Genomic DNA, 41,303 nt, shown 5'->3' with positions numbered 1-41,303 from the left:
ATACTAAAAAAATGCGCTTTCTTCTCTCGAAGTTACGCATTTTTTTATTTTTTTCTATCCCTTATCTGTCACAGCCTCTTATCCATTTCACCCGTTTTGTCGTCTTCTATTTGACCGTCGATCAGGCTATAATAGGAAGTATAAGGAGTGTGAAATCCATGAAGCAATCCCCAATGGAAACCGTTTACCAGTCGATGATGATCGGCTTAATGTCTGTGGTCGCCGCTTCGGCCGTCGTCTTCCCCGTGATTTTCCTGACTCAGTTTCACAAGTACCGTAAAGAAAGCGCGCCGAAGAAGATAAAATTATCCATTCAGACTGAAAATGAATCCGACTGACCGGATTCATTTTTTAATCGCAAATTCTGTTCATCATGATGAAGCATTCCGCATCTCAAATTCAGTCCGGGTTAACGAATAACAACGGCAGTCCTTGACTTCCCCGGTATACAACCGGACTTTCTGCCGGATTGTTCCCTCATAATGAAAGCCGTTCTTTTCGATCACTCGCCGCGAACCCCGGTTCTCTACGAAATGATCCATCGCGATCAATTCCGTTCCCGGATCGTCAAACAGATGCCGGATCATCAGACCGACGGCTTCCGTCATGATGCCCTGATTCCAATAAGCTTCATCCAGTGCGCAGCCGATCGTCTTCGCCGCCAGGTTACGCCGCGAAGTATCAATACCGGCACTGATCATCCCGACGACTCGCATCGTGGATTTCAGCACAACCGCAAACGCGTCGGGAGTTGTTATCATCCGGCTTAAGATCTGACTGCTTTCTTCTTTACTTTGATGCGGCCGCCAACCGGCCTGCGGCCCCACGGCCGGATTCCTTGCGAAAGCGTAAAGATCCTCCAGATCCTTCCTATCCCAAGGTCGTAACCTGATTCTGTCGGTTTCCATTTTCATTCGCTGATTCCCGCTCCTTTCAAAAGAAAGCCGTCAACCGACGGCTTTCTGAATTTAGACTTATTTGTAATTCGCGTATGTGAATTCCGCAGCCCCAGCCAATTCCGGAACATCTCTCGGCGTACCGTCAAGATTGGCCGCAACCGGCAGACAATCGCCGTTTTCAAACAGGAAGACCATCGGCATATCTTCACTCATCAACCGCTGAACCTCACTGTAAGCCTTCGCCCGTTCTGCATCGTCGTCAGTTTCAACGCCAGCCTGCAGCGCGGCATCCATTTCCGGATTGTTATACAATCCGACGTTGGTTCCGCCATTGGAAGCGACGCGTCCGGCAACACCGGAAACATCCGGTCCCTGATAGCCTGCCAGCATCGTCATATCAAAGTTGGAATTGGTGATGACTTTATCTTGCCATGCCGCCATTTCCATGATATTCAGCGTGACGTTAATCCCGATATCCTTCAGGTTTTCTTTCACGATCTGCGCGATATCTTTGAAGTTTCCGCTTTCAAAGATATCCATCGTCATATCGAAATAGAACCCGTCGTCGCGTAATGTATAACCGGCTTCTTCGATCAGCTTCTTCGCCGCTTCTACATCGCGGGCCGGCATGGTGTACTGTTTATCCAGATACTTGCCTTCCCATAACGGCGAGATAAAGTATTCAGCTAACGCGCCGGTTCCATTGGCAACCCGGTCGTAAATCCCCTGGCGGTCAACACCCATCGCAACAGCCTGGCGCAGGCGAACATCCTTGAAGATGCTGGTTTCCATGTTGAAGGTGATATATGTTCTGTTGATCGACAGATAATGGAAATGCTTATAATTCGAATCATTATCCAGCTCATGCTTATTCGCTGTCGGAACTGTCACACCCAGATAATCAACTTCGCCGTTTAAGAAAGACTGGTAAGCAGTCGTCTGATCCGGAATAACCTGGAAAATCAGCTTTTCAATCGTCGCTTTGGTTCCGAAGAAGTCTTCGTTGCGAACCAGCGTGGTACCAACGCCTGCATCATATTTTTCAAATTTATACGGTCCTGTCCCCACCGGATTCCATGTCGCCGGATTGGAAACAAAATCAGAATAGGCCGGATCATTCCAGATATGCTCAGGCATAATGAACGTCGCATACCAGCCCAGCTTCGGCACAATCCCGACGTCGCGCTGACTCAGATTCAGCACAACCGTATTCTCATCCGGGCATTCAATGGAAGTCACTGCCGCCAGTGAGTCTGATTTAGTCCAAGAATACTCTTTCATGGTCTCAAATGTCCATTTAACATCCTCAGAAGTAAACGGCTCGCCGTCATGCCACTTGACGCCTTCCTGTAAGTGGAAAGTCAGAGTCAGGCCATCCTCGGAAAATTCCCAGCTCTTTGCCAGATCCGGTAAAATCTGGTCGTTTGCGTTCAGCTTAACTAAACGATTATAAATGTTCTGATTGATCTGATATGCATAGTCATCCGACTTCATATCGGGGTTAAAGCTTTGAGGATCCCCGTTAACCGCATAGATTAAAACATCCTGTGCCGGTGCGTCTCCCGCTGTCCCATCCTTGTCGGTTTTCTTTTCATCCGTACCGCAGCCTGCCAGCATCAAACACGCAATTAATAAGGCTGCCAGCAGTTTTGATAACTTTTTCATATCTTTCCCTCCTTGCATCTTCCTTTCCCATTGGAAGAATATAGTTTGAGTTTACACGCTGAAAAGAAAGTCGTCAAGATAAACTTTACCATTTCTTTCATTCTTTGTATAATTTTCATAATTAAGATCGTAAATATTTTCACAGCATTCAAATCCTTGAGTTTAAAATGAACTTTCACATACAAAAAAAGCCGCGGTTTTCATTTCTGACTACCGTGACTTTCTCTCATTATTCTTTTACAAATTCAACGTAAGTTAATTCATTGGAAGCAGCTTTTGTTGGTTCCTGATATGGAGTGCCTTTCAAAATCTTCTTGACCGGTACTTTCGCACCGTTATCCATAAACAGAATGATCGGCATTTCTTCACTCATGATTCGCTGAACTTCGCTGTAAACAGCTTTTCTTTCCGTTTCATCGGAAACCTGAACACCCTTTTCAAGCAACGCGTCCAGTTCAGGATTAGAATAGCCCATGAAATTCATGGATGTCCCAGTACCAACACGGCCGGAAATACCAGAAACATCTGGTCCCTGATAGCCCGCAGCCATTGTCATCTCAAAATCATGATTCAGTTTTACAGTATCACCCCAAGCCGCATATTCCAGCATCGTTAATTTAACGTCAATGCCGACTTCTTTTAAGTTACTCTGAATAATCGTCGCTGCATCTTTGAAATAACTGCTGTCAAAGAATTTCATTTCTGTGGAGAAATAAATTCCATTCGCATCTTTCTTCAATCCAGCTTCTTCAAGAAGCTGCTGAGCCTTCGCTACATCACGTTCCGGCATCTGATATTTTTCATCCGCAAAACCCGTATTCGGAGCGATGAATGTCGACGCCACAGCGCCAGTTCCACCTGCGCAGCGATCCCAGATCATCTGACGATCAATGCCATAAGCGATTGCCTGACGAACTCGCGGATCCTTGAATTTATCGTTTGTCATGTTGACCGTTACATAGGAACGATTCATTCCGACAACCGGATATACCTCGTAATTTGGATCATTGTCAAAATCATTTGCATTCTGTGTTGGAATCGCGGTGTAGTAATCAACCTCACCCGAAATAAACGCCTGCAGCGCGGTCGTCGCATCCGGAATAATCGAGTAAATGACCTTCGCTACCTTCGCTTTATCGCCCCAGTAATCTTCATTTCTTTCCAATACAATCTGGACACCTTTCTGGAATTCAACAAATTTGAATGGTCCAGTTCCAACCGGCTTCATATTGTATTCGTTCGTCGCCGTATCGGTGCCTTCATACAAATGCTTCGGCATAACAAATGTACCATACCAGGAAAGTTTTGCGATCAGCGAAACATCTGGATATTTCAGATTCATCACAACCGTATTGTCGTCCGGACATTCAATGGATTCAACAGAAGCAAAACTATCGCTCTTATTCCATTTTTCTGCCATCAGCGTATCGTAAGTCCATTTGACGTCTGCTGAGGTAAACGGTTCTCCGTCATGCCACTTTACACCTTCATGCAAGTGAAATGTAACCTGGGTGCTGTCGTCATTCCATTCCCAGGTTTCCGCCAGATCCGGAATAACCTGATCATAGGCATTCAATTTAACCAAACGGTTGAAGATGTTCTGGTTTGGTCCCCAAGCATTATCATCTGACTTAAAATCAGGATGAAAGCTTGACGGATCATTTGAAACAATGGCAACCAACGTATCGTTGGACACTTCGGGAGTCGGTTCGCCAGCGTTGTCGTCATTCTTGCCGCCGCAAGCCGTCAACGTCAAAGCCGCAACTAAACCTACCGCAAGCAGTTTGAGAAATTTCTTCATAAGATTCCCTCTTCTTTCTTATTCTCATTATAGCAGGAATGAGCGAAAATTAAAGCAATAAAAGGCGGAGTATTTCCGTAAAAACACTCCGCTTTCGGACATTTCTTATTTTTTCAGAGTCACATACGTAAATTCGCTCGTTGCCGCCTTATCTGGAACCTGATATGGCGTACCGTCAAATTTAGATTTAACCGGAATAACCTGTCCGTTGTCAATCAGCAGCACCATTGGCATATCCTCGCTCATCAGACGCTGAACTTCGTCATAGGCTTCCTTACGAATCGCCGGATCCGAGTTCTGAGCGCCTTTTTCCAGCGCGGCTTCCATGATATCGCTGGCATAACCGGTAAAGTTGTTCGATCCATTGATCCCGACGCGCATATAGATGCCTGAGATATCCGGGCCCTGATAGCCTGCGAGCATTGTCATATTAAACTTACGGCCTTCTTTGACCTGATCCGTCCAGGCCGCATATTCCATCAAATTCAGATCAACCTTAATGCCGGCTTCCTTCAAGCTGGACTGAACAATCGCCGCGACATCCTTGAAGTTGCCATTTTCAAAAGCATCTAAGGTGACTGTCAGATAATAACCCTCCGCGTTTTTCTTCAATCCGCATTCTTCCATCAAAGCCTGTGCTTTCGCGATATCGCGTTCCGGCAGTTTGTAATCATCATTCAGATAATCTTTAAACAGCGGAGAAATGAAATATTCCGGCAAAGCGCTGACGCCGTTGCCCATCCGGTCAACGATCGCCTGGCGGTCAACCGCATACGCGACAGCCTGACGCAGCTTCGGATTGTTGAACGGTTCCTTCTCCATATTGAATGTCAGATATGTTCTGTTAATGCTCAGGAAGGAGAAGACTTCATAATTCGGATCGTTGTCGAAATCGTGCAGATTCGCCGTTGGCAAGCTTGTAATATAGTCGATTTCACCATTTTTAAACGCTTCCAGCGTCGTATTCAAATCCGGCATGATTTGATAGATCAGACGTTCGATTTCCGGTGCACCGCCAAAGAAATCTTCATTACGTTCCAATGTTACACTCTGTCCGCTTTTGTATTCAACAAATTTAAACGGTCCGGAACCGATTGGTTTCTGCATCGCTGGATTCTTCGCGAAATCCGGATAAGCAGGATCATTCCAGATATGTTCCGGCAGAATGAATGTTGCATACCAGGCTAACAGAGGAACAAGTCCGGCATCTGGGTTCTTCATATTGAAGACGACCGTCAGGTCATCTGGAGCTTCGATTGTATCAACATTGACAAAGGTATCGGACTTTGCCCATTTATTTTCAATAATTGTATCGTAGGTCCATTTAACGTCTTTAGACGTTAACGGTTCGCCGTCATGCCATTTTACGCCGTCGCGCAGATGGAATGTCAGCGTCATGTTGTCGTCGCTCCATTCGTAAGAGGTTGCCAGATCCGGAATTGGAACATCGCCCGGCGCCAACTTATACAAACGGTTGAATAAGTTCTGAGCCATCGGCCATAAATAATCATCCGATTTCATGTCTGGATTAAAACTGGACGGATCTCCCTGCACAGCGGTAATGAACGTGCCGATCGTTTCCGTTTTATCTGTCCCTGAATCTGTCGTCGACGTCGGTTTATCGCCGCCGCCCTGGCATCCTGTCAGCAAGAGCGCAGCGCTGAGCAAGGCTGCTAAAATCTTAACGCTTTTTCTCATTTTTAATTTCCTTTCCCTTTCTAAATGAAAAACTACGGTGCATTATCACTTTCCAATAGAATCCCTCCCATTCACATAAGTGTATGATACAGGGTCTTGAAAAATTATTCAATCCCATTTTGTAAGAAATATATAATTTTCATGAAAGCTGTTTTCATTATGCGGACAAAAGCTTAAAAATGACCATAAGAAAAAGACACGCCCCTTATGAGCATGTCTTTAAGAATCTAATATGAATTATTCAGCGCGGTATGTGTAGGTGTATTCCGAAGAAGCTGTCTTATCATCCAGTTCCATTGGCATACCCTTCATTTCCTTCTTGATCGCATATTTGTAGCCGTTGTCGATAATTGGGATGATCGGCAGGTCAGCACGCATGATCTTCTGGATTTCCTTGTAGCATTCGATTCTTTCTTCTTCGTTCGACAGCGTAACACCCTTGTCTAATAAAGCATCCAGTTCCGGATTGGAATAGCCAGCCATATTCATCGAAGTACCTGTCTGAACACGTCCGGAAACACCCGAAATATCCGGTCCCTGATAGCCCGCTAACATTGTGATTTCAAAGTCGCGGTTAACCTGAACCTTATCCTGCCAAGCCGCCATTTCCATCATGTTGATCTTCAGATCGATGCCGGCTTCTTTAACATTCTGCTGGATAATCGCAGCCAGATCTTTCCAGTTGCCGCTTTCGAAAGCGTCTAATGTTACATGCATATAATAGCCGTCAGCATCTTTCGTATAACCCGCTTCTTCCAACAGCTTCATAGCTTCTTCTACATTTCTCTTAGGAAGTTTGGAATCTTCATCCAAGTACTTCGTGAAAGCATGTGAAATCATGTATTCAGAAGGTTCGCCATTGCCGCCCGCAGTTCTATCCCAGCAGCCCTGGTTATCAATCGCTAAAGCGAAAGCTTCACGAACACGCTGATCCTGGAAGCGTTCGTCTTTCAGGTTGAATGTGATGTAAGTCCGGTTAATGCCCATTTCTGAATAGAATGTATAGTTATCATTGCCATCCAGATCATTCGCATGAGCAGCTGGGATCATACTGCAAAGATCGTCAACTTCACCGTTCATGAAGGCTTCCCACAACGTATTGTCGTCAGAAATGATTGCGAATTTCAGCGTCTTGGCAATCGCCTTATCACCCCAGAAATCTTCGTTGCGTTCCAACGTTACATACTGACCAGCTTTGTATTCAACAAATTTGAACGGGCCGGTTCCGACTGGATTCTGGTTGTATGGGTTAGTCGCCGTATCGGTGCCTTCATACAGATGCTTCGGCATAATGAACGTGCCGTACCAGGCCAGCTTCGCGATGATTGAAACGTCCGGTGTTTTCAGGTTCATGACAACCGTGTTGTCATCCGGGCATTCAATGCTTTCAATGTTGGACAGGTTGTCAGCTTTCGCCCACTTTTCAGCGATTGCGGTATCGTAAGTCCACTTAACGTCAGCCGAGGTAAACGGCTCGCCGTCATGCCACTTAACGCCATCATGCAGGTGGAATGTCAGCTGCATACCGTCTTCGCTGAACTCATAGGATTCAGCCAAGTCCAAGTTGATTTTTGTATTGCTGCCCAATTTCACCAGACGGTTAAAAATATTCTGGTTGATCGGCCAAGCGCCGTCATCGGACTTGAAGTCCGGGTTGAAGCTCTGCGGATCCTGTGATGTGACCATGATCAATGTCTGATCCGTAGGAATTCCGCTGTTTTCGCCGTCTGTCTGTCCGCCTTCATTGGACGTGCCGCCATTGCCGCCATTACCGCAGCCTGCAAGCATCATCGCCATGGCCAGACACACAACTAAAACTTTTAGAAGTTTTTTCATGTATTCTTTCCTCCTCTATCGATTGTGTTTGAAGCAATCGTTAGTCTAATGATAAACGATTTTTAGTGAAATGTGAAGGATTTGTGATAATTGAAAATGTGAAATTTTAAAATTTTCGGTAAAATTCATGAAATTATTCATTGAACAATGTAAGAAATGAAAACAAGGAAGATCAACTTCCTTGCTTCGACAGTTAACGATGTTTTTGCAGATAATCCGCCACCAGCATGCCGCTTTCCAGCTGCACGGCGATCAGCTTGCGGATTGGGATAACCTGATAATGCAGTTCTTTTTCCGCGATTTCCGCCCGCTTGGCAAATTCCTTTTCACCCTCGTCATGAATGCGCTGCAGCCGTTCTGCGGCTTCCGGACTTGGGTTCTTCGCCAGCTCATGCTCGCAGGCGCGGATTAAGAGCGTCCACTGCAGCAGGACGCGGTACTTCGGGATCTCCAGATTGTCAAACGCTTCCGATTCCTTACATGGATCGTCGTAATTCGGATCCTGACGAATGAAATCACATTCCTGACGGTAGTCTTCCTCAAAATGCTCATAGCCGTTGCTGACCATCTTGGCGAAGCTGTTGTCGCCGCTGATCAGATCGGCGATTTGATCGTAGCGGGCTTTGACAGCCTTGCGGTTTTCATGCAGGATTTCACGGCCTTTGAGCGCGGCTTCGCGGCGTGAGAAATCCATCAGCTTATCGCTCTGGATGCGCGGCTCGTAGAAATACGGCAGTTCCGTGACCAGCGTCGTCGTATCATAGCCCTGCTGACTGGCGTAGTCGGCGCTGCTGGTGCCGGTTGACATCAGCTTCTCCGGAGCAACCGTGCCGTATTTTTCGTTGTAATCATAGGTATCCTTGGAGCTGATCATCGGATAGATCGCCTGCGAGAACGGCGTGATGTAGTTCACTTCCGGCTCGCCCAGATGCAGAGGAATATTCTGCTTCGCCGTGGCAGCGTAGAACTTGTCCCACAATTCCGGGATTTCCCGGGTCAGATACCAGTAGGTGCCCCCAAAGCCGGCGTTATGCAGTGAATACATAAACTGCGGCTGGATCTTGTCGATCAGATTCATCAAACAGACGGTCTCCGGAATCGGCGTATCATAGGTATAGTTTTTATAGTGGAACGGGAAATTCCATTCGACCTGTTCATACCCGGCCGGACGGAAATAATGGCGGGTGAAGTTGGTCAGCGTGATCGGTCCCTTGAACCAGCCTTCGTTGAGCTGCGTACCGTCAAGATCGATGCTCTTGATCAAATACCAGGTATAATCCAGCTCCTTGCGCAGATCTTCGTTTTCAGCCAGCGCGCGTGAGAAGTATTCCAGCAGCATCGCGCCCATCGGTTCGTTCGGATGCGGACAGCCGAACATCAAAGCGTTGCGGCTTCCCTGGCCGATCTTCAGACAGTAAATCGGATGTCCCTTACGGGATTTTCCAGCTTCGAAAATCTCGACAATTCCTGGAAATTCCGCCGCCAGCCGTTTAGAGTTTTCATCCATCTCATCCACAGTCAGAAATTGTTGATAATCCGGAATGTTGTCAATCAGTTTTTGAATAAAATCAGCCATGTTCAATTCTCCTTTTTTATTTTTCTTCCCGATAACCCAGGAAACAGGCAAATCGATAGGGATTTGCCTGTTCTTTTTATCGTTTGGTTTATTGTGGATCCATCCAGACCTTCGCCATTTCATACGTACCGTACAAGCTGGCCATCTCCGGCTCAAACGGACTGTTGTGAATATAGCTCTTCACTGGGTAAACCGCGGTGAAGTCCTTCAGGATCACGATCGGCACATCGTCGTGCATGATCTGCTGGGCTTCTTTGTAATACGGCGCGCGTTCTTCTTCCGAGAACACCTTGACGCCTTCGTTCAGCGCTTCATCCAGCGCCGGATTGTTATACTTCGTCAGATTCAGCGAGCCTTCGCTGTGCACGCGGTTGCGGATCGCGGAAACATCCGGGCCCTGACCGCCGGAGCATAAGGCGATGTCAAAGTTGTAATCGTCGATGACCTTGGTCATCCACGCACCCATTTCCAGAACGTTCAGCTTCACGTCGATCCCGACCTGCTTCAGGCTGTCCTGAATGACGATCGCGGAATCCTTGAAATCGCCGGAGTCAAACGTCGTCAGCTCACAGCTGAAGTAAATTCCGTTGGCATCCGCGGTATAACCGGCATCCTCAATCAGCTTGCGGGCCGCTTCCACATCGCGGGACGGAATCTTGGCGTCTTCATTCAATGCCCACGGATACATCGGCGAGATGTAATATTCGGATACCGCGCCGAAGCCTTTGGCCGCCTTGTCCAGCACAGCCTGGCGGTCGACCGCTAAATCCACAGCCTGACGCACGCGCACGTCATGGAACGGATTATCTTCACCGATATTGAACGAGAGCTACGTCCGGGAACTGGAAACATACTGATAAACATTGTAATGCTCAGGATCGTCGATCAGTTCCTGCAGATCGGACGTCGGAACGCCGCTCTGCATGTCGTCGACCTCGCCGTTAAGATACGACTGGTACGCTGTCGACGCGTCCGGGATGATCGAGATGATCAGCTTGTCTAAATACGGCGCACCATCCTAATAGTCTTCGTTGCGCTCCATTTCGATGGAAACGCCCGGCGTGTATTTTACAAATTTAAACGGGCCGGTGCCGATTGGATGCATGTTGTGTTCATTCTGCGTCCAGTCCGTACCTTCATACAAATGCGCCGGCATGATCCAGGTCCCCAGCCAGCTCAATACGCTGACAACGGAAGCATCCGGCTGCTTCAGATGGAAAACTGCTTTATAATCACCGTCAGCGGTGACGGAATCGATCATATTTAACGTATTGGATTGATAGCCTTCCTCCAGAACCTTGGTAAAGGTCCAGACGACATCGTTGGAGGTAAACGGCTCGCCGTCATGCCATTTTACATTTTCACGCAGATTAAAGGTCAGCTCCATTCCATCCTCGCTGAACTCCCAATCCGTAGCCAGATCCGGCACCACATGGTTGTCGACGGTCATCTTCACCAGCCGGTTAAAAATGTTGTACGTGGCCGGCAGCTGCAGATCGTCCGTTTTCATATTCGGATTAAACGAGTTCGGATCGCCATGACTGCGCATGACATACGTTCCCCCCTGGACCGGCTCGCCGGTTGGCTGCCCTTCATTCCCCGGCTTCGGCGAAGCAGTTCCGCCGCCCGCGCATCCGGTTAAGGTCAGCGCTAAGCATAACATCACCAGAACGCTTTGAAACAGTTTTTTCATATTATTTTGAATCCTTTCTTTTCTCCCCTAGAGATTAATTTCAGTTTATCCCTTCTTGTAAATCAAGTCAATCTCTTTTTCATCATTCTTCGCAGTTTTCAGAAAACTCTTTCAGCTAATGAAAAAGAGTCTGCGCACAAACTCTTTTTCCTGAATATTTCTGCTTATTCTTCGACCCAGACACGGGAGAATTCATTGGAAGCCACCGTGTGAATGCCTTCTTCAGAATATGGATGTCCATGAATCGTATTGCGGACGGCAACGGTGAACGTCGCTTCCTTAACCGGAACGATCGGCAGTTCTTCTGCCAGGATCGCCTGCGCCTGCTTGTAGATCTCTGCCCGGGCAGCCTGATCCGTCGTGATCGCGCCTTCGTCCAGCAGAGCGTCCAGTTCCGCGTTCTTGCAATGGGCTAAGTTAAACGCGCCGGCGGAATGCACGCGCATCGAGATCGCCGAAGCGTCCGGTCCCTGCGATCCGGAAAGCATGGCCATCTGGTAATCGCTGTCGACCTGAACCTTCTGCTGCCAGGTGCCCATTTCCGTGATGTTCAGCTTCACGTCAATCCCGATTTCTTTCAGATTCTGCTGCAAAACTGTCGCAGTATCCTTGAAATCGCCGCTGTCAAAAAGATCCAGCGTTACGCTCATATAAATGCCGTTAGCGTCGGCCGTATACCCGGCTTCTTCCAGCAGCTGACGGGCTTTTTCCACATCCCGTTCCGGAATCGTCACCTCGTCGTTCATCGCCCAGGCAAAGACCGGCGTCATGTAATACTTCGGCACCGCGCCGATGCCCTTCGCCGCCTTATCCAGAACTTCCTGGCGGTTGATGCCAAGGTTGACCGCTTCGCGCACGCGCACATCGTTAAACGGTTCTTCATCAAAGTTAAAGGTCAGATACGTGCGGTTGTTGGATGCCCGTTCGTAAACGGTGTAATCCGGATCGGCTTTTAAGCCGGCGATTTCGTTGCTTGGGATATTCAGCATCAGATCGTCGACTTCACCGTTCATGTATGCCTGGAAAGCCGTGTTGGCATCCGGAATAATCGTGATGACCAGCTTATCCAGATACGGTGCGCCCATGAAGTAATCGTCATTGCGGACCAGCGTGATCGCCTGACCCTTTTCATAGCTTTCAAATTTGAACGGGCCGGTGCCGATCGGATGCATATTGGCCTCGTTGGCCGTCCAGTCGGTGCCTTCATAGATATGCTTCGGCAGAATAAACGTCCCCAGCCAGCCTAACGAGCTTAAAATAGCGGCGCTCGGGGAGCTCATCTGAATGACGACCGTGTTGGCGTCCGGGCAGGTGATTTCTTCAATCATTTTGAAGCTGTTGGACTGGAAGCCTTCGGTGCGGATCATATCCAGCGTCCACTTGACGTCTTCCGAGCTGAACGGTTCGCCGTCATGCCATTTCACATTCTCATAGAGATGGAATGTCAGCGTCTTGCCGTCTTCGCTGAATTCCCAGCTTTCCGCCAGGTCGGGAATGATTTCGGTCGAAGCCGTCGTCTTCACCAGCCGGTTAAAGACGTTGGTCGCCGTGTAGGTCGCCATGTCGTCGCCCTTGGCATCCGGGTTAAAGCTGCCTGGATCGGTAGCCTGACGGATGATGTAAGTTCCGCCCTGAACCGGGGTCTGTTCGCCCTCGGACGGATTTTCCGGGTTGGCGGCCGGTTCCTTCGGTGCAGAAGAACAACCGGCCAGCATCGCCAGCGCCAACAGCGCAGTCAGTGCTTTTCTTGCAAATTTCATCTTTCTTTCTCCTTGTTTTCTATTTTCTGCTTCCTTGCCGGAGCGGTAAACTCCCCACCCCCAAGACCGTTTCCCACGCGGTCTTGCTCGTGAATGAAGGAAGAAAAGTTCTAAAAAAGGCTCCTCCGTCCGTGACGGGTGAGCCTGAGCCGCTGGTTATTTTTCAGCGTCGTTGCCGACAAAATGACAGGACACGATATGCCCGTTGCCCAGATCGCGGGCTTCCGGATATTCTTTAAAGCACTTCTCGCAGGCCTGATAGCACCGCGGGGCAAAATAGCATCCCGGACCGGTGTTGATCGGGGTCGGCGGTTCGCCCTCAATTTCGATGATTTCCCGTTTTTCCAACGGATCCAAAGACGCACAGTTGGAAATCAGGACCTTGGTGTACGGATGCTGCGGATTGTGCAGAACCTCATCGGTAATGCCCGTTTCCACGATCCGGCCCAAGTACATGACCGCAACCCGGTCGGAAATATAACGGGTTGTCGCGATATCATGACTGATGAAAACCATCGCCGTGTTTTCTTCCTTGCTTAATGTCTGAAGCATATTGATGATATCCGCACGGATCGAAACGTCCAGCATGCTGACCGGTTCGTCCGCAACTAAGAACGTCGGGCGCAGCAGCATGCTTCGCAGAATCGAAATACGCTGCAGCTGACCGCCGGACAGTTCATGCGGATGACGGTAGATATAGTCGGTGGCCGGCGCCATTCCGGCGTCTTCCAGCGTTTTGATCATAATGTTGTGACGTTCTTCATCATTCGCGCCGATCTTGTGCAGCTTCAGCACGCTCATGAAGATTTTTTCAATCGTATACCGCGGATCGAACGTATCGAACGGGTTCTGGAAAATCATCTGGCAGGTCCGGCAGAACGCCAGCCGGTCTTTCTTTTTCAGCTGGGTGCTGGAAACACCGTTGTACAAGATTTCCCCGGCCGTCGGATCTTCCAAATGGATCAGAACACGGCCCAGCGTCGACTTACCGCAGCCGGATTCGCCGATGACGCCTAAGGTTTCGCCCCGTTTCAGTTCAAAGCTGACGCCGTCGACAGCCTTGATCGTCTGCTTCTTGCTGACTTTGCCATCCTGCTTGGTTACCTTTTTCTGGATATACCAGCGGGTCAGGTCTTTTACCTGAATAACTGTATCCGACATCGCTTATTCACCTCCTACCTTGTGGCAGGCAACCTTCCAGTTGCCCTTCTCATTGATCGTCTTCAATTCCGGCTCAACCGTGCGGCACTTTTCAGTTGCGAACGGACAGCGCGGCGCAAAGACACAGCCTGGAATATCCTGGCTTAAATCCGGCAGCGATCCCGGAATCCCGCGCAGGTCATTCTTGGCGCCCTTAAAGGACGGGAACGATTTGAGCAGGCCCTGAGTGTAAGGGTGCTGCGGATTGACTAAGACGTCCTTCGTCTCGCCGCTTTCCATCAGCCGGCCGGCGTACATGACGGCGATCTTCTTGCAGGTCGAGGCGACGACGGAAACGTCGTGGGTAATCATAATCCGGGTTACGTTCAGATTCTGTTCCAGGCTCATGATTTCGCGCAGGATCTGACTCTGCGTAACGACGTCCAGCGCCGTGGTCGCTTCGTCCAGAACCAGTAAGCGCGGATTGTGAAGCAGACTCAGCGCGATCGAAACACGCTGCATCATGCCGCCGGACAGTTCGTGCGGATATAATTCATAAACGCGGTCGGACAGGTTGACAACCTTGAACAGATCGTAAACCCGCTGCTTGATTTCATTTTTGTCCGCATTCGGGAAATGCACGCGGTAAACGTCTTCCATCTGCGCTCCGACCTTGTGGACCGGGCTCAGCGCGCTCATCGACTTCTGGAACACGATCGACAGATCGGTCCAGCGCAGTGCGTCCATTTCATCCTTCGTTAACTTTAACAGATCCTTGCCGTTGTACAGAATCTCGCCGTCGACCTGCGTGATGCGGTGCGGCAGCAGGCGCAGGACGGCGCTGGCCAGCGTGGATTTACCGGAGCCGGATTCACCGACGATGCCGATTGAATCCTGTTCCTCAATTTCCAGGCTGACATGCTGGCAGGCATGGACCTTTTTGTCCTTCATAATATAACGTACATTGACGTTTTTCAGTTCTAATAATGCCATTTTTTCCTTCCTCCCTAGTTATTGGCGTCCATCTTAGGCGAGAGCACGCGGTTGAGGCCGTCACCGATGAGGAAGAATGTCAGAACGGTGAAGACAACGGCAACGCCGGCGAAGGTGGAAATCCACCAGCCCTTCGGCATGTACTGTTTGCCATGGTAGATAATCTGACCCCAGCTGACGACGTTTGGATCACCTAAGCCTAAGAACGACAGGCCGGCTTCGGACAGGATCGCGCTGGAAACGTTCATCGTGGTCTGCGCGATAATCGGGAAAATCCCGTTTGGAATAATGTGCTTGAACATGATGCTGAAGCGGCTTTCGCCCATCGCCTGCGCGCTCTTGACAAACGTTCTCTCCTTTAAGGAGATCGCCTGCGCACGCATTAAACGCGCGTTGCCGGTCCACGAAGTCAGGCCGATAACGATCATGATGTACATGATGTTGCTGCCGAACAGCGCGACGATGATCAGAATCAGGAAGAACGACGGCGTCATCAGGAAGAAGTTCATGAATTCCGAGATGAAGCGGTCGATCTTGCCGCCGAAGAAACCGGCGATCCCGCCGATGCAGGTTCCCAAAATACCGGAAATGCTTGCGGCAACGACGCCGATCATTAAGGATGTCCGCGTCCCATAGATAATTTCGCTCAGAACGTCGCGGCCCAGACCGTCAGTGCCCAGGATATGTCCCGGCGTACCCGGCCCGGCAACCAGCGCGTCATATAATTTATACGGATCGCACGGTGCGATAATCGGCGCGAAGAAAGCGACGCACAATAAGACGATCAGAAGAATGACGCCCATGCGCAGCTGGGAGTTCTTTTTCAACACCCGCATCACAGCCTGAAAAACATTGTCTTTTTTCATAGTTCTGTTCCTCCTAGTCGTAGCGGATCCGCGGATCGATAAAGCCGTAGAGGATATCGACCAGAATCATCGCGATACAGATAACGACGGATGTGACCAGATAAATCCCAGTCAGCACCGGATAGTCACGCTTGGAAATCGAGCTGAACATCAGACGGCCCATGCCCGGCCATGCGAAAACTGTTTCGATTAAGACGGAACCCGAAAGCAGGAATGCCAGCGACATGCCTAAAACCGTAACGGTCGGCAGGATCGCGTTGCGCAGAACATACTTGTTGAAGATCCGGCTTTCTTTCATACCGGTCGCCTTGAACGTCGTAATGAAATCTTCCGACATAACCTGTAAGACGGAAGAACGCGCAATTCGGAAATAATACGGCGTCTGCGTCAGCACCATCGTCGTAATCGGCAGCACCAGATGGCGGCAGACGTCGGCGAAGTACGCAAACCCCTTATAATTGGCCCTGAGGTTCACCATGCCCGAGGTTGGGAACCATTTCAGCGTCGAGGCAAAGATCAGGATCATCATCAATCCCAGCCAGAACCCCGGCGTGGCGTCGAACACATACGAGATACTGCACACAAACTGGTCGAATTTGGACCCGTTCTTACGTGCGGCGTAGATTCCTATCAATGTACCAATGGTGACAGACAGCAGCACCGCGGTTAACGACAGCGCCAGTGTCGGGCCGATCTTCTCGCCGATCAGTTTAATGACGGATTCGTCGCTGATGTAAGAATACCCCAAGTCCCCCTTCGCTACATTGCCAAGAAACATGACGAACTGCTCCGGAATGGATTTGTCCAGGCCATATTTTTGCTGCAGTGCTTCGATCATCTCTTCGTTTGGATTATCCGTGCCCGCCATAATGCGGATCGGATCGCCCGGCGCCAGACGGATCAACGTAAAGTTGAAGCAGACTGACAACAGGACAACGAGAAGACCACTCAATGCACGTTTTCCAATATAACGTTTCATTTCAAGATTTCCTCCTTTTACCTAAAAATCTTTTTCCTCTGTCCTCTCAAACGGGAAAATAAAAATGTAAAATTTTCATAATTTTACATTCAATGAAACATAATTTCATTGCTTTCTATTATACACGAAAATCCGTCAAATGGAATAACTTGAAAGGAATTTTCCCGTTTTTTTTACCTTTTTGCGCCGTTTTTCTTATTTTTTACATTCTTTTTCAGAAAGCGCTTGTAAACATGAACTTGTGCAGTTTTGCCGCCGGTTGTCCGCTTTTTTCTTCATTGAAATAAGCCCGGCGGCCTTGATTTTTCCTCAGCGCCAGTGCGCAATCCGTTCCTTTAACAACATGACGGATTCCGTGCAGTCCCCGTCAAACCCCGTCTTGCCCAGCACGATATTCGGCTTGGTTGCCCCGTGAAAATCACTGCCGAATGTTTCCGCCAAGCCCCACCGCCGGCAGAACTCATGATAAAACTGACGCCCGCGCGCATCGTGATAGGAGCTGTAAACCTCAAAGCCGTCGACCCCGCCTTCCCGCAGGGCTTCAGCCGCCGCTTCGTCCAGCTTGAGGTTCTGCATCGGATGGGCGACGATCAGCGCGCCGCCGCAGGCATGCACATACGCCACAACCTGCCGCCAGTCCGGCAGCCGCAGCTCGGCGTAGCCCCAGCACCCCACGGCCAGCTGATCCCAGTAGAAATTGGCGATCGGATTGGCGCTGCGTTCTCCCGTCTGATACGGCTTTAGATCAGGATGAATCTGCGTTTGAAGCAATTCCTGAGTAATTTCGACGTTGGTGTAAGGCCGCCCGTGCGCCCGCGCGATGATCGCCGCTTCGTCCAGTTTCAGTCCGTAATGTTCCTCGATCAGCGTCAGCCGCTGCTTCCCGGTGCGCCGCAGTTCCTCGATATAGTGATTCTTTAAGCGCGCAAAGCCGGGATCCCGCAGATCGCAGCCATACCCTAATAAATGCACGATATTGCGGCCGAAAAAACAATCGATTTCTATTCCCCGCAGTGTTTCAATTCCCGCCGCAGACGCCTTCGTTTCCAGCTCCAGCGCGCCGTCGATTTCATTATGATCGCTGATCGCGATCAGGTCCAGCTGTTGTTCCCGCGCCAGGCGCAGGATCGTATCGACGGATTCCGTCGCGTCAAAACTGGCGGAGCAGTGGATGTGCAGATCGGCTTTCATCGTTCATTCCTCCTTTGAAAGTGGTATAATATCCCAAGAAAAGAGGGAGATTATGCCGCAGCTTTATGAAACAATCAAGCAACAATGTCAGAATCAATGCGAACTTTTAATCGTATCCAAGCGTCGTTCCGTGGCTCAGATTCAGGCTTACTACGACCGCGGCGCGCGGGATTTCGGAGAAAACCGGGCGCAGGAGCTGCTGGAAAAGGCGCCGCAGCTGCCGCAGGATATCCGCTGGAATTTCATCGGCCACCTGCAGCGCAACAAGGTCCGCGCCGTCCTGCCGTATCTTTACCGCGTCTGCTCACTGGATTCTTTGGAACTGGCCTCCGTTTTGGATAAGGAAGCCGCCCGCCTGAACCGGACGATCGGCGTGCTGGCGGAATTCAATCTGGCGGAGGAATCCACCAAGACCGGGATGGACAAGACACAAGCCTTCGCTTTCTTTGAAGCGCTCCGTCAATTTGAGCATCTGATCCCCGAGGGCATCCTGGTCATGGGACCGCACGTCGAGGACGAAGCCGCCATCGCCGCAGTTTTCCACGAAGCCCGCGCCCTGTTCGATCAGCTGAAAGCGCAGTTCGGCGATTCCCGCTTTACGATCTGTTCGATGGGCATGAGCCACGATTACCCGATCGCCCTGCGCGAAGGCTCGACGCAGCTGCGCTTAGGCACCATTCTGTTTGAGGACTGATCTGTTTTTCAGACAGTCTGCCGGCCGGAATTTTCTTCTGTCCCCGCGATCAGTCGAAAAACGCCCAGCCGCAGTACACATAGACCATATAGATAACGAACCCCTGGATCCCCAGAAAGTTGAAAATCGATTTCAGCTGCGGGAAAACGATGTAGCCCAGATCCCATAACAGGAAAAACATCAGGAAGAACGAGATGACGAGTTTCTTGAACCACGACTCATCTCGTCTTTTTTTATGGATATGCAGACTCAGGCCAAACGCGAACAGACTCACTGCGATCGCAATACTCACCAGCGTCGAGCGGATCGAAACCGGCAGGTAAAGATTAAACAGCCGCACGATCAAGCCGCTGACAATCATAATCAGAAAGGGAATGCCATATCTTCTGGCAAAGCTCATAAACTCACTCCTAACTTCAACGTCCTCTATTATACATGACTTCGACAGAATCTGACAAAGAAAACTTCCCGGGTTTTCGCCTGGTCAGCGCGACAGGCCGCTCATACCCTGACGATAGAGGAGGAGTGTTATGGCCCATCTGATCTTTCTGAGCCTGCTGGTCAGTTTAGACGGTTTTTTCAGCGGATTTACCTTCCGTCTGAAAAAAATCCGGATCTGCCTGCCGCAGCTGCTTTTCATCTCGCTTTGCCCGCTGGTGATCGTCACGGCGGTAATGTTATCCTCGCAGCGCATGACCGCTGGAATTCCAGCCGGCGCAGCCAAGGGATTAGGCTTCGTCTTGTTTTTCTGTCTGGCCTATCTGTCGTTTGCGGACGCGTTAAAAAAGCGCAAATCCAGTCCGCCTACGCTGATTACCATGATCAACAACCCGGCCAGTTCCGATCTGGATCACAACCAGCGGCTGAGCAGCCGCGAAGCGTTGCTGCTGGGTCTGGCTTTAAGCCTGGACAACGCGGTGCTGGGCTTCAGCTTCGCGCTGGATGGCGCGCCGGTGGGATCGACGGCCTTGTGTTTTGCGCTCGTCAATTTCCTGCTGGTCATGGCCGGCAATCTCTGCCCGGGGCTGCCGTTTATCGACCGTTTTGAAAAAGGCAGCGAATATCTGCCTTCGCTGCTGTTTCTGATCCTCGCTTTCAGCCGTCTGCTTTAATCCACTTTTCGATCTGATCCAGCGCCCAGTCCAGCGTTTGCCGGTCCGTACAGACCGACAGCCGCACATGCCCCGCGCCGTGTTGGCCAAACAACGTGCCGGGCAAGACCGCGACGCCGGCCTGTTCCGCCAGCCTGAGCGCAAATTGTTCGCTGGTCAAACCGGTGGAGACAATCGACGGGAAGCAGTAGAAGCTGCCTTCAGGCTGAGGACAGGTCAGACCGATTTCATTCAAACGCTGCCAGCTGTATTCGCTTTGTTCGGCAACGGTCTGCCGCCACGGATCGACAGGCAGTGTCAGCGCGGTGCAGGCAGCCTGCTGCACAAAGCCGGCCACGCCTGAAACCAGGGCTTGATGAGTTTTCAACAGTGCTTCGCCCCAGCGCCGCGGCGCGCTGATCCAGCCCAGCCGCCAGCCGGTCATCGCATACGTCTTGGAAAAGCTGCCGATGAAGATCACGCGATGACGGTAAGGCCGCAGTGCCTTGAAGTTCAGCGGCTTCCAGCTTAACTGTTCGTAAGCCGCATCGACGATCAGCGCCAGATCCTGCTTTTCCGCCAGCGCCGCCAACTGTGTCCAAGTCGCAGCCGACAGGATCTGACCGGTCGGATTATTCGGACTGGCGACAAGAATCGCCCGCGTCTTCACGCTGACCGCGCGCTCCATTGCCGCAAATTCTGGTTGTCCCTGGGCGTCAAGCGGAAAAAAGACCGGCGTTGCCGACGCTAACGCAAGGGCGCTGAGCGTACCGGGATAGCCGGGATCCGTCACCAGCACCTCGTCGCCCGGATTCAACAACCCCAGGCAGCAGACCGCCAGCGCTTCCTGCGCCCCGTCGGTGATCAGGATCTGTTCCGGGCGAAACCGCCAGCCCCGCTGCGCTTTTTCCCGTTCTGCCAGCAGCTCGCGCAGTGATTTCAGACCGGCAGCCGGGGGATAGTGCGTCAATCCCTGCCGCAGCGCCGCAGCCGCGGCTTCTCCAATCCGGGGATCTGTACTTTGAGCCGGCTCTCCCAGCGTCAGTTCAGCCCGCGGGCCTAAATCGTGCAGCCGCTGGGTCCAGGCCCGGATCGGACTGAGCGGCATTTTTCGTACTTCTTCATGAATTCGCATAATTGCCTCCTTCCTTTTCATTGTATGAAAGGTTCTTTTCAATTCCCCGCAATTCAGTTATAATCAAGACATTCAATAAGGAAAGAAGATGATCCCGATGTCTTTTATGAAACAATCCGCCGATCTGCAGCCGATTGAAGATACCGTCTTCGCCGTCGTTTCGATGGCCAAGCAGGATATCGCCGAGCATGGGGCGGACGCCGTCGTCGATGCGACGATCGGTTCGCTTTACGATGAGCAGGGCAAGCTCGTCGCCTACCAGAATGTATTCGACCACTACAACGCGATCGCCAAAGAAGTCAAGGCCGCCTATGCCGCCAGCTTCACCGGCAATCCCGGCTTCCGGACCCAGGTCCGAAACTGGGTGCTGCAGGATCAGCCGGTGACATTAAACACCTCTGTCATCGCTACCCCGGGCGGCACCGGCGCCGTCAACATGACAATGATCAATGTTCTGGAACCGGGACAAACCGTCATCCTGCCGGAAATCTGCTGGGGTTCCTACAATTTAATGGCGGCGCAGGCCGGCTTAAAAACAGCGGCCTACGCAATGTTCGACGGCGATCATTTCAACCTGGATTCGTTTGAAAAGGTCTGCCGCCGCGTGATGAGCGAACAGGGCCGGTTGCTGGCGGTCGTCAACGATCCCTGCCACAACCCGACCGGCTATTCCATGAGCCTTGCGGAATGGCGGCAGGTGGTTCGTTTTCTCAACGAATTGAGCGAGCAGGGACCGTGTGTGATCCTCAACGATATCGCCTATATCGATTACAGCTACAAGGGAACGCACAGCCGCGATTACCTGAGCACCTTGAATGAATTAAGCGGCAACGTCCTGGCTGTGATCGCCTTCAGCTGTTCCAAGACTCTGACTTCCTACGGCCTGCGCTGCGGCGCGGCGGTGATTCTTGGGCAGAACGCGCAGCGTGTGCGCGAAGCTGAGATCGTGTTTGAAAAAACCGCCCGTGCCACCTGGAGCAACATTCCCAACGCCGCGATGGAAAACTTCACCTGGATCACAACCGAAAACCGGGAAGCGTTTGAAGCGGAGAAGCAGATCTACGTCGACCTGCTGAAACAGCGCAGCGGCACGTTTATCCGGGAAGCCGCAGCCTGCGGCCTGGTCCATTATCCTTATAAAGAGGGCTTCTTTGTGACATTGCAGATGCCGGACAATGCGCTGCGGGACCAATATCATCAGAAACTGATCGACCATCATATTTACACCGTCAAGGTTAACAAAGGCATCCGCGTCGCCGTCTGTTCGTTAAGCGTCGCCAAGGTGAAGGGACTGGCCGAACGGATGAAACAGATCCTGGACTCGCTGCAATAAACCACAGTAAGCTTCGTCACTGATAACTTTAGGAATCGTTTCTGAATCTTAACGAAAGTCACTTATATTTCTGCAATTATTGAATATTAAAACAGGGACAAAACAAAGGTATAAGCTTGTTTTTGTCCCTTTATTATTTGGAAGAATTAAGTTCTCAGTTCATGAATTAAAGTTCCTAAATTACTTCCAATCTCATTTTTTAACAAATTGATATCGACGCAATAAGCTGTTGAATTAATAACCGCAGTATCCACTCTGCGGACGATATCCTCTGCATCATATCGGTATTTCTGATAACTGCCACAACGTTTTTTCAGCTCATTTTCCAAGTATCGAGAACGGCTTGACACTTTTGAATTTTCTTTAATTTTTACTGGGTCTAAATTTTTATGATCAGGAAAATGCAGCAGCAGCCAAAACTCAAAGCATGGATTTGTAACATAGAAATCTATTTGTCTTTCTTTGCAAATTTGAACAACCTGATCGTATTGTTCCTCGGAAAAACTCAGCGGATCACGATCGACAATAAGACATATTTTATCAAACCCTTCAGCGTAGGTTAGTTCCTGAATTTGAAGAATTTCAGAAATATGTTCGGCAACATTGATTATTTTTTCTTTTTCCGCAAGTTTTTCCAAGATCTTTATACCCTCAGTTTCCAGGTCTTCCATAATGTCCGATAATTTTTTTTGGTTTTCTTGTATACAGATAAAAACAAGCGAATTCCAAATACTTTGTTTTTGCACTTTACCGCCAGAGAGTTTATGATGCTCATCATAAAACTCTAAAATACAGTTAAAGAAGGATTCATAAGAATATTTTCCACTTTTTGTTTCATCTAAATTTCGAATAATTCGTTCTAAAATTTTCTTAGGGTTGCTCCAGCCTCTTTCATTATAACTGCGAAGAATCGGAATGAGTTCGAGGATAGGATTCATTCCAAGCTCTGTTTTCAATGCATCGATTGCTTCAAAATAAAGAGCCTCTGTTTTTTCACCTTCAAAGACAAGATAAATTTTCTTTCGTACTTCTGAATTTAATAAAACGCGGGAACGTTCCGCAAATTTTCGCTTTTCTCGCATTTTATTTCTCCGTAACAGGAAAAACTGTGCTAAATATAGGAACTCCCCCATATCTTCCTTCAAGATACGCTTTATCTACCTTTTGATCAAAGCGGGTATTATATTCCTCTAAAGAGTAAATGTCGCTGTCACCGCTGTTCTTTTTATTAATAAACCAAACTTCATCCCGGCGCAGCAAATCGAAATCAAGAAGCCGCGATTCGTGCGTTGTCACAATGAGCTGAATATTTTTCTCAGCCGCCAGCTGAAGATAGGTTTTAACAAACTGATAAGATAAAGTTGGATGCAGACAGCGATCTAGTTCATCAACGATATACACTTTTCCTTCCTCTGACAACAGTATTTCGAGCAAATCAAGAATTCGGATCGTTCCATCCGATTCCTCCGATAAAGAAAACAGTGTTTTTTTTGATCCATGGGAAAACTGAATGGTTTTGCAAAGGATTTCACCTTCCGGATTGAATTCCAATGTGAAGAAATCATGACGGCTACGCATGACCACTCCCCATTTCGAGCAATGTGAATTAGCGTTCATCTCAGCAGCTTTCTTTTCAATATTAGTAAGAAGCTCGGAGCGAATTGATTTCGGTATTTCATCAAAAACTTTTTCCACCGGAACCTCAACCAGTTGAAAATCAGTAATGCCTGTTCCAAAAGCGGAAATAAAGCGGCAGATCTTCTCAACGTTTTCGGTTTGCACCATATAAGAATAATCAGAAATCGGCTGGTCTGGAAAATTGATATCCAACTGTTGTTCAAACCATTGGTACACTTCCGCAAAAATCTGAGCTTGTTTGAACTGATGATACAATCCACGTTTATGCTTATTGAGCACGGACAGCATCAGTACGCTGCGGTCATCAGAAATATCATCCGCATAGACCTGCAGCTTATCGTATAAGCTATCAGCTTGGAATTCTTTGGCGAAGGAATAAGTTTTATGTGTCAAATCCCGATCAAAAATCACCTTTTCGCGATTGTCCGGCATCAATTCTACTAACCACTCAGAAACAAATTGTTGTGTGCTTAGAATAACTTCAAATCCGTAAGCATAATAACGATGATTCAATAAGATTTCGGTTTCAAAATAACTCGCTTTCCCTCTATTTTCCGAATCATTTTTACAATACCACGTTGAACTGCCTTTCGGAAATCCGTTGACAATCAAAGTCCGCATGCATTGAATCGCCTTAACTAAATTTGATTTTCCCGCGGCATTCGCGCCATATACAGCCGCAAACTTCAGCAACTTCAATTTATCTGTATCGATCACATGGGCCTTTTTATTTCGAACCTTCCCGGAGATCATCGAAAATTCCTGAGACTGTCCATCATCTCGACTTGAGAAAGATAAGAAGTTCTTTACATTAAACCGGATTAACATAACATATTCTCCTTTATCACCCTTAGCATAAGTGAATATTTCTCTTTAGTCAAACATTATCGTCACGAATTACAGTTTTATTACAAATTTAGTGAGATTTTTTCACATTGAAGTTCTCGTCACCTGTATTTGACACTTACCGTTTACATTTAAATCCACAGCCTTTAAATTAGATCATCTTTCATTTTTTTAATTAATAAATTGATTATTATTATTTTTTGATTAATAAATTTAATTGACAAATTAATCATAGCGTCATATCATGGAACTAACAAGAGGTGGACATCATGAATGAAACGAAAACGCTGAAGCTCTGGAATAAAAACTTTATCCTGCTGTGGCAGGGCACGCTGTTCTCAACGTTCGGCGATGTGCTTTACAGTATCTGTATCGGATATTGGGTCTATGAGAAAACAGGTTCCACCGCGCTGATGGGACTGTTGACAAGCATCTCCATGTTTGTCGCCATGTTCCTAGGCCCCTTCTGCGGGGCGATCATCGACCGCAGCCACCGCAAATGGATCATCGTCGGCACCGATCTGATCCGCGGCTTAACGATGATCGGATTGGGCTTGATCGCCATGAGCAACCATTTAGAGGTCTGGATGGTGCTGGCCACAGCCTTCATCGCCGCCCTGTGCAACGCATTCTTTACCCCGGCTTCGATGACCGTCATGACGGATCTGGTGATGCCGAAGGATCTGGTCCGGGCGCAGTCCTTGTCCGGCGGAATGCGCTCGCTCGTCGCCATGGTCGGCAAGGGCTTAAGCGGGGCGATCATCGCGTTTCTCGGCGTGCCCTTCGTGATTCTGCTCAACGGGATTTCCTTATTGATCTCCGCGTTCACCGAATGCTTCATCGACGTCCCGCGGGCCCCGAAAACCGGGATGCCAATCAACCTGAAAACACTGTTCGCCGATTTGAAAGACGGTGCGCAGTATGTGCTCAACGACCGCTGCTTCCGCCTGATCGTCATCATCTCCGTATCGGCCAACTTCTTCGGTTCCGGCATGGGCGCCGTATTCCTGCCGTTCTGTCTGGGCCGGGGCTTAGATGTCGTGCAGTATGGCTATCTGATGTCGCTGCAGTCGATTTCCGCACTGATCGGCACAATTTTCATGGGCATGCTGAACATCAAACCGGAGCTGCGGATCAAACTGATGTTGTTCGGTTTCCCGCTGAGTTCATTGTTGTTCGCCCTCTGTTACTCGATGCAGACGTTCAATTCCATGGCCTTTACCTTCCTGATCACCTACTTCGTCAGCGCCGTGGCCAACGCGATTCTCAACGCGGCGTTCATGCTGATCATCCCGCGGGAAAAGCGGGCGATGATTTCCGGGTTTATCATGATGGCCTCCAGCGGCGGTCAGGCCTTATCCTCGCTGGCTTTCGGCTTCATCGCTGAATTCGTGGATCTGGGCTTGCTGGGCACCGTTTCCAGTCTGATCTCCATCCTGCCGTTTATCCTGCTGTTTGTCTATCCGGAAATTCAGACCCGCTTCATGCAGGCGGAATTAAGCCCGGAAGTCTGAGCGACAGAATTAAAAATAGAAAACCACCGAAGCGCGCTCTGCCGGTCAGGACAGAAGCCGGTTTCTCCGGTGGTTTTTTTCAGTCTCTTAAAAGATTTGCTGCGCTTTTGGGCGTCCCTGATTTCAGCTAAGCCTGGCTTCACGAATCCTTCCGGCCGTATATACTGGCAAACGGTTTTCTTAACGCCATATATAACAAAGCGGAAACAAAGACGCAGATCACAGCGTTAAAGGCGGTCACGCCACCGGTCCAGGTCAGGATGATCGCCGCCGCTTCGGCGTTAATACCCAGGATAAACCGTTTAAACAAATAGCCGATGATCGGATCGAAGATTACATTGAAGCCCAAGCCGGCCGCCGCGCTCACAGCGGCGATTTTCATCGCTTGCCGGTTATCCTCAGCACGATTCAGTCCCAGCTTCTGTCCCACTTTTCCAGCAAGATAACCGATGCAGAATTTCAGGAAAAATGTCTTCGGCGCCGACGCGACATAGCGCGGATCCAACAGGTCGGCAATCGACAACCCGATCGCTCCGGCAACGCCCCCTTCGACCGGTCCCAGCAGAAACGCTGACACGACCACAATCGCGTTCGCGACATGAATCGCGACGGAAGAGCCGGCCGCCAGCGGAATATCGATCTTCAAATAACTGAAAACAACGTAATTGATCGCCGCAAAAATCGCAATGAACGCCATTGTCCGCGTCCTCTTTGTCATAAATAAATCCCCCTTTGATTTTTATACCTGCCGCGTGATGCAGCATTCGGTTTTCCCCTTCCTGATAGTCGGCGGAAATCCTGTTTCGCGGCCTTTCTTATTGTAATACGAAACGATCAGGCAGGAAAACTTTTTTATGATTTTTCAGTCTCTTTTATGATGATCGTGCTGTCCGATATGACTTTCCCCTCATGAATTCAAGTTTACAAAACAGACATAAAAAACCCGGACCGTTTTCTGCCGGCCGGGTCAAATTGGAATCGTTACTGCTCTTTGTCCGCTTGCGGATGCAGCTCCTGCCAGATCTGCTGCGAACGGATTTGCCACAGCCGGGCATAGTTCTGACATTTCGCGCATAAATGCTCCGCGCTCTCCGGTGATTGCAGATCGGTCGAAACCGCGCCGCTTTGTCTGACCAGCCGCGGCAGGATCTCCGGATTTTCCAGCATCGGACATGGTCGAAGCATATTCTCGTTAAACGGCTGATTGTGATAATAGGCTTTAAACAGCGGACTTTGCAAGGCTTCCAGCAGCGTGTGCTCACGGATATTCATGTTGGAATAATGAATGAACACGCACGGGTCGACGTCGCCGTTGGCATTGATGTGCAGATAACGCCGGCCCCCGGCAATGCAGCCGCCGACATATTCAGCGTCGTTCTGAAAGTCGATGGTGAAAATCGGTTTCGTCTGGCGGAAATGGCGGATCTGCTGGATCATCCAGGCCCGCTGATCGGGAGACGGCATTAACACCTGCGCCGCTTCATTACCGACCGGCATGTAATGGAAGAACCAGGCGAACAGCGCGCCATCCTGAATCATCTGATCAAAATACCGTTCGCTGCTGACGTCCTGCACATTGGCGCTGGTATAACAGGTCGATACGCCGAAAGGCAGCTTATATTGTTTCAGCAGCTGCATCGCTGCGCGGACCGTCGCATAACAGCCTGCGCCCCGGCGGCTGTCGTTGGCTTCCTCAAAGCCTTCCAGCGAGAGGGCCGGCACAAAGTTTTTGACCTCCAGCATCGCTTGACAGAACGCCTCGTCGATCAGCGTACCGTTGGTAAACGCCAAGAATTCACAGTCCGGATGTTTCCGGCAAATCGCAAGCAGATCCTCTTTCCGGACCATCGGTTCCCCGCCGGTATAAATAAACATAAACGTGCCCAGCGCCTTGCCCTGGGTGATGATGGAATCGATCTCGGCCACGCTGAGATTCAGCTGATGACCATACTCCGCTGCCCAGCAGCCGGTGCAATGCAGGTTGCAGGCCGAGGTCGGATCAAGCAGGATCGCCCACGGCACGTTGCAGTCGTTTTCCGCCGAAGCTTCAATCTGACGGGCGCTGCCTTTCAGACTGGCATTAACGATAAAGTTGGTGAAAAACGTCTTGCGCACACCGGCGTCCAAGTCATACAGCTTCAACATCAGATCATACCAATGATTCTTCTGTTCGATCACCCCGCGCACCGCTTTGCGCTGGGACACGTACCAGTCATCGGGACAAACCTGATCGACGAGCTTCATCATCTTCGGAATATTCGCTTCCGGATCCCGTTCCAGATAGGCCAGGGCGGTTTTGACAGCCGTTTCCATCGCGGCGGATTTCATTTTCTCCATGGTTTTCATAATATAGCTTCTCCTTTTCCAGCTGCCCCCATTATAGGGGCGCGGAAAAAAGAAACCCAGCGACAGAAGCCGCCGGGTGTAAAACGATCAGACATTTACGCCGGTTTGCCTGGATATTCAGGCGGCAGCAGCGCGCCGTTTTCCGCCAGTGAAATCAAGCGCCGGGTTTCCTCCTTGAGGTCATAGCGCATATCCTGATCCAGCCAGTCCAGCACCGCTCCCAGAAGCAGGCAGCGGTAAAAATGCAGGACGGCGCGCAGGGCTTCCGGATCGTAGATGGCGTCCAGCTTCATTTGCCGGGCATACGCGTTCAGCGTGTCGCCGATCAAGCCGGTCAAGTGCTGCTGAAACAACTCGCGGCTGGCCGAATGATAAATATGCAGCGCCGCCTCCCGATGTGCCTGACACCAGGCCAGCCCTTGATCCAGACTATCCAGGAGTGATAGCGTATCCCGCTGCTCAGGAAGCAAAGCGGCAGCCTGTTGGGCAAAGATCGCTTCAATCAGAGAAGGAATATCCTCAAAGTAATAATAGAACGTGTTCCGGTTCAGTCCGCAGCGCTCGACAATCTGCGCCACTGTGATTTTATTCAACGGCTTTTCCCGGGCCAGCGTCATAAAGTTATCCATGATCCATTGGCGGGTTCTGATCATCCCCATCACCTCGCCCGCATTATACCATGAGTCAAAAACCAAAAGAAATCCCCGATACGACACAACCGGGGATTTGTTTAGCTGAATTTAGAATTTTCAGCTTATTGTTCGATCCAGACTTCCGAGAACTCGTTGGTGCCCAGCGTCGTGGATTTTTCCTGAGACAGTGGATGATTATGAATCGTCGCTTTGATCGGATAGCTGTAAATTTCATCCGTCACGATGACCATCGGCAGATCGCGCTTCAAAATCTCCTGAATCTGCTTATAGACTTCCCCGCGTTCCGCTTTGTCCGACACGGCGATGCCCTGTTTTAACAGCTCGTCGATTTCCGGATTGGCATATTTGGAAATGTTCAGCGACCCGTTGGAACCGATGCGGTTTTCAATCGCGTTGGCATCCGGTCCCTGCGAGCCGGAATTCATCGCCATATCAAAGTTGTAGTTATCCAGAACCTTCGTCTGGAAGTTGGCGATTTCCGAGATGTTCAGCTTCACTTCGATGCCGATTTCCTTCAGCTGCGCCTGGATGACCGTCGCGGTGTCCTTGAAGTTGCCGCTTTCAAACGTATCCAGCGTGCAGGTGAAGTAATAGCCGTTTTCATCCTGGGTATAGCCGGCTTCTTCAATCAGCTTCTTCGCCGCTTCCCGATCCATGTCCGGAATCCGCGCCGTTTCACTCATCGCCCAGTCAAAGACCGGCGTCATGTACGTTTCCGGGACGCTGCCGATGCCCTTGGCCGCCTTGTCAAGAATTTCCTGACGATCTAACGCCATGTCGACGGCCTGACGCACGCGCACATCCGCAAACGGACCTTCCTTCAGGTTGAATGAGAGATAAACGCGGCCGGTAGCGACGTATTGATACACATTGTAATTCGGATCCTGTTTCAGCGCAGCGATTTCCGAAGACGGGGCTTTGCCGAGAATGTCGTCGACTTCGCCGTTCTGCCAAGCCTGGAACGCCGTTGATTCATCCGGAATGATCGAAACGATTAATTCGTCGATATACGGTGCGCCCTTGAAATAATCCTCATTGCGTTCCATGCGGATCGCAACGCTCTTTTCATAGGAAACAAACTTGAACGGACCGGTGCCGACCGGCTGGAAATTGGCCGGGTTGGTCGACCAGTCATAGTCCGGCGTATCATAGATATGTTTCGGCATGATGAAGGTGCCCAGCCAGCCGATTGTGGCGACGATCCCGGAATTCGGTTCGGAAAGATGGAACACGACAGTATTTTCATCCGGGCAGGTAATTTCGCTCAGCTGCTTGAAGCTGTTGGACTGATAGCCTTCAGTACGGATCTTATCGAAGGTCCACTTGACGTCTTCCGAGCTGAACGGCTCGCCGTCATGCCATTTTACGCCTTCATGCAGATGAAACGTCAGCGTCAGGCCGTCGTCGGAGAACTCCCAGCTTTCCGCCAGATCGCCGACCACTTCGTTGGAAACTGTCTGCTTGACCAGCCGGTTGAAAATATTCTGATAGGTGACCACACCCCAGTCGTCGACTTTTAAATCAGGATTGAAGCTGTACGGATCGCCCGCGCCGCGGACGATGTAGGTTCCCCCGGACACCGGTTCGTCCGACGCAGTCGCCGTCGGTGCGGCGCTGCCCTCTCCCTGAACAGCACACGCTGTTAACATGACGGCGCAGACGCCGATGATGAATTTCTTTACCCAGTTTTTCATTTTCATTTTCTCCTTTTCTGAATTTCAATTAACGTCCAATTCAGAAAACCAGTGCTCCGGAAACCCCGGTTTGTTTCACCTGTTTCACGCCCTCATGCCCCCTTTAATCAAACACAAAAAATCCGCCTTCGTTTTAGAAGACGGATTGATCAATCCGTGGTACCACTCCTATTATCCTGCTTTTAAAACAGGATCACTCTGCGGACATCGTCGCCATGGCGAGAATGTCTTCTTCTGTAACGGGAATTCCCGGCGTCCCCTACTCGGCTTAACCTTTCAGCTCGCTGCTAACAGGGCAGTTGTCCCTGGCGTCCGTACTGCCTTGCACCCTCCGGCAGCTCTCTTAAACCCGACATTCCAGTTTCTCATTTCCTGATCTAGGCATTTGTGTTGATGGGATTAGTTTACCGCAGACAGAAAAACTTGTCAATTCCTTTTTCAAACTTTTCTGAAAATTAATCACACGCATTTGTTTGCACTGTTTTAGTTTTCAGAAAATTATCATGATTTCCGAAAGATATCAGAAAAGCTTCGATATTGAACCCAAAGAGTTAATCGGCATCCGGCACGGCGATCAAAAACATCAGATCCCGCTGATTCTCAATTCCCTGACCTTCAAAGAAATCATACATCGTCCAGTTGTAGTAAAACCGTTCAGCACCGTAAACGGTATAACCATCCTGGTTGTGATCCGTCGTGTCGTAAGGATCGGCGACGATCAAGACGTCGTCCTGCGTCGTTTCCGTGCCCAGGGTATCATAGCCGATCACGACCTGCCAGTGTCCGCCCCAGTCATTCCAGGCGACCATCACCGGCGTTCCCGCCTTTAACAACGTTTCAAATCGTTCCAGCGGAAAAGCTTCTGCCAGCTGATCAGCCGGATAATCCAGACTGCTTTCCAGCTTAAAGCCGCCGGTCTGTTCAAAGATTGTGATCATTGATTCCATGTCCGTCGCTTCCGGCGTCAAACCATTGCTTCGCATTTCAGCGAGTGTCCGTTCCGTTTGTTCGCCCAGCTGATCGTAATAATTTAAAACCAGCAGCGCGGACACCACCCCGCAGGACCATTCCGACGTCTGCTGCATCGTCTGGAAGTGCGGCAGAATCGTCAGCGACTCCGTGCTTTCCGCATTGTAAAAATCAACTGTGGAGAAATACGGCGAATCCGGATGATCGCCCTGACGTTCAACCGAATCCGCTCCGGCTTCCGGATCCAAATCATCACGGTAAGCCAGTTTCATCTGATCCGTAAAGTTCCCGCCAGATCGGGCTGGCTTATCTTCCGCGGAGGCCGACGGCGAAGGCGCGGCCGAACAGCCCGCAATGAAAAGCAGTGCATAAAGCACAGTCAATAATTTTTTCATAAAATGATTGTTCCCCTTTCAAAATAAAAAACAAAAACAGTTCTTTTCGTTTCTTCAATTTTCTTCCGGTACGCTCCATGCGCTCAGGATAGAAAGACAAGACGATGGCTTTTAGCCGCTTGGTGATTGCGTGTCACAGAACTTCTTTCAAAGCTTCAAGCTTTGGCATCAACAAGGGTAACCCTGTTTTAATTTCGGCGTTTGACCCGGCTGTCCGAGGCCTGTTCTTCGTGGAACATCAGGTCAGGCGGCCAGTTGTTTCCTCCTGGCAATGACGTGGACTTCATCATTCAAAATCAACGGGTGTGATCGTCTGTTTTCCCATCCCTCCTTCGCTTCAATCACGAAAAAATTATATCAAAAAAATTCGTCAGCGCAAGCATAAATTTAATAAAGTGAAATCGTTAGTTTAGTATTACTAAACTAATAAGTGATTTGCCGTTCCTCCGGCATTCTGATCGCCGATCTGCCTCGTCTTCCGCTGAAAACGAAGGGGTTCCGCGGTCTTCCCGTGCAAATGAAAACTGCCGCAAACTCCGGCAGCTTTTTGCTTTTCTATCTTTTTTTCATGAACCAGGTTCGCAGTCCCAGCTGGGAGATGCCGCAGGGAATCATCCCCGCCTTTAACATCCGCAGCACGGATTCCTGATCAAACCAGGCTGCTTCTTCGACTTCATCCGGATCAATCGTGATGTTCTCCGATTTCGCAGTTCCCGCGTAGACATAAACAAGCTGATCCGACATCCCATTACTCGGATAAAACTGACATAAGAGTTCGGTCGCTTGAGTTTCGATCCCCGTTTCCTCCATAACCTCGCGAATTGCCGCAGAGCACGGCGTTTCGCCAGATTCCGCTGACCCGACCGGGATTTCCCAGCCTTCTTTGCCGGTCGGATAACGCCAGCTGCGGATTAAAAGAATCTGACCGCGCGTGTTTTCCACCACCATCCCGGCTGAAGGGTGCGGATAATGCAGGACTGTGTAGGACAGCTTCCGGCCGTCAGGATATTCTGCTTCATCCTGAAAAATCTGAATCCACGGATTTTTCAAAACGCTTCTTCGCTTTTTACGAATCAATTTCATCCCAATTTTCCCACGGTTCAGTACAGCTCAATCTGTACGATCTTGCCCAGCTTCTTGAGATTTTCAGCCATCCGTTCGATCATCCGGATTTTTGCCCGCAGTGAGATCGTCGAATAGGCTAACTGACGATGCGCCGGATTATCGGAGCGGCCGACCATGAACACGATCTTCGTGCAGTCCTGTAAAAACATCTTTGTCAGCAAGATCGCGCCGTCTTCCTGCTTCGTCAGCAGAAACTGTTCGTAAAACTGCGGCGACTGCGCGCATTCGTGCAGATAGTCATTCGCTTTCTGCAGCGTCAGCACTCCTTCGGTCACTAAATCCAGCCCTTCAATATAGGCCATCGGCGGGACGTCCGAGGCAAGCGACAACAGATTTTCGATCTGGATTTCCTTGCCCGTAATGCGGGAAACGATATTGGACGTCGTTCCTCCGCAGCAGATCTTCTTCCCCGTCGCACTTAGCAGGCGGCCGACCACCTTGCGGTCGTCCTCCGGATGTTCCGGTGGTCCGACCATCACGCGGGCCTCCGTGGCCGGCACGATCTTGGCCGTTGCTACGGTTGAATCATCGCCCGGCTGGCCCTGATACAGATCGTTGACGCAGGCCAATAAAATCCGCGTAACCTCGCGGGCCGGATCGGTTGAACGGCAATATTCCGTCAGATGCTTTTCCACATCGGCATGATCCCAGCCGAAGTTCAGAAACGTCCCGACCCCGGCATGGATGATTCCATCGGAGAACACGACGATGAAATCGTTCGGCTCTACCTGGAAGCTGCTTTCCCGGATCCGCCGCTGCCCGATCACGCGCGTTGTCCGCTGCAATTCGATACAGTTTCCCCTGCGCATAATCACGGCGGCGGGATTATCGAATTCAATCAGATGCGCCGTACCGTCATAATAAATCTGAACAATGGTAAATGTGGAGTATGCGATGCCGCGCTCCTGACATTGCGGCAGCGTCGCGGTGATCGTGTCGACTGCTTCCTGCAGCGTCGCGCCTTCCGCCATCATCTCGCAGATGATCGTGCTGGTCAGCGTGGACAGAATGTTCGCTTTGACTCCGCTGCCCAGACCGTCGGCCAGCACCAGGATGCAGAACTGGTCGCAGTAGCGGATCGCCACCTTATCGCCGCACAATTCCTCATTCTTTTTGATCAGCGAGGAAAACGACGTTTCAACATGGATTTTTTCCTCAATCATCTTCATCCATCGCTTTCATCAGCCGCGTTAAGGCGACTTTGGATTTCGCCGTCGTTTCGCCTAACAGACTGGCAATTTCCTGAACGACGCGCATCTGATCGTCGATGACGGTCTGCGCGACCTCCGCCGTCTTCATCTGCATCTGGCGGATGACCTTTTCCTTGGTTTCCTCCACTGTCAGATCCATTAAGATCAAGATCACATAGCGGTGGTCTTCAATCGAGATCATCGCATGGTTTAAGATTTTATGATACTGCGGATATTCGCAGCGGTAATACTGGACGCCGACGAAATCCTGAAGCAGCTCATGCAGACCCTGATCCGGCAGGATCGACTCGACCGGCATGCCGATCGGATCTATTTCCTGCAGATTCATCATATTCAGCGCCGCCGGATTGATCTCGCGCACGCAGTTATGCTCGTCCAGAACAAGAATTCCGTTCGGTGTATTTTCGATGATCAGGTTGGAAATCGACTGCGCGTGCTCGAGTGCGTAAGGCAGGCAGAGCTTCGGATCCGCTTTGCCTTCCAGCACCGCGATCGCTTTGGCGCGGCAGCTTTCATACCCGCAGGCGCCGCAGTCCAGTTCCTTTTCCTTCGACGTCTTGCCCATCAAAAATAACATGTCCTTAATTTCTTCTTCGGTGTGCGATGTGCGTTCAACCGGATCGGCCTGCCACGCTGCGCGCAGATTCGCGGGCAGCTCAGCTTGACGCACCTGATCCTGCGGATCCATGTTGCGCCGGATCGCGCTGCGGGCTCTCCATTCGCTGTGATCGACATGGCATAACAACGGGCCGCCCAGACAGGACTGTTCGCAAGCTGACAGCTCGAAGAAATAGCCTTCCATGTGGCCCTGGGCGATTGACTTCAGCGCGTCCTTAACGCGGTCCATGCCCTCCGCACTGACCCGCTCATACACCTCGTCCGAGCTGCTTAAGGTCCGGATCACACCGCCGGGAGTCGGATACATCCGCACCGTGCTGGTCTTCATCGTTTCCCACCGGATTTCCTCCGCTTGTTCCTCAGGCTCATCCACCGGCGCTTCTTTCAGCCAGGCGGAAAGATCCGGCATCGTCAGCACGGCGTCGACCGCGCCCGCAAAGCGCGGATCGGCGGCTTCCTTCTGCTTCGCAATACACGGCGTCAGAAACACCGTCTTCACGCCCGGATAGCGTTCTTTTAAATCATAGCCGTGCGCGATCATCGGCGACACGACCGGCGCGAGCTGATCGATCAGTTCCGGAAAGTTTTTCTCCACATAGGTGACGACGGCCGGACAACACGTCGACAGGATGTTTTTCATCTGATGTTCCTCAATCAGCTTCATATACGCCTGAGAAACCAACCGCGCGCCGACCGCGGTTTCTTCGACCACCTGAAACCCGATCGCTTTCAGCTGCCGCTTCAGCCGCGGATAATCCGGCCAGACCGAAGCGAACGAGGGGGCGATGCTTAAAGCCAGCGGCTGACCCTGGGCAATCCATGCGCGGACCTGATCGCCGTCGCTGTGAACCTTTTTCGCGCTGTGCGGACAGATCGCATAGCACTTGCCGCACAGGATACACTCGTCTTCAAGAATCGTAGGCTGATGATTCTGATACGTCATCGCCTTGGTGGGACAGACGCGCACGCAGCGCAGGCAGTTGCGGCAGTTCGCCTCGGACAGCTGGATGTAGCTCATGCCAAAGCCGCCGTAATTTCCTGCTCGAGCACTTCTCTGACGTTATGCAGACCAACGCCCAGCAGCTGCTTTCCATTCACGCGCAAGCCCAGGCCCTGAGTGCAGACCTGCATACAGAAAGCCCCTTTGACATTCACCTGGTCTTCCCAGCCTTTTTCTTTGATCAATTCCTGCAGAATCGTGACGACTTCGTTGCTGCCCTTAACGTAACAGGCGCTTCCAATACAAACTTCAACAGTGACCATGTCGCTTCTCCTTTTCGCTTATTTTCGATGCATCGGCACGCCGGTAAAATCAAAGCTTTCCACCGATTCCTCAATCGTTTTCTGATTGCCGATATTTTCTTTCGCCATCCGGCCTTTCGCGACCATCGGCGGTTCGATGACCGCCGGTCCGGCAATGCAGCCGCCCGGGCAGGCCATGCCTTCCAGAATGTTGCCGGTAAACTTGCCGAACTTCATCAACGTCAGCTGCTTCTTGCATTCCATGCAGCCGTCGGCGTAGACGCCCACCGGCGCAGCCATCGCTTTTTCCTTTGCGACCTGCGCGACCGCTTTGCCGACGCCGCCGCCCTGGGCGAAGTTGCGGCCGAAGATCGACGGATAGTCTTCCTCTTTCGCTTCGACTTCCGCCGGATTGATGTGCTTGGCAATCATCATCGCCGCGACTTCCTCAAACGTCAGGACATAATCGACAGCCGTGAAGGATTCCATCGCTTCCTGCTTTTTCGCCAGGCATGGACCGATAAAGATCACGCCGTGATCCGGATGGTCTTTTTTCAGCTTGCGGGCCAGCGCCATCATCGGCGATACGACGGTCGACATATTATTTTCATAAATCTGCGGGAAGTGCATCTTCGCCAGGTTGACAAAGGCCGGGCAGCAGGAGGTGGTCATCGGTACGCCGGCTTCCATCTTTTCCGCCAGCTCCGCCTGTTCTTCCCACGCGACGGCGTCCGCCCCCAGCGCGACTTCGTAAACTTTTTCAAACCCCAGCAGCTCGATGCTTTTCTTGATCTGCGGCAGCGTGGCGCTGTCAAACTGTCCCTGAATCGCCGGGGCGACGATCGCAAACATCGGCGTTCCCATTTTTAACAGACTGACAACCGGCACAACCCACGACATATCCTCAATCGCACCGAACGGGCAGGCGGCCTGACAAGCGCCGCAGTTAATACACTTCGTTTCGTCAATCTGGGCGATGCCGTTTTCATCCCAGCGAATCGCGTCAACCGGGCAATGCTGCGAACATGGCCGCTCGGTCACGACGATCGCGTTGTACGGACAGCTGCGGGCGCAGGCACCGCATTCCTTACATTTTGTATAATCGATCTGAGCGCGGTGCAGTCCCATGCTGATCGCGTCAAACTTACAGGAAGCCAGACACGCCTTTGCCATACACTTGCGGCAGTTGTCGGTGATCTGGATTTTGCGGATCGTACAACCGTCGCAGGCCGCGTCGATCACCTGAACGATCTGCCGCGGATTGTACGCCGCGCCCTCGTCCGCCATTTTCCCGCACGCTAAACGTGTCCGCTGCCGCAGGATTTCCCGTTCCTTATACACGCAGCAGCGGAATTCCGCCTTGCGCCCCGGGATCAGTTTGCGGCTGATTGCGGCCGCGCTGTCATCGGTCAATTTACCCTCATAAGCCAGCTGTGAAATTTCCTTGAGCACATCGAATTTGAACTGACGTGCTTCGTGATTGAACATGGACATCGTTTTCTCCTCCATTGCTAACGAATTCACATTACCATAGATAGCGATGATTTTCAATTCTGAAAACCTAACTTTATTATCGCATATTCCGGATACGCTTTCAAAATGTTTGTAAGCTTATTTAACGATCGTTAAGTTTACTATTTCCTGGGAAATGGCCGATTAAAACATCCCCTTCCTATAATTAATTTCCAGCAGCGCACTTTTCCAGTTTCCCCGCATTCTTTGTATGAACAGTCCTGCAGGGAAACCAACCGTTTTGTTATTTTCTGCCATACTGCAGCTGTTTGATGAAATGGTCGACACGAAAAAAGAACCCGCATTTTTTGCAGGTTCTTCATCTATATCGTTAATCTTATTTATACCGATGAACCGCAGCGGCTGTTTTCCAACATTTCCGCAACTCTCTCTATGACATCAATTCGATTCCACTGCTGAAATCAAACCTTTTTTCTCATTTCTTCCTCGCGTTTACCCTTCACACTCACAAAATGGCTGTTTATCTATTCGATGGCTGTTTTGTAAATTTTCAGCAAAATGGGAAGTTGTAAGAAGCATCACACGGATCTGCGATTCATCGCACAACGCCAGCTTTCAGCGGCGGTTTCCTCTCTGTCCAGGTTCCATTCACTTTAACCTCCTTAGAATAAACACTTTCGTTTATCCTGAAAGCTTCGCTCCTCTTTCTTTACCAGCCTTGATGGATAATTAAGAAACTAGGTTCTTTCCTTAACGGACTCTACCGTTTTGATCGGCTGTCTGAGGGATCGGCTTCCTCTGTTTGAAGATCTCTTTCCTTATCTTCACCCTCATTATAATCAGAGTTTTCGAAAAAGTAAGCCCTTTCATTCAAATTTTTTTCGTGCTATAATAAAACTGTTGAGGGTTGTCGTTTCAGGACAACCCTCTTTTTCTGTTTTCGACATTCTGATCTTCTTCTTTTTCCCATTGCAGCTCCATGCCGCCCTGCGACCAGAAGCTTTCATGAACCTTCACGCCGTGGTGCAGCAGCGTTACATGGGCCTGACCGCTGAGGCTTTCCTGGATCCGGCCCTGCATCCGGCCTTGGCGCGGCGAGGCCAGCGAACAGGCCGGCCCGCATTCCAGACGAATCCGGATCTGCCATCCGCCCTGATGAAACCGCAGCTTCGCCCAGCCGGAACCATCTTCAAACTGACGGCAGCGCAGCGATTCCAGACGGCAGCCGGTATAGGTCGCGAAGCGGTGCAGCTGATCGCGCAGCTTAACGACAAAGAGACAGCCGTTAAACGTCAGCGGTCCTAACGGAATACTGGCCAGCGACAGGAAGAAGCATGAATCCGCAACGCCGCATTGATTCGACTGAAACCACAGATACCGCTGCGGAAACGAGGTGCCGCGGTCCTTTTCCAAATAACCCACCCCCACTACGGGAAGCGAGCGCCCGTTGGCGATGACGACGCCTTCCATGCGGTGATGCAGACTGATGACGCCGTGCACGCACTCCATCTTCTTTAAATAAGCAAACGGCCCCATAATCGTCGGGGCATACCGGGAAAACGGCAGCGGCGTCAATCCGCTCAGCCGCAGCCGGACTTTCAGCTCCGGCAATTCCAGCTTCACGCGCGTCAGCGAGAATTCGTTGCTGCCCAGCGTCAGATGAAACGGCGCCTGCCGCACCACGACGTCCGGCCAGCCAAACTCCGCCCATTGGGAGCGGTTTGTCAGCGTGTCGGTTGTCTGGATAAAAAACGGCGCGGCTGAATTCTGCGGGCTAAAGCCGACGATCACCGCCACCGAGCACCGCGGGTCGCACAGCCGGAAATACCAGCCTTCAAAATAATCTTTCGTTTCGCCAAGGGAATGCAGCCCCATTTCTTCTTTACGGATCTGTATTGCCCGCATCCAATCACCTGCTTTCCCTTGCAGTATTTCCCACTGACGCCCAACTTAATCCTTTCCTGTTCAAGAAATGAAAAACACGCTCCCTTTGCGGACGCAAAAGAAAAGACGGAACGGATTCCGTCTGGGAACTGATTTAAGGCAGGATCGACCCGATGAGCGGTTCCAGCTGCCGCGCCGGCATCGGTTTCGCGAAATGAAAGCCCTGATACAACGTGATCGGATAGGCTTCCAGCAGCTTCAGAATGCGGGCGTTTTCCACCCCTTCGGCCACCAGACGGATGTTCAGCTTCCGGCACAGCGATACAACGCTTTCAATGATCGCCAGATCTACCTGATTTTGTTCGCTTAAATCGCGGATAAACGACTGATCGATCTTCACCGAATCGGCCGGCAGATTGCGGATCAGAAGCAGCGTGGAATAAGCGATGCCGAAATCGTCAAGCGACAGATTGAAGCCGAACGTGCGCAGGCGCGCAAATTCCCGGGCCAGTCCTTCAAAATCCTCGACCTGACAGCTTTCCGTCAGTTCGATCGCAATTTGACGCGGATTGATTTTTAGCCGTTTGGCTTCCGCGATCAAAAAGTCACTGAAGCCGGGATCCTTAAACTGCAGATAGGAAACATTGAACTCGGTGATAAAATCCGGGCTTTTCTGCTGCCAAAAGCGAGCCTGGGCAAACACCTCGCGGACGATCCAGCGGCCGATGGGCAGAATTTCCCCGGTGTTTTCCAACAGCCGGATCATCTCCCCGACATCCGGATCCGCCTTCCAGCGCAGCAGCGCTTCGCAGCAGACCACGCGGTGATCGTGATCGACTAACGGCTGATAGACCAGTGAAAACCCTTCGCAGTCATGACTGACCGCGCGGACCAACGTTTGCTTCAAGCCGCTTAAGCGGCGGTATTCCCGCGAAACCTCCAGGCTGAAAAAGACCAGCTGCGAGCGGCGGTGCGCCTTCCCATGCGCCAGAGAATGCTCCAGCTTGCTGATAACGGCTTCCTGCGTTGTTCCATCCTGCGGTGTGCAGACCGCGCCGCCAGTGATTTCCAGACTGACCTGCCGGCTGCCCAGCGCCCTGGCCGCCTGCACCAGCGACTGAAACAGCTGTTGTGCCTGGCGGCAGGTGCCACCCGGGATAAAGATCGCGAATTCATCGCCTTCAAACCGGTACAGCGCCGCGGTCTGCGGACAAATCCGGCGCAGCTGTACGGCAAAATCCGCGAGAATCTCATCACCGCCGCGATATCCATAATTATTGATGACTTCCCGGAAGCCGTCGAAGCCCACGACCATCACGACGCCGTGAGTGCAGGCAAAATCCAA

Annotated in this window: 35 protein-coding genes and 1 other annotated feature (1 of these 36 cut by a window edge); of the genes, 5 read left to right on the top strand and 30 right to left on the bottom strand. The window is 50.7% G+C overall.

The window, feature by feature from the left end; genetic code table 11:
* Positions 1-158: 158 nt before the first annotated feature.
* Positions 159-338, top strand: coding sequence for a hypothetical protein (locus tag DWY25_RS17605; RefSeq protein WP_147336664.1), 180 nt, complete (start codon positions 159-161; stop codon positions 336-338).
* 33 nt (positions 339-371) lie between these two features.
* Here DWY25_RS17605 and DWY25_RS05300 read toward each other — a convergent pair whose 3' ends face one another.
* The 14 genes from DWY25_RS05300 to DWY25_RS05240 all read right to left on the bottom strand — a co-directional run bounded on the left by DWY25_RS05300 (position 372) and on the right by DWY25_RS05240 (position 18,097).
* On the bottom strand, positions 372-914 hold the full coding sequence (locus tag DWY25_RS05300) for a GNAT family N-acetyltransferase (RefSeq protein WP_117894372.1): 543 nt from the start codon (positions 912-914) through the stop codon (positions 372-374).
* 60 nt (positions 915-974) lie between these two features.
* On the bottom strand, positions 975-2,564 hold the full coding sequence (locus DWY25_RS05295; RefSeq protein WP_117894371.1) for an ABC transporter substrate-binding protein: 1,590 nt from the start codon (positions 2,562-2,564) through the stop codon (positions 975-977).
* A gap of 229 nt (positions 2,565-2,793) precedes the next feature.
* Positions 2,794-4,365: an ABC transporter substrate-binding protein gene (locus DWY25_RS05290; RefSeq protein ID WP_117894370.1), complete on the bottom strand. Its 1,572-nt coding sequence runs from the start codon at positions 4,363-4,365 to the stop codon at positions 2,794-2,796.
* A gap of 105 nt (positions 4,366-4,470) precedes the next feature.
* On the bottom strand, positions 4,471-6,063 hold the full coding sequence (locus DWY25_RS05285) for an ABC transporter substrate-binding protein (protein WP_117894369.1): 1,593 nt from the start codon (positions 6,061-6,063) through the stop codon (positions 4,471-4,473).
* Between the two features lie 237 nt (positions 6,064-6,300).
* Positions 6,301-7,899, bottom strand: a complete 1,599-nt coding sequence (locus DWY25_RS05280; RefSeq protein ID WP_117894368.1) for an ABC transporter substrate-binding protein — start codon at positions 7,897-7,899, stop codon at positions 6,301-6,303.
* 193 nt (positions 7,900-8,092) lie between these two features.
* Positions 8,093-9,475, bottom strand: coding sequence for a M14 family zinc carboxypeptidase (locus DWY25_RS05275; RefSeq protein ID WP_117894367.1), 1,383 nt, complete (start codon positions 9,473-9,475; stop codon positions 8,093-8,095).
* 88 nt (positions 9,476-9,563) lie between these two features.
* Positions 9,564-10,292, bottom strand: coding sequence for an ABC transporter substrate-binding protein (locus tag DWY25_RS17930; protein WP_261795719.1), 729 nt, complete (start codon positions 10,290-10,292; stop codon positions 9,564-9,566).
* Positions 10,293-10,493: 201 nt separating this feature from the next.
* Complete coding sequence (locus DWY25_RS17925) at positions 10,494-11,168, bottom strand: ABC transporter substrate-binding protein (RefSeq protein WP_244925932.1); 675 nt, start codon at positions 11,166-11,168, stop codon at positions 10,494-10,496.
* A gap of 164 nt (positions 11,169-11,332) precedes the next feature.
* Positions 11,333-12,928: an ABC transporter substrate-binding protein gene (locus DWY25_RS05265; protein ID WP_117894366.1), complete on the bottom strand. Its 1,596-nt coding sequence runs from the start codon at positions 12,926-12,928 to the stop codon at positions 11,333-11,335.
* A 156-nt stretch (positions 12,929-13,084) separates the two neighbouring features.
* Positions 13,085-14,089 carry an oligopeptide/dipeptide ABC transporter ATP-binding protein gene (locus tag DWY25_RS05260; RefSeq protein ID WP_006059831.1) on the bottom strand — a complete coding sequence of 335 codons (1,005 nt, stop codon included), beginning with the start codon at positions 14,087-14,089 and terminating at the stop codon, positions 13,085-13,087.
* Positions 14,090-14,092: 3 nt separating this feature from the next.
* Positions 14,093-15,061, bottom strand: coding sequence for an ABC transporter ATP-binding protein (locus tag DWY25_RS05255; RefSeq protein ID WP_117894365.1), 969 nt, complete (start codon positions 15,059-15,061; stop codon positions 14,093-14,095).
* A 14-nt stretch (positions 15,062-15,075) separates the two neighbouring features.
* Complete coding sequence (locus tag DWY25_RS05250) at positions 15,076-15,927, bottom strand: ABC transporter permease (RefSeq protein WP_006059834.1); 852 nt, start codon at positions 15,925-15,927, stop codon at positions 15,076-15,078.
* A gap of 13 nt (positions 15,928-15,940) precedes the next feature.
* Positions 15,941-16,906, bottom strand: coding sequence for an ABC transporter permease (locus tag DWY25_RS05245; protein WP_006059835.1), 966 nt, complete (start codon positions 16,904-16,906; stop codon positions 15,941-15,943).
* Positions 16,907-17,215: 309 nt separating this feature from the next.
* The gene (locus DWY25_RS05240) at positions 17,216-18,097 is read right to left on the bottom strand and encodes a PHP domain-containing protein (RefSeq protein ID WP_117894364.1); all 882 of its coding nucleotides are present in this window, start codon (positions 18,095-18,097) and stop codon (positions 17,216-17,218) included.
* 52 nt (positions 18,098-18,149) lie between these two features.
* Here DWY25_RS05240 and DWY25_RS05235 point away from each other — a divergent pair, with 52 nt between their 5' ends.
* Positions 18,150-18,791 carry a YggS family pyridoxal phosphate-dependent enzyme gene (locus DWY25_RS05235; RefSeq protein ID WP_181981709.1) on the top strand — a complete coding sequence of 214 codons (642 nt, stop codon included), beginning with the start codon at positions 18,150-18,152 and terminating at the stop codon, positions 18,789-18,791.
* A 49-nt stretch (positions 18,792-18,840) separates the two neighbouring features.
* On the opposite strand, the gene DWY25_RS05230 is transcribed toward DWY25_RS05235, so the two are convergent.
* Positions 18,841-19,191 carry a hypothetical protein gene (locus tag DWY25_RS05230; protein ID WP_117894362.1) on the bottom strand — a complete coding sequence of 117 codons (351 nt, stop codon included), beginning with the start codon at positions 19,189-19,191 and terminating at the stop codon, positions 18,841-18,843.
* 130 nt (positions 19,192-19,321) lie between these two features.
* Between DWY25_RS05230 and DWY25_RS05225 the strand changes: the two genes are divergently transcribed.
* On the top strand, positions 19,322-19,903 hold the full coding sequence (locus DWY25_RS05225; protein WP_117894361.1) for a manganese efflux pump: 582 nt from the start codon (positions 19,322-19,324) through the stop codon (positions 19,901-19,903).
* On the opposite strand, the gene DWY25_RS05220 is transcribed toward DWY25_RS05225, so the two are convergent.
* Entirely contained in the window at positions 19,887-21,017 is a 1,131-nt protein-coding gene (locus DWY25_RS05220; RefSeq protein ID WP_181981708.1) for a pyridoxal phosphate-dependent aminotransferase, read from the bottom strand. The genes DWY25_RS05225 and DWY25_RS05220 overlap by 17 nt on opposite strands.
* A 97-nt stretch (positions 21,018-21,114) precedes the next feature.
* Here DWY25_RS05220 and DWY25_RS05215 point away from each other — a divergent pair, with 97 nt between their 5' ends.
* Complete coding sequence (locus DWY25_RS05215; RefSeq protein WP_117894377.1) at positions 21,115-22,350, top strand: pyridoxal phosphate-dependent aminotransferase; 1,236 nt, start codon at positions 21,115-21,117, stop codon at positions 22,348-22,350.
* 146 nt (positions 22,351-22,496) lie between these two features.
* Here DWY25_RS05215 and DWY25_RS05210 read toward each other — a convergent pair whose 3' ends face one another.
* Together DWY25_RS05210 and DWY25_RS05205 are read right to left on the bottom strand one after the other, a co-directional pair.
* Positions 22,497-23,432 carry an RloB family protein gene (locus DWY25_RS05210; RefSeq protein WP_181981707.1) on the bottom strand — a complete coding sequence of 312 codons (936 nt, stop codon included), beginning with the start codon at positions 23,430-23,432 and terminating at the stop codon, positions 22,497-22,499.
* Between the two features lies 1 nt (position 23,433).
* Complete coding sequence (locus DWY25_RS05205) at positions 23,434-24,816, bottom strand: AAA family ATPase (protein WP_117894358.1); 1,383 nt, start codon at positions 24,814-24,816, stop codon at positions 23,434-23,436.
* Between the two features lie 287 nt (positions 24,817-25,103).
* On the opposite strand from DWY25_RS05205, the gene DWY25_RS05200 reads away from it, so the two are divergent.
* A complete protein-coding gene (locus tag DWY25_RS05200; protein ID WP_117894357.1) occupies positions 25,104-26,348 on the top strand; it encodes an MFS transporter in 1,245 nt (414 codons plus the stop codon).
* 139 nt (positions 26,349-26,487) lie between these two features.
* On the opposite strand, the gene DWY25_RS05195 is transcribed toward DWY25_RS05200, so the two are convergent.
* The 12 genes from DWY25_RS05195 to DWY25_RS05140 form a co-directional block, all read right to left on the bottom strand.
* A complete protein-coding gene (locus DWY25_RS05195; protein ID WP_117894356.1) occupies positions 26,488-27,066 on the bottom strand; it encodes an ECF transporter S component in 579 nt (192 codons plus the stop codon).
* 263 nt (positions 27,067-27,329) lie between these two features.
* Positions 27,330-28,694 (bottom strand): radical SAM/SPASM domain-containing protein, encoded by a 1,365-nt coding sequence (locus tag DWY25_RS05190; protein ID WP_117894355.1) that lies wholly within the window; start codon positions 28,692-28,694, stop codon positions 27,330-27,332.
* Between the two features lie 95 nt (positions 28,695-28,789).
* A complete protein-coding gene (locus DWY25_RS05185; RefSeq protein WP_181981706.1) occupies positions 28,790-29,347 on the bottom strand; it encodes a TetR/AcrR family transcriptional regulator in 558 nt (185 codons plus the stop codon).
* 101 nt (positions 29,348-29,448) lie between these two features.
* Positions 29,449-31,041 (bottom strand): ABC transporter substrate-binding protein, encoded by a 1,593-nt coding sequence (locus tag DWY25_RS05180; RefSeq protein ID WP_244925931.1) that lies wholly within the window; start codon positions 31,039-31,041, stop codon positions 29,449-29,451.
* Between the two features lie 133 nt (positions 31,042-31,174).
* Positions 31,175-31,430 (bottom strand) — a binding site (T-box leader).
* A gap of 162 nt (positions 31,431-31,592) precedes the next feature.
* Positions 31,593-32,405 carry a papain-like cysteine protease family protein gene (locus DWY25_RS05175; protein WP_117894352.1) on the bottom strand — a complete coding sequence of 271 codons (813 nt, stop codon included), beginning with the start codon at positions 32,403-32,405 and terminating at the stop codon, positions 31,593-31,595.
* A gap of 555 nt (positions 32,406-32,960) precedes the next feature.
* Positions 32,961-33,488, bottom strand: coding sequence for an NUDIX hydrolase (locus tag DWY25_RS05170; RefSeq protein WP_117894351.1), 528 nt, complete (start codon positions 33,486-33,488; stop codon positions 32,961-32,963).
* Positions 33,489-33,505: 17 nt separating this feature from the next.
* On the bottom strand, positions 33,506-34,693 hold the full coding sequence (locus DWY25_RS05165) for a SpoIIE family protein phosphatase (protein ID WP_181981705.1): 1,188 nt from the start codon (positions 34,691-34,693) through the stop codon (positions 33,506-33,508).
* Positions 34,686-36,377, bottom strand: a complete 1,692-nt coding sequence (locus DWY25_RS05160; protein WP_006059864.1) for a [Fe-Fe] hydrogenase large subunit C-terminal domain-containing protein — start codon at positions 36,375-36,377, stop codon at positions 34,686-34,688. The genes DWY25_RS05165 and DWY25_RS05160 overlap by 8 nt, the downstream gene beginning before the upstream one ends.
* Entirely contained in the window at positions 36,374-36,622 is a 249-nt protein-coding gene (locus DWY25_RS05155) for a (2Fe-2S) ferredoxin domain-containing protein (protein ID WP_006059865.1), read from the bottom strand. The genes DWY25_RS05160 and DWY25_RS05155 overlap by 4 nt, the downstream gene beginning before the upstream one ends.
* Positions 36,623-36,640: 18 nt before the next feature.
* Positions 36,641-38,095: a 4Fe-4S dicluster domain-containing protein gene (locus tag DWY25_RS05150; protein ID WP_117894349.1), complete on the bottom strand. Its 1,455-nt coding sequence runs from the start codon at positions 38,093-38,095 to the stop codon at positions 36,641-36,643.
* Positions 38,096-38,989: 894 nt separating this feature from the next.
* A complete protein-coding gene (locus DWY25_RS05145) occupies positions 38,990-39,979 on the bottom strand; it encodes a hypothetical protein (protein WP_117894348.1) in 990 nt (329 codons plus the stop codon).
* Positions 39,980-40,112: 133 nt separating this feature from the next.
* Positions 40,113-41,303, bottom strand: the 3' portion of a protein-coding gene (locus tag DWY25_RS05140) for a bifunctional diguanylate cyclase/phosphodiesterase (RefSeq protein ID WP_117894347.1). It continues 429 nt past the right edge of the window; 1,191 of the gene's 1,620 nt are visible here — the last part of the coding sequence; its start codon lies beyond the right edge, outside the window — the gene reads right to left on this strand; its stop codon occupies positions 40,113-40,115.

It is taken from the genome of Holdemania filiformis, assembly GCF_003459085.1.
GTDB lineage: Bacteria > Bacillota_I > Bacilli_A > Erysipelotrichales > Erysipelotrichaceae > Holdemania > Holdemania filiformis.
The sequence above is the reverse complement of the archived record's forward strand: the minus strand, read 5'-3'. Positions and strand labels throughout refer to the sequence as shown.

Bases quoted from the DNA above. Each gene is read 5' to 3' on its own strand.
- DWY25_RS17605 (WP_147336664.1), top strand. From the start codon at position 159: ATGAAGCAATCCCCAATGGAAACCGTTTACCAGTCGATGATGATCGGC.
- DWY25_RS05300 (WP_117894372.1), bottom strand. From the start codon at position 914: ATGAAAATGGAAACCGACAGAATCAGGTTACGACCTTGGGATAGGAAG.
- DWY25_RS05295 (WP_117894371.1), bottom strand. From the start codon at position 2,564: ATGAAAAAGTTATCAAAACTGCTGGCAGCCTTATTAATTGCGTGTTTG.
- DWY25_RS05290 (WP_117894370.1), bottom strand. From the start codon at position 4,365: ATGAAGAAATTTCTCAAACTGCTTGCGGTAGGTTTAGTTGCGGCTTTG.
- DWY25_RS05285 (WP_117894369.1), bottom strand. From the start codon at position 6,063: ATGAGAAAAAGCGTTAAGATTTTAGCAGCCTTGCTCAGCGCTGCGCTC.
- DWY25_RS05280 (WP_117894368.1), bottom strand. From the start codon at position 7,899: ATGAAAAAACTTCTAAAAGTTTTAGTTGTGTGTCTGGCCATGGCGATG.
- DWY25_RS05275 (WP_117894367.1), bottom strand. From the start codon at position 9,475: ATGGCTGATTTTATTCAAAAACTGATTGACAACATTCCGGATTATCAA.
- DWY25_RS17925 (WP_244925932.1), bottom strand. From the start codon at position 11,168: ATGAAAAAACTGTTTCAAAGCGTTCTGGTGATGTTATGCTTAGCGCTG.
- DWY25_RS05265 (WP_117894366.1), bottom strand. From the start codon at position 12,928: ATGAAATTTGCAAGAAAAGCACTGACTGCGCTGTTGGCGCTGGCGATG.
- DWY25_RS05260 (WP_006059831.1), bottom strand. From the start codon at position 14,089: ATGTCGGATACAGTTATTCAGGTAAAAGACCTGACCCGCTGGTATATC.
- DWY25_RS05255 (WP_117894365.1), bottom strand. From the start codon at position 15,061: ATGGCATTATTAGAACTGAAAAACGTCAATGTACGTTATATTATGAAG.
- DWY25_RS05250 (WP_006059834.1), bottom strand. From the start codon at position 15,927: ATGAAAAAAGACAATGTTTTTCAGGCTGTGATGCGGGTGTTGAAAAAG.
- DWY25_RS05245 (WP_006059835.1), bottom strand. From the start codon at position 16,906: ATGAAACGTTATATTGGAAAACGTGCATTGAGTGGTCTTCTCGTTGTC.
- DWY25_RS05240 (WP_117894364.1), bottom strand. From the start codon at position 18,097: ATGAAAGCCGATCTGCACATCCACTGCTCCGCCAGTTTTGACGCGACG.
- DWY25_RS05235 (WP_181981709.1), top strand. From the start codon at position 18,150: ATGCCGCAGCTTTATGAAACAATCAAGCAACAATGTCAGAATCAATGC.
- DWY25_RS05230 (WP_117894362.1), bottom strand. From the start codon at position 19,191: ATGAGCTTTGCCAGAAGATATGGCATTCCCTTTCTGATTATGATTGTC.
- DWY25_RS05225 (WP_117894361.1), top strand. From the start codon at position 19,322: ATGGCCCATCTGATCTTTCTGAGCCTGCTGGTCAGTTTAGACGGTTTT.
- DWY25_RS05220 (WP_181981708.1), bottom strand. From the start codon at position 21,017: ATGCGAATTCATGAAGAAGTACGAAAAATGCCGCTCAGTCCGATCCGG.
- DWY25_RS05215 (WP_117894377.1), top strand. From the start codon at position 21,115: ATGTCTTTTATGAAACAATCCGCCGATCTGCAGCCGATTGAAGATACC.
- DWY25_RS05210 (WP_181981707.1), bottom strand. From the start codon at position 23,432: ATGCGAGAAAAGCGAAAATTTGCGGAACGTTCCCGCGTTTTATTAAAT.
- DWY25_RS05205 (WP_117894358.1), bottom strand. From the start codon at position 24,816: ATGTTAATCCGGTTTAATGTAAAGAACTTCTTATCTTTCTCAAGTCGA.
- DWY25_RS05200 (WP_117894357.1), top strand. From the start codon at position 25,104: ATGAATGAAACGAAAACGCTGAAGCTCTGGAATAAAAACTTTATCCTG.
- DWY25_RS05195 (WP_117894356.1), bottom strand. From the start codon at position 27,066: ATGACAAAGAGGACGCGGACAATGGCGTTCATTGCGATTTTTGCGGCG.
- DWY25_RS05190 (WP_117894355.1), bottom strand. From the start codon at position 28,694: ATGAAAACCATGGAGAAAATGAAATCCGCCGCGATGGAAACGGCTGTC.
- DWY25_RS05185 (WP_181981706.1), bottom strand. From the start codon at position 29,347: ATGATCAGAACCCGCCAATGGATCATGGATAACTTTATGACGCTGGCC.
- DWY25_RS05180 (WP_244925931.1), bottom strand. From the start codon at position 31,041: ATGAAAAACTGGGTAAAGAAATTCATCATCGGCGTCTGCGCCGTCATG.
- DWY25_RS05175 (WP_117894352.1), bottom strand. From the start codon at position 32,405: ATGAAAAAATTATTGACTGTGCTTTATGCACTGCTTTTCATTGCGGGC.
- DWY25_RS05170 (WP_117894351.1), bottom strand. From the start codon at position 33,488: ATGAAATTGATTCGTAAAAAGCGAAGAAGCGTTTTGAAAAATCCGTGG.
- DWY25_RS05165 (WP_181981705.1), bottom strand. From the start codon at position 34,693: ATGATTGAGGAAAAAATCCATGTTGAAACGTCGTTTTCCTCGCTGATC.
- DWY25_RS05160 (WP_006059864.1), bottom strand. From the start codon at position 36,377: ATGAGCTACATCCAGCTGTCCGAGGCGAACTGCCGCAACTGCCTGCGC.
- DWY25_RS05155 (WP_006059865.1), bottom strand. From the start codon at position 36,622: ATGGTCACTGTTGAAGTTTGTATTGGAAGCGCCTGTTACGTTAAGGGC.
- DWY25_RS05150 (WP_117894349.1), bottom strand. From the start codon at position 38,095: ATGTCCATGTTCAATCACGAAGCACGTCAGTTCAAATTCGATGTGCTC.
- DWY25_RS05145 (WP_117894348.1), bottom strand. From the start codon at position 39,979: ATGCGGGCAATACAGATCCGTAAAGAAGAAATGGGGCTGCATTCCCTT.